At 63.4% G+C, this 54,957-nt stretch carries 60 protein-coding genes and 2 pseudogenes (1 of these 62 only partly in view); 22 read left to right on the forward strand and 40 right to left on the reverse strand.

Translation table 11 applies throughout. From position 1 onward, the window contains the following. Positions 1-263 precede the first annotated feature (263 nt). The 4 genes from JQK88_RS30135 to JQK88_RS30150 all read right to left on the reverse strand — a co-directional run bounded on the left by JQK88_RS30135 (position 264) and on the right by JQK88_RS30150 (position 2,063). On the reverse strand, positions 264-752 hold the full coding sequence (locus tag JQK88_RS30135) for an SRPBCC family protein (RefSeq protein WP_210388419.1): 489 nt from the start codon (positions 750-752) through the stop codon (positions 264-266). Positions 753-790: 38 nt separating this feature from the next. Next, on the reverse strand, positions 791-1,240 hold the full coding sequence (locus tag JQK88_RS30140) for an SRPBCC family protein (RefSeq protein WP_181060619.1): 450 nt from the start codon (positions 1,238-1,240) through the stop codon (positions 791-793). Continuing rightward, on the reverse strand, positions 1,237-1,551 hold the full coding sequence (locus JQK88_RS30145; RefSeq protein WP_203280387.1) for an ArsR/SmtB family transcription factor: 315 nt from the start codon (positions 1,549-1,551) through the stop codon (positions 1,237-1,239). Before JQK88_RS30145 ends, JQK88_RS30140 begins: the two co-directional genes overlap by 4 nt. Positions 1,552-1,637: 86 nt before the next feature. After that, positions 1,638-2,063, reverse strand: a complete 426-nt coding sequence (locus JQK88_RS30150; protein WP_203280368.1) for a GNAT family N-acetyltransferase — start codon at positions 2,061-2,063, stop codon at positions 1,638-1,640. A gap of 169 nt (positions 2,064-2,232) precedes the next feature. On the opposite strand from JQK88_RS30150, the gene leuD reads away from it, so the two are divergent. The 6 genes from leuD to JQK88_RS30180 all read left to right on the forward strand — a co-directional run bounded on the left by leuD (position 2,233) and on the right by JQK88_RS30180 (position 6,573). Continuing rightward, positions 2,233-2,838 (forward strand): 3-isopropylmalate dehydratase small subunit, encoded by a 606-nt coding sequence (gene leuD, locus JQK88_RS30155; protein WP_112560146.1) that lies wholly within the window; start codon positions 2,233-2,235, stop codon positions 2,836-2,838. Between the two features lie 63 nt (positions 2,839-2,901). Continuing rightward, complete coding sequence (locus tag JQK88_RS30160; RefSeq protein ID WP_203280369.1) at positions 2,902-3,831, forward strand: Ivy family c-type lysozyme inhibitor; 930 nt, start codon at positions 2,902-2,904, stop codon at positions 3,829-3,831. A gap of 326 nt (positions 3,832-4,157) precedes the next feature. Continuing rightward, positions 4,158-4,541 carry a RidA family protein gene (locus JQK88_RS30165; protein ID WP_192251360.1) on the forward strand — a complete coding sequence of 128 codons (384 nt, stop codon included), beginning with the start codon at positions 4,158-4,160 and terminating at the stop codon, positions 4,539-4,541. A 13-nt stretch (positions 4,542-4,554) separates the two neighbouring features. Continuing rightward, positions 4,555-4,905 carry a VOC family protein gene (locus tag JQK88_RS30170; RefSeq protein ID WP_192251357.1) on the forward strand — a complete coding sequence of 117 codons (351 nt, stop codon included), beginning with the start codon at positions 4,555-4,557 and terminating at the stop codon, positions 4,903-4,905. Positions 4,906-4,985: 80 nt separating this feature from the next. Beyond that, entirely contained in the window at positions 4,986-6,089 is a 1,104-nt protein-coding gene (leuB, locus tag JQK88_RS30175; protein WP_192251354.1) for a 3-isopropylmalate dehydrogenase, read from the forward strand. Between the two features lie 4 nt (positions 6,090-6,093). Next, the gene (locus JQK88_RS30180) at positions 6,094-6,573 is read left to right on the forward strand and encodes a GNAT family N-acetyltransferase (protein WP_203280370.1); all 480 of its coding nucleotides are present in this window, start codon (positions 6,094-6,096) and stop codon (positions 6,571-6,573) included. On the opposite strand, the gene JQK88_RS30185 is transcribed toward JQK88_RS30180, so the two are convergent. After that, complete coding sequence (locus JQK88_RS30185; RefSeq protein WP_203280371.1) at positions 6,570-7,277, reverse strand: DUF805 domain-containing protein; 708 nt, start codon at positions 7,275-7,277, stop codon at positions 6,570-6,572. The genes JQK88_RS30180 and JQK88_RS30185 overlap by 4 nt on opposite strands. 310 nt (positions 7,278-7,587) lie before the next feature. Next, entirely contained in the window at positions 7,588-9,429 is a 1,842-nt protein-coding gene (locus tag JQK88_RS30190; RefSeq protein WP_192251345.1) for a DEAD/DEAH box helicase, read from the reverse strand. A gap of 659 nt (positions 9,430-10,088) precedes the next feature. Here JQK88_RS30190 and JQK88_RS30195 point away from each other — a divergent pair. After that, entirely contained in the window at positions 10,089-11,123 is a 1,035-nt protein-coding gene (locus JQK88_RS30195; RefSeq protein ID WP_192251342.1) for an aspartate-semialdehyde dehydrogenase, read from the forward strand. 246 nt (positions 11,124-11,369) lie between these two features. After that, positions 11,370-11,828, forward strand: a complete 459-nt coding sequence (locus tag JQK88_RS30200) for a GNAT family N-acetyltransferase (protein WP_203280372.1) — start codon at positions 11,370-11,372, stop codon at positions 11,826-11,828. A gap of 4 nt (positions 11,829-11,832) precedes the next feature. Here JQK88_RS30200 and JQK88_RS30205 read toward each other — a convergent pair whose 3' ends face one another. Further along, a complete protein-coding gene (locus JQK88_RS30205) occupies positions 11,833-12,240 on the reverse strand; it encodes an ACT domain-containing protein (RefSeq protein WP_192251329.1) in 408 nt (135 codons plus the stop codon). Between the two features lie 259 nt (positions 12,241-12,499). Here JQK88_RS30205 and JQK88_RS30210 point away from each other — a divergent pair, with 259 nt between their 5' ends. The 3 genes from JQK88_RS30210 to JQK88_RS30220 all read left to right on the forward strand — a co-directional run bounded on the left by JQK88_RS30210 (position 12,500) and on the right by JQK88_RS30220 (position 13,876). Then, entirely contained in the window at positions 12,500-12,910 is a 411-nt protein-coding gene (locus JQK88_RS30210; RefSeq protein WP_203280373.1) for a DoxX family protein, read from the forward strand. A gap of 21 nt (positions 12,911-12,931) precedes the next feature. Continuing rightward, a complete protein-coding gene (locus JQK88_RS30215; RefSeq protein WP_203280374.1) occupies positions 12,932-13,459 on the forward strand; it encodes an SRPBCC family protein in 528 nt (175 codons plus the stop codon). Positions 13,460-13,612: 153 nt separating this feature from the next. Continuing rightward, positions 13,613-13,876, forward strand: coding sequence for a YMGG-like glycine zipper-containing protein (locus JQK88_RS30220; RefSeq protein ID WP_192251323.1), 264 nt, complete (start codon positions 13,613-13,615; stop codon positions 13,874-13,876). Between the two features lie 55 nt (positions 13,877-13,931). On the opposite strand, the gene JQK88_RS30225 is transcribed toward JQK88_RS30220, so the two are convergent. The 6 genes from JQK88_RS30225 to JQK88_RS30250 all read right to left on the reverse strand — a co-directional run bounded on the left by JQK88_RS30225 (position 13,932) and on the right by JQK88_RS30250 (position 19,078). Beyond that, the gene (locus JQK88_RS30225; protein ID WP_203280375.1) at positions 13,932-14,777 is read right to left on the reverse strand and encodes an acyl-CoA thioester hydrolase/BAAT C-terminal domain-containing protein; all 846 of its coding nucleotides are present in this window, start codon (positions 14,775-14,777) and stop codon (positions 13,932-13,934) included. Between the two features lie 97 nt (positions 14,778-14,874). Beyond that, positions 14,875-15,276 (reverse strand): 30S ribosomal protein S16, encoded by a 402-nt coding sequence (rpsP, locus tag JQK88_RS30230; RefSeq protein ID WP_112560130.1) that lies wholly within the window; start codon positions 15,274-15,276, stop codon positions 14,875-14,877. 105 nt (positions 15,277-15,381) lie between these two features. Then, positions 15,382-15,708 (reverse strand): chorismate mutase, encoded by a 327-nt coding sequence (locus JQK88_RS30235; protein WP_112560129.1) that lies wholly within the window; start codon positions 15,706-15,708, stop codon positions 15,382-15,384. A 7-nt stretch (positions 15,709-15,715) separates the two neighbouring features. Further along, entirely contained in the window at positions 15,716-17,323 is a 1,608-nt protein-coding gene (ffh, locus tag JQK88_RS30240; protein ID WP_192251321.1) for a signal recognition particle protein, read from the reverse strand. Positions 17,324-17,633: 310 nt separating this feature from the next. Continuing rightward, positions 17,634-18,593, reverse strand: coding sequence for a CPBP family intramembrane glutamic endopeptidase (locus JQK88_RS30245; protein ID WP_192251318.1), 960 nt, complete (start codon positions 18,591-18,593; stop codon positions 17,634-17,636). A gap of 80 nt (positions 18,594-18,673) precedes the next feature. After that, positions 18,674-19,078, reverse strand: a complete 405-nt coding sequence (locus tag JQK88_RS30250) for a hypothetical protein (protein ID WP_192251315.1) — start codon at positions 19,076-19,078, stop codon at positions 18,674-18,676. A gap of 242 nt (positions 19,079-19,320) precedes the next feature. On the opposite strand from JQK88_RS30250, the gene JQK88_RS30255 reads away from it, so the two are divergent. Next, a complete protein-coding gene (locus tag JQK88_RS30255) occupies positions 19,321-19,692 on the forward strand; it encodes a hypothetical protein (protein WP_192251312.1) in 372 nt (123 codons plus the stop codon). A 70-nt stretch (positions 19,693-19,762) separates the two neighbouring features. Here JQK88_RS30255 and JQK88_RS30260 read toward each other — a convergent pair whose 3' ends face one another. From JQK88_RS30260 to rplS, 9 genes are all read right to left on the reverse strand, one after another. Then, entirely contained in the window at positions 19,763-20,959 is a 1,197-nt protein-coding gene (locus JQK88_RS30260) for a GGDEF domain-containing protein (RefSeq protein ID WP_192251309.1), read from the reverse strand. Positions 20,960-21,120: 161 nt separating this feature from the next. Continuing rightward, entirely contained in the window at positions 21,121-22,530 is a 1,410-nt protein-coding gene (gene leuC, locus JQK88_RS30265; RefSeq protein ID WP_192251306.1) for a 3-isopropylmalate dehydratase large subunit, read from the reverse strand. Between the two features lie 276 nt (positions 22,531-22,806). Continuing rightward, positions 22,807-23,178 carry a VOC family protein gene (locus tag JQK88_RS30270; protein WP_192251303.1) on the reverse strand — a complete coding sequence of 124 codons (372 nt, stop codon included), beginning with the start codon at positions 23,176-23,178 and terminating at the stop codon, positions 22,807-22,809. Positions 23,179-23,308: 130 nt separating this feature from the next. After that, positions 23,309-23,944, reverse strand: a complete 636-nt coding sequence (locus JQK88_RS30275; protein ID WP_192251300.1) for a class I SAM-dependent DNA methyltransferase — start codon at positions 23,942-23,944, stop codon at positions 23,309-23,311. A gap of 58 nt (positions 23,945-24,002) precedes the next feature. Further along, the gene (locus JQK88_RS30280; RefSeq protein ID WP_192251297.1) at positions 24,003-24,812 is read right to left on the reverse strand and encodes an amino acid ABC transporter permease; all 810 of its coding nucleotides are present in this window, start codon (positions 24,810-24,812) and stop codon (positions 24,003-24,005) included. Between the two features lie 260 nt (positions 24,813-25,072). Continuing rightward, the gene (locus JQK88_RS30285; RefSeq protein WP_192251293.1) at positions 25,073-25,873 is read right to left on the reverse strand and encodes a transporter substrate-binding domain-containing protein; all 801 of its coding nucleotides are present in this window, start codon (positions 25,871-25,873) and stop codon (positions 25,073-25,075) included. Between the two features lie 237 nt (positions 25,874-26,110). After that, a complete protein-coding gene (locus JQK88_RS30290; protein ID WP_192251290.1) occupies positions 26,111-26,608 on the reverse strand; it encodes a MarR family winged helix-turn-helix transcriptional regulator in 498 nt (165 codons plus the stop codon). Beyond that, on the reverse strand, positions 26,605-27,033 hold the full coding sequence (locus tag JQK88_RS30295; protein WP_192251287.1) for an organic hydroperoxide resistance protein: 429 nt from the start codon (positions 27,031-27,033) through the stop codon (positions 26,605-26,607). Before JQK88_RS30295 ends, JQK88_RS30290 begins: the two co-directional genes overlap by 4 nt. Positions 27,034-27,189: 156 nt before the next feature. Next, a complete protein-coding gene (gene rplS / locus JQK88_RS30300; protein ID WP_142867183.1) occupies positions 27,190-27,741 on the reverse strand; it encodes a 50S ribosomal protein L19 in 552 nt (183 codons plus the stop codon). Between the two features lie 338 nt (positions 27,742-28,079). On the opposite strand from rplS, the gene JQK88_RS30305 reads away from it, so the two are divergent. Beyond that, positions 28,080-28,832, forward strand: a complete 753-nt coding sequence (locus JQK88_RS30305; protein WP_192251380.1) for a sulfite exporter TauE/SafE family protein — start codon at positions 28,080-28,082, stop codon at positions 28,830-28,832. Here the strand turns inward: JQK88_RS30305 and trmD are convergent. Beyond that, on the reverse strand, positions 28,814-29,512 hold the full coding sequence (gene trmD, locus JQK88_RS30310) for a tRNA (guanosine(37)-N1)-methyltransferase TrmD (RefSeq protein WP_192251285.1): 699 nt from the start codon (positions 29,510-29,512) through the stop codon (positions 28,814-28,816). The genes JQK88_RS30305 and trmD overlap by 19 nt on opposite strands. Further along, positions 29,509-30,108, reverse strand: coding sequence for a ribosome maturation factor RimM (rimM, locus tag JQK88_RS30315; RefSeq protein WP_192251284.1), 600 nt, complete (start codon positions 30,106-30,108; stop codon positions 29,509-29,511). The genes trmD and rimM overlap by 4 nt, the downstream gene beginning before the upstream one ends. A 96-nt stretch (positions 30,109-30,204) precedes the next feature. Here rimM and JQK88_RS30320 point away from each other — a divergent pair, with 96 nt between their 5' ends. Continuing rightward, positions 30,205-31,143, forward strand: a complete 939-nt coding sequence (locus JQK88_RS30320; protein WP_203280376.1) for a tyrosine recombinase XerC — start codon at positions 30,205-30,207, stop codon at positions 31,141-31,143. A 62-nt stretch (positions 31,144-31,205) separates the two neighbouring features. After that, a pseudogene (locus tag JQK88_RS30325) lies at positions 31,206-32,272 on the forward strand (TraB/GumN family protein). Between the two features lie 827 nt (positions 32,273-33,099). On the opposite strand, the gene JQK88_RS30330 reads toward JQK88_RS30325, so the two are convergent. The 14 genes and pseudogenes from JQK88_RS30330 to mdh form a co-directional block, all read right to left on the reverse strand. Then, complete coding sequence (locus JQK88_RS30330; RefSeq protein ID WP_203280377.1) at positions 33,100-33,531, reverse strand: hypothetical protein; 432 nt, start codon at positions 33,529-33,531, stop codon at positions 33,100-33,102. Between the two features lie 124 nt (positions 33,532-33,655). Next, positions 33,656-33,829, reverse strand: a complete 174-nt coding sequence (locus tag JQK88_RS30335; protein WP_183445735.1) for a hypothetical protein — start codon at positions 33,827-33,829, stop codon at positions 33,656-33,658. Between the two features lie 173 nt (positions 33,830-34,002). Next, positions 34,003-34,575 carry a hypothetical protein gene (locus JQK88_RS30340; protein ID WP_203280378.1) on the reverse strand — a complete coding sequence of 191 codons (573 nt, stop codon included), beginning with the start codon at positions 34,573-34,575 and terminating at the stop codon, positions 34,003-34,005. Between the two features lie 165 nt (positions 34,576-34,740). Beyond that, positions 34,741-35,711: pseudogene (locus JQK88_RS30345) on the reverse strand (IS1595 family transposase). 118 nt (positions 35,712-35,829) lie between these two features. Beyond that, entirely contained in the window at positions 35,830-37,233 is a 1,404-nt protein-coding gene (lpdA, locus tag JQK88_RS30350; protein ID WP_192251280.1) for a dihydrolipoyl dehydrogenase, read from the reverse strand. A 91-nt stretch (positions 37,234-37,324) separates the two neighbouring features. Next, positions 37,325-38,080 carry an SDR family oxidoreductase gene (locus JQK88_RS30355; protein WP_203280379.1) on the reverse strand — a complete coding sequence of 252 codons (756 nt, stop codon included), beginning with the start codon at positions 38,078-38,080 and terminating at the stop codon, positions 37,325-37,327. Next, positions 38,077-38,565: a hypothetical protein gene (locus JQK88_RS30360; RefSeq protein ID WP_192251377.1), complete on the reverse strand. Its 489-nt coding sequence runs from the start codon at positions 38,563-38,565 to the stop codon at positions 38,077-38,079. Before JQK88_RS30360 ends, JQK88_RS30355 begins: the two co-directional genes overlap by 4 nt. Before the next feature lie 76 nt (positions 38,566-38,641). Further along, positions 38,642-39,931 (reverse strand): 2-oxoglutarate dehydrogenase complex dihydrolipoyllysine-residue succinyltransferase, encoded by a 1,290-nt coding sequence (gene odhB, locus JQK88_RS30365; RefSeq protein ID WP_192251279.1) that lies wholly within the window; start codon positions 39,929-39,931, stop codon positions 38,642-38,644. A 62-nt stretch (positions 39,932-39,993) separates the two neighbouring features. Continuing rightward, positions 39,994-42,981 carry a 2-oxoglutarate dehydrogenase E1 component gene (locus JQK88_RS30370; protein ID WP_203280380.1) on the reverse strand — a complete coding sequence of 996 codons (2,988 nt, stop codon included), beginning with the start codon at positions 42,979-42,981 and terminating at the stop codon, positions 39,994-39,996. Between the two features lie 141 nt (positions 42,982-43,122). Beyond that, the gene (gene sucD / locus JQK88_RS30375; protein WP_203280381.1) at positions 43,123-44,025 is read right to left on the reverse strand and encodes a succinate--CoA ligase subunit alpha; all 903 of its coding nucleotides are present in this window, start codon (positions 44,023-44,025) and stop codon (positions 43,123-43,125) included. Between the two features lie 13 nt (positions 44,026-44,038). Next, positions 44,039-44,533, reverse strand: coding sequence for a DUF1579 family protein (locus tag JQK88_RS30380; RefSeq protein ID WP_192251271.1), 495 nt, complete (start codon positions 44,531-44,533; stop codon positions 44,039-44,041). Between the two features lie 2 nt (positions 44,534-44,535). Beyond that, positions 44,536-44,907, reverse strand: coding sequence for a cupin domain-containing protein (locus JQK88_RS30385; protein WP_192251269.1), 372 nt, complete (start codon positions 44,905-44,907; stop codon positions 44,536-44,538). Between the two features lie 4 nt (positions 44,908-44,911). Then, positions 44,912-46,105, reverse strand: coding sequence for an ADP-forming succinate--CoA ligase subunit beta (gene sucC / locus JQK88_RS30390; protein WP_203280382.1), 1,194 nt, complete (start codon positions 46,103-46,105; stop codon positions 44,912-44,914). A gap of 18 nt (positions 46,106-46,123) precedes the next feature. Then, complete coding sequence (mdh, locus tag JQK88_RS30395) at positions 46,124-47,092, reverse strand: malate dehydrogenase (RefSeq protein ID WP_192251263.1); 969 nt, start codon at positions 47,090-47,092, stop codon at positions 46,124-46,126. A gap of 233 nt (positions 47,093-47,325) precedes the next feature. On the opposite strand from mdh, the gene JQK88_RS30400 reads away from it, so the two are divergent. After that, on the forward strand, positions 47,326-47,745 hold the full coding sequence (locus JQK88_RS30400) for a GNAT family N-acetyltransferase (protein WP_203280383.1): 420 nt from the start codon (positions 47,326-47,328) through the stop codon (positions 47,743-47,745). Positions 47,746-47,775: 30 nt separating this feature from the next. Beyond that, positions 47,776-48,114, forward strand: a complete 339-nt coding sequence (locus tag JQK88_RS30405) for a hypothetical protein (protein ID WP_192251257.1) — start codon at positions 47,776-47,778, stop codon at positions 48,112-48,114. A 4-nt stretch (positions 48,115-48,118) separates the two neighbouring features. On the opposite strand, the gene zapE is transcribed toward JQK88_RS30405, so the two are convergent. Together zapE and JQK88_RS30415 are read right to left on the reverse strand one after the other, a co-directional pair. Further along, on the reverse strand, positions 48,119-49,330 hold the full coding sequence (zapE, locus tag JQK88_RS30410) for a cell division protein ZapE (protein WP_192251255.1): 1,212 nt from the start codon (positions 49,328-49,330) through the stop codon (positions 48,119-48,121). A 30-nt stretch (positions 49,331-49,360) separates the two neighbouring features. Next, positions 49,361-49,900 carry an AprI/Inh family metalloprotease inhibitor gene (locus tag JQK88_RS30415; RefSeq protein WP_112560096.1) on the reverse strand — a complete coding sequence of 180 codons (540 nt, stop codon included), beginning with the start codon at positions 49,898-49,900 and terminating at the stop codon, positions 49,361-49,363. Between the two features lie 273 nt (positions 49,901-50,173). Between JQK88_RS30415 and JQK88_RS30420 the strand changes: the two genes are divergently transcribed. The 5 genes from JQK88_RS30420 to ftsY form a co-directional block, all read left to right on the forward strand. Continuing rightward, entirely contained in the window at positions 50,174-51,184 is a 1,011-nt protein-coding gene (locus JQK88_RS30420; RefSeq protein WP_192251252.1) for an MBL fold metallo-hydrolase, read from the forward strand. 63 nt (positions 51,185-51,247) lie between these two features. Then, a complete protein-coding gene (locus tag JQK88_RS30425) occupies positions 51,248-51,409 on the forward strand; it encodes a DUF1328 family protein (protein WP_112560094.1) in 162 nt (53 codons plus the stop codon). Positions 51,410-51,482: 73 nt separating this feature from the next. After that, positions 51,483-52,367 carry a diaminopimelate epimerase gene (gene dapF, locus JQK88_RS30430; RefSeq protein WP_203280384.1) on the forward strand — a complete coding sequence of 295 codons (885 nt, stop codon included), beginning with the start codon at positions 51,483-51,485 and terminating at the stop codon, positions 52,365-52,367. After that, positions 52,367-53,671: a tRNA (N(6)-L-threonylcarbamoyladenosine(37)-C(2))-methylthiotransferase MtaB gene (mtaB, locus tag JQK88_RS30435; RefSeq protein ID WP_192251246.1), complete on the forward strand. Its 1,305-nt coding sequence runs from the start codon at positions 52,367-52,369 to the stop codon at positions 53,669-53,671. The genes dapF and mtaB overlap by 1 nt, the downstream gene beginning before the upstream one ends. A gap of 12 nt (positions 53,672-53,683) precedes the next feature. Continuing rightward, a protein-coding gene (gene ftsY / locus JQK88_RS30440; protein WP_203280385.1) for a signal recognition particle-docking protein FtsY crosses the window boundary here: on the forward strand, positions 53,684-54,957 show its 5' portion. The gene runs 121 nt beyond the window's last position; only the first 1,274 of its 1,395 coding nucleotides appear in the window; the start codon lies at positions 53,684-53,686; the stop codon falls past the right edge of the window.

A 54,957-nucleotide genomic window follows, 5' to 3' on the forward strand; every position in this document is an offset into this window, starting at 1 on the left:
CCTTGCTCATCCACGGGCTTATACCAAGGGGTGTACGGGCTTCCGTCGCAGCGGGTGATCCGGTCGTGATCCGGATCACCCGCCAGCCCAATACTGCATGATTCTAGAGACACAAGGGGTGTTCCAGGAAACGCCAACGTCTCACTCCGCTGGAACACCCCTCATCCGTCTCGGCGCTGCGCGCCGATCCACCGCCCGGGGGCGAGCCGCGGGTCTCGCCCCGTCCTTCGGACCCCACAAGGGGAGAAGGAAAGGACCCGCCTCTATGCCGCCGGCTCCCCAGTCTCGACATAGGCCTGCAGCCACCCCAGCACCCGGCCCCAATCCTCGGCATGTTCAGCCGCCGCGTCGGTCAACCCGGCAAAGCCGCCATGGCAGATGGTGATGCGTGTGCCTCCGGCTATCGGTTCCAGCAGGTAGGCAACCGTCATTTGCCGCCGGCCAAGGGTGGGATGGTCCCAGCCATAGGCCCGCGTCTGCACGATCCGGCGCGGCGCCTGGATCTCGAGGAACTCGCCGCCGGCGGGATGGTCCTCGCCAGCAATGGTCCTGGCGATGACTTGCCACCGGCCGCCGACGCGCAAGTCGGCCGTCCAATCGACCATCCGGTAGCTTTCGCAAGAGCCCCACCAACGCTCGACTTCATCCGTAATCAGCGCGTGGAAGACGCGCTCCGGTGGCGCTACGATCTCGGCGCTTGCCATGATCGTCTCGCCATTGGTCATGCTTTGCGCCACCACTGGGCCGTGCATCACAACCCCCTACGCGATTGTTTCGTTATCGAAACGAGTTAAGCCGCCTTTGATGCCGGGCGCGACAGGCCCTTGCCGGTTTCGAGCAGGCTCTTCAGGCTAGACAGCACCAGCGGCCAGCCATTGCCAACATGTTCCAGAAGACGGTGCGGACCGTCCGCAGCATGGGTGACGGCGAGCTTCATCATGTCGCCTTCCTGTTCGATGACGAAGGTGCAATGCGTGTAACCATCGGCCTTCACGTCCGGCATGAACTCATTGCGCCATTTGATGACCAGGCGCCTTGGCGGATCGACATCGACAATCTCGCCGCTGTCGGTGACGCGGCCGTCGGGATAGACCATCTTCCATGCCGAGCCTTTCTTCCAGTCGCTCTGCATCTGGGCGCCGAGGAAATATTGCAGGTGGAATTCCGGTTCGGTCAGCGCCTCCCAGAGCTTCTCGGGCGTGGTGCGGATATAGGTCACATAGACGAAGGCATTGCTCATGGCTCTTCCCTTTCGAGGCGCTTCTTCAAGTCGCTGAGGGCGGTCAGCCGTCCTCGTTCGAATTTGCCGATCCAGCGTTCGGCGATCTCGTTGATGGGAACGGGATTCAGGTAGTGCTCCTTTTCACGTCCGTTGCGGACGGTGGTGATGAGGTTTGCCTCTTCCAGGATCGCCAGATGCTTGGTCACAGCCTGGCGTGTCATATCCGTCCGCTCGCACAGCGCGTTCAGCGTCTGCCCGTTCCTGTGATGGAGGCTATCCAGCAATTGCCGGCGTGTCGGGTCGGCGAGGGCGCGAAAGACGGCATCCATGCTCATTCATTTAATATGCAACCAAATGGTTGCATGTCAAGAGGCGATGTCACAGCGAAGCGACCGCCTCGTTTGGTTGGCTGGCGTCACCGCTTGCGCGAGAACCAGAAGGCGTCGGGCATGCGCATCATGCCGATGCGTTCGTAGAAGCCGACGGCGTCGGGCATCGAGATCAGGCTGATGGCGACCGACGTGCCAAGCTGCCGGCGGGCCTCGTCCATCAGGCCCCTGCCGATGCCAAGCCCTTGCGCCGATTGGGATACGGCAAGCTCGGAAATGTAACACACCCAGGAAAAGTCGGTGATGGCGCGAGCCACGCCAATCAGTGGTCGGCCTTCGACATTGAGCCGCGCTGTCAGCACCAGGTTCGCGCCTGAAAGCATCGCCTGCAGCCGGGCATCGTCTTCGACAGGACGCGTGTCGCCGAGCCCGGATTCCACCAGCACGCGGCGAAACTCGGCAATGCCGAGTTCCGGCTCGCGGGCATAAAGGACGTGGGAATTCTCGCTCATGGCAGCCAGACTGCACCAGCGGGCAACGATTTCGAAGCTCTTTTTGCCCGACAGGTGCTCGTCTTCGCATGGACCAAGGGCACGCACGAACAGTTGCCTTTTATTTGCCAGCAGCTTTGTGTAAACGGTGCGTCAGCAATCTCCCGCAACGAAAATACGGGCAAAAGCCATGGACAAATTCACCAAGCTCACCGGCGTCGCCGCCCCCATGCCGATCGTCAATGTCGACACCGACATGATCATCCCCAAGGATTATCTCAAGACGATCAAGCGCACCGGGCTCGGCAGCGGGCTGTTCGCCGAAATGCGCTACAAGGACGACGGCTCGGAAAACCCGGATTTCGTGCTCAACAAGCCGGCCTACCGCAAGGCGCAGATCCTGGTGGCCGGCGATAATTTCGGCTGCGGTTCGAGCCGTGAACACGCGCCGTGGGCGCTGCTCGATTTCGGCATACGCTGCGTCATCTCGACCTCGTTCGCCGATATTTTCTACAACAACTGCTTCAAGAACGGCATTTTGCCGATCACCGTCAGCCCGGAAGATCTGGAGAAGCTGATGGACGACGCCTCGCGCGGCTCCAATGCGACGGTGTCGGTCGATCTCGAGGCCAAGGAAATCCGCGGTCCGGATGGCGGCGTGGTCAAATTCGATCTCGACGACTTCAAGCGCCACTGCCTGCTGAACGGCCTCGACGATATCGGCCTGACCATGGAAAAGGCCGGCGCCATCGCCTCGTTCGAGAAGAAGAACGCCGCCGAGCGCCCCTGGGCCTGAGCAGTATGATTTAACCCGACCGTCAAAGGCCGGGTTCGTGGCGGCTGAACGGAGGGGACAGTCATGACACGTTCGCTTCTTGCCGGCGCCTGCGCGTTGGCGTGGATGCTGATGCCGATGGCTGGCGCGCATGCACAGACCGACACGGTGCTGGTGCCGGCTGAAGATCCGTCCGGCGAGGCCGCCGACCCGGGCGCGTCGAGCAATACAGCCCTGGCCGGCGATGACAGCCAAGGGCCGATCCCGTTCGAGGGTGGGCAGCTGACCATCACCCAGCAGGAAGAGTATGGCGAGAAGGTGCTGGCCTATGACGGCAAGCAGCTGGCCAGCAACTACGACGTGTTCTTCGACAAGGTGGTCAAGGTCGGCGGCGTCAACGTGGCGCTGGTCGATGTCGGTGACGGCGGCAACCAGTGCGGCCCGGCCAAGGTCATCGTCTGGAAGCCGGAAGGCGGCGAGATCCAGAGCCTTACTGTCGAGCAGGACGAATGCGGTGCGCCGCCGGCGGCGGTCGCTGACAACGCCATCTATTTCGTGCCTTACCTCTTGCCGGGCGCTTCGCAGCAGGCGCTGCAATGGTCGCCCAGCGAAGGGCTGACGATTTCAGGCGACCTGACATATGCGCCCGAGCCCGGCACCGACTGGAAAGATGTCGATCCGTCCAAGTACCAGAACATCATCGACGCCTTCCACAACGAGGCCGTCTACAAGGCGGCGAAGACGCTGCTTGGCGACACCATGCCCGACATGGCGACCAGCCTGCTGGTCGGCGGCGGCACCGAAAAGACGGCGTCCGGCGCCTTCTACGCCACCGGCTGCGTGCCGCATGATTGCGGCGGCAGCGATGGTTTCATGGCCGTCGATCCGGTCAAGCACACGCTCTACTTCGCCCGCCGCGGCGATGATGGTGAGCCGCAGGCGTGGCCGGACTTGAAGACCTGGCCGGCGGATGTGAAGGAAGCGATGGACAAGGCGCAGGGGTCAGCGAACTAGGGCACGACCGTCGCGGCTTCGTCATCCACGGGCGGAGCGACGCGTAGCGGAGCGCAGACCCGAGGATCCATGCCGTGACTGTTGCCATAGAGTGCAACGGTGCAGAATTCTTCACCGTGGCAACGCACTGACGTCCCGGCATGGATCCTATGGTCTGCGCCGCGTCGCTTCGCTCCTTGCTTCGCCATAGGATGACGAAGCCGCGAAGGATTCGGCCAATCTCCGAGGTTTGTGCTTGCCTTCATGACAACAGTTCGCTTGCCTTGGCCCACGACCGGTCCAGCTCTCCTCTGCTAGACGAGCGCCTATGATTGCAAGGAGGCCCCATGCGCAAACTCATCTCCACCGGGTCGCCCTTCGAGAAAACCGCCGGCTATTCGCGTGCGGTGGTGCAGGGCGACTGGTGTTTCGTGTCGGGAACCACCGGCTACGACTATGCGACGATGACCATGCCGGAGACGGTCGAGGCGCAGACGCGCAATTGTCTCGCCACCATCGCCAAGGCGCTTCGGGACGGCGGCTTCGCCATGGCCGATGTGGTGCGGGCGCATTATTACATCACCGACCAGGCCTTCGTGGATGTCGTCTTCCCGATCCTCGGCGAGGCATTCGGCGACATCCGCCCGGCGGCGACGATGATCGTGTGCCAGCTCAACAAGCCTGAGATGAAGATCGAGATCGAAGTCACGGCGCTGCGGCACACGGCATGAGGAGGCCAAAGCCATGACGGTCCGGCGCATCGTCGCCAATATCGAGACACAGGACGCGGCGGCGGCGAAGCGCTTCTACCAGGACGTGCTTGGCCTCGATGTGCTGATGGATCAGGGCTGGATCGTCACCTGCGGTTCCGACGAACGGATGCAGGTGCAGATCAGCTTCATGGCTCAAGGCGGCTCGGGCACGCCGGTGCCGGACCTCTCCATTGAGGTCGATGATGTCGAAGCAGCGCTCGACGCCATGAAGGCCGCCGGCTTTGCCATCGAATACGGCCCGGTCGACGAACCCTGGGGCGTGCGGCGCTTTTATGTGCGCGATCCGTTCGGCAGATTGGTCAATATTCTCTCGCATCGGTGATTGCGCTTCCAGGCTTGCATGCAGCCCGCTTGGCGTTTAGCAAGGCCGCGGTTTCTCCAAACAGTGTCGGGACGGTTCTGATGGCTTCGAAAAATCTTCTCCTGCTCGCCGGCGACGGCATCGGCCCCGAGGCGATGGCCGAGGTGAAGAAACTGATCGCGGCCATGAACGCCAAGCTGGACAGCGGTTTTGTCACCGATGAAGGCCTGGTCGGCGGCTGCGCCTACGATGCGCATGGCGCGGCGATTTCCGATGCCGACATGGCAAAGGCGATGGCGGCGGACGCGGTGCTGTTCGGCGCCGTCGGCGGGCCGAAATGGGACAAGGTGCCTTACGAGGTGCGCCCCGAGGCCGGGCTGCTGCGGCTGCGCAAGGACATGGAGCTGTTCGCCAATCTTCGCCCGGCGATCTGCTATCCGGCACTCGCCGCCTCGTCTTCGCTGAAGCAGGAGGTGGTCGAAGGCCTCGACATCCTGATCGTGCGCGAGCTCACCGGCGGCGTCTATTTCGGCGAGCCGAAGCAGATCATCGATCTCGGCAATGGCCAGAAGCGCGGCATCGACACCCAGGTCTACGACACGTTCGAGATCGAGCGCATTTCCGGCGTCGCTTTCGAGCTCGCGCGGACCCGCCGCAACCATGTGACATCCATGGAAAAGCGCAACGTGATGAAATCCGGCGTGCTGTGGAACGAGGTCGTCACCCAGACCCAAAAGGCCAGGTACGCCGACGTCAAGCTCGACCACATGCTGGCCGATGCCGGCGGCATGCAGCTGGTGCGCTGGCCAAAACAATTCGACGTCATCGTCACCGACAATCTGTTCGGCGACATGCTGTCCGACATTGCCGCCATGCTGACGGGCTCGATCGGCATGCTGCCGTCGGCCTCGCTCGGCGCGCCTGACGTGAAGACCAAGAAGCGCAAGGCGCTGTACGAGCCGGTGCATGGCTCGGCGCCCGATATTGCCGGCCAGGGCATCGCCAATCCGATCGCCATGATCGCGTCCTTCGCCATGTGCCTGCGCTATTCCTTCGGGATGGTCGCCGAAGCCGACAAGCTCGAAGGCGCAATCGCTGCCGTGCTCGACGACGGCCTGCGCACCAAGGACATACTGTCCGAAGGCATGACCGAGGTCGGTACGGTCGAGATGGGCGATGCGATTATCGCCAAGTTCCTTGGCTGATCCGGTGGCGGTCGACGTCCGCTGGGCGACGACCGACGACGCCGAAGCGCTTGCCACCGTACTTTGCGAGATGGCGGCGCACTACCGGCAGGCGCCGCTCGATCATGGCCGGGCTACAGCCACGGCGCGTAAATGGCTCGGCGATGAAAGCCCGGCCTATCCGCATTTCGCGCTGGCCTTCGCCGACGGCAAGGTTGCGGGCCTCGCCTCGGTGGCGATCGCCCATCCGGGCATCGATCTCGAACGACTAATGTTCCTGAAAGACCTGTTTGTGCGCGAGGATGCCCGCAACGCCGGCACCGGACGGGCGCTGCTCAGCTTTCTCGCCGGCCATTGCCTCAGGGAAGGAATCGGCCGCATAGACCTGACCACCGAAGACTGGAACGAGGGCGCGTTGCGTCTCTACGACCGGCTCGGCGCCGAACGGCACGGGCGGAAGGTGTTTCTCAGGCTGTCCGGTGATGCGCTAAGAAGAACCCTCTAAACCCTGACACCCTGCGGCACAGGCCCCCACTGGTTTTCGTGGCCCTGGGTCGGGATCAGTCCGAACACGATGATGGCCAGGGTGCCGAAGGTCGGCACGAGAATCAGCAGGACGAGCCAGCCGGTGAGGCCGATATCGTGCAGCCGTCGGACAATGAGGCCGAGCCAGGGCAGGAACGTCGCCAGCACAAACAGGCCCCAGACGCCGACCATCACGATCGGCCCGTTGCCGTCATTGAAATTGCCGATCGTCTGGTCGGCGAGGGCGCCGACCAGACCGACCAGGATGAAGCTGACGGTCCAGAACAGGCAGTAGGCCCAGAATTCCTTGCGGCGGGCGCGCTCGGCGAAGTTGATGTAGTTGCGTGTCACGCCCCGCCAGAAATAACCCGGCAGTCCGCTATCGTGGACCGCGCCGTCGTCAGCCAGGCGGCCAAAATGCTGCGGCGCGGCTGAAGCGGCAGCGGGTTTGGGCGGCGCGGCGCTTGCAGCGGGAGCTGCGGTGGCTTGTCCAGCGGCCTGGGCGCGGATCGAGAAAACGTCGCGCGCCTGGCCGCTCGCGGGCAGGAACTCGACCACGGCGTCCTTGGCAATCACCGTATCGCGGCGCAGATCTTCGCGCGCGAAGGTGTAGCGGTTGCCGTCCGCCCCGGTGATGAATCCGAAGCCCTGGGCCTCGTCATAATGAAGAACTTCACCACGCATTTAGCCTCACCCCCGTGTTGGCGTAGACTGTTCAAAGTTGCGGCGGATCGCAAGGGGGTGGACGAAGTGAAGGGCAAACGGTCAGGTAGCTTCATCCTGCCGCCGTCAGCGCTGCCCCTCACCTGCCTGCCGGCATCCTCTCCCCGTATAGTGACGGGGAGAGGGACGCTGTCATCGATGATTTCGCCAATCGGCAGCGTTGCAGGAGTTAGCGCTGTGAGTGGTGCAGGCCCTTTCTCCCCGTCACTGTACGGGGAGAAATGCCCGGCAGGGCAATGAGGGGCGGCGCTAGCCTTCGCTGAGAAAAACGTCAGCCCGGCCGCTTCTTCGGCTTCTTGTTCTTCGGCGGTCCGGCCTTGTCGAATTTTGGCTTCCCGGCCCAAGGCTTTGCATCGCCAGCCGGGCGTTCCCGCTTCTCGAATTTCGGCTTGTGCGCAGTTTGCGGCGCCTCGAACGGGCGCTTGCCGCGATGCGGCTTCTTGTCGGGCTTGGGCGCCTGGTAGCCGGCGCGCGACAGGTCGGGCGTGCCGTCCAGGCGCTTCACAACGATGTTGCCCTGCAGCTTTTTGTCAGGGCCGATGGCGGCGAGGAAGCGGTCGGCCCAATCGGCCGCAATCTGCACGAAGGTTTCTTCCTGCTGCATCTTGATGGCGCCGATCTCGCGCTTGGAGATGTTGCCGGTGCGGCACAGCATCGGGATCAGCCAGCGCGGCTCGGCGTTCTGCCGCCGTCCGATCGACAGCGAGAACCAGACGCTGTCCCCGAAATCGTCGCGGCGGCTGGGCGCCTCATCCCGGCGTTCGAACTTTTCGCCCGCCGGTTTTTCACGCGATGGCGTGAACGGCGCTACGTCCATGAGATCCTCGGGCGCCGAGCGGCTGGCGCGGCACTGGCGCACGAAAGCGGCTGCCACCTGTTCGGCGCCGTGCTTGGCCAGAAGCGCGTCGATGAAGCCGCGCTCGTCATCGGCCACCGGCTCGTCGAAAGCCGGATCGGCAAGGATCCGCTCGTCGTCGCGCTTGATGACGTCGTCGGCGGAGGGCGGGCTCGCCCATGTTGCCTTCAGCCCCGCATTCTGCAGCAGCCGCTCGGTGCGCTTGCGGGCGCCGTTGGGCACGATCAGCGCGCTGACGCCCTTGCGTCCGGCACGACCGGTGCGGCCGCTGCGGTGCAGCAGCGTTTCCGGATTGGTCGGCAAATCCGCGTGGATGACCAGTTCGAGATTGGGCAGGTCGATGCCGCGCGCGGCGACATCCGTTGCGATGCAGACCTTGGCGCGGCCGTCGCGCATCGCCTGCAGTGCATGGCTGCGCTCGTTCTGGCTGAGCTCACCCGACAGCGCCACGACGGAAAAATTGCGGTTGTTGAAGCGCGCGGTCAGATGGTTGACGGCGGCGCGGGTGTTGCAGAACACCAGCGCGTTCTTCGCCTCGTAGAAGCGCAGCACATTGATGATGGCGTTCTCGCGGTCGGGGTAGGCGACATTCAGCGCCCGGTACTCGATGTCGAGATGCTGCTTTTCCTCGCCTCCGGCCGAGATGCGCACGGCATCGCGCTGATAGCCCTGCGCCAGCGTGGCGATCGAGCGCGGCACGGTGGCCGAAAACATCAGCGTGCGGCGCTGGGCAGGTGCTGCGTCGAGGATGAATTCGAGGTCTTCGCGAAAGCCGAGATCGAGCATCTCGTCGGCTTCGTCCAGCACCACGGCCTTCAGCGCCGACATGTCGAGCGAATTGCGGGTGATGTGGTCGCGCAGCCGGCCGGGCGTGCCGACGACGATATGGGCACCACGCTCCAGCACGCGCCGCTCGGAGCGCATGTCCATGCCGCCGACGCAGGAGGCGACAGTCGCGCCGGTCGGCGCGTAGAGCCATTGCAGCTCGCGCGTGACTTGCAAGGCCAGCTCGCGGGTCGGCGCCACCGCCAATGCCAAAGGCACGCCAGCCGGGCCAAAGCGCTCGGCGCCTCCAAGCAGCGTCGGCGCCAATGCCAGGCCGAAGGCGACGGTCTTGCCGGAGCCGGTCTGCGCCGACACCAGAGCGTCGGCCTCGCCGAGCTCGAGCACCGCCTTCTGCACCGGCGTCAGCTCGACATAGCCACGTTTTTCCAGCGCCTCTGCCAGCGCAGGAACGATACCTTCGAAATTGGACATGTTACTCTTTCGGAATTCGGCCGCCTACGGGCGGCAACGCCGGCTCATGCACACGCCAGCCCAAGCATTTCTCGGGCGTTCCTACTTCCTGCGGCCGCCATTGTACAGAGCAGGCGGCACAGCGCTGTCGATTGGCGAAATCGTTGGTTCGAGCGCCCCTCTCCCCGTCACTATACGGGGAGAGGATGCCGGCAGGCAGGTGAGGGGCAGCGCCAACGGTGATGGGTAAGCCGGGAGCAAGGCTTCAGGCCCTTACTTCCGGATGAGCTAACCGTCGAAGTCAGCGCCGCCCCTCATCCGCCCGTCGGGCACCTTCTCCCCGTAGAGTGACGGGGAGAAGGGACGGTCGCGCCGATTGACTCCTGACGCAAACCGCGTAAAAGCCGGCATCGAACGGGATCATTTTCGATGCGCGGCCTTCTGATGGCGCTTCTTGCATTCGACTTCCCCGGCCACGTCAGTGGGGCCGGGCGCGTTCGCGCGTCTTACCGTTCAACCAAAACCGCATTCTTGGCCGATAAAACTGGCAAAACCACCACCAAAACGGTGTGATTCCCTTGGCCTAACCACCCTCTCCCGGGTCCGGCCCGGGGGACGGAACCCGCATTGGCCGGCGGGTTTTCTCCAAAAACCAGGCGGAGAGGGACAGGAGATTTCGAATGAGTTTCAAGGTTGCAGTAGTCGGCGCCACGGGCAATGTGGGTCGCGAAATGCTCAACATACTGGAAGAGCGCGGCTTTCCGGTAAGCGAAGTGGTGGCACTGGCCTCGCGGCGCAGCCAAGGCACCGAAGTGTCGTTCGGCGACCGGACGCTGAAGGTCAAGACGCTCGACCAGTATGATTTTTCCGACACCGACATCTGCATCATGTCGGCCGGCGGCAACGTCTCCAAGGAGTGGTCGCCGAAGATAGGCAAGCAGGGCTGCGTCGTCATCGATAATTCGTCGGCGTTCCGCTACGACCAGGACGTGCCGCTGATCGTGCCGGAAGTGAACCCGGACGCGATCTCGCTGTTTTCGCGCAAGAACATCATCGCCAACCCGAACTGCTCGACGGCGCAGCTGGTTGTGGCGCTGAAGCCGCTGCACGACTTCGCCACCATCAAGCGCGTCGTCGTCGCCACCTACCAGTCGGTGTCCGGCGCCGGCAAGGAAGGCATGGACGAGCTGTTCACGCAGACCCGCGCTGTGTTCGTCGCCGACCAGGTCGACGTCAAGAAGTTCACCAAGCGCATCGCCTTCAACGTCATTCCGCATATCGACGTCTTCCTCGATGACGGCTTCACCAAGGAAGAGTGGAAGATGGTTGCCGAGACCAAGAAGATGCTCGACCCCAAGATCAAGCTGACGGCGACCTGCGTGCGCGTGCCGGTGTTCATCGGCCATTCGGAAGCCGTCAACATCGAGTTTGAAAAGCCGATCACCGCCGACGAAGCGCGCGATATCCTGCGCGAAGCGCCGGGATGCCAGGTCTTGGACAAGCGCGAGGACGGCGGCTACATCACGCCGCTCGAATCCGCCGGCGAGGACGCCACCTTTATCTCGCGCATCCGTGAGGATTCGACCATCGACAACGGCCTGTCGATGTGGATCGTCGCCGACAATCTGCGCAAGGGCGCGGCGCTCAATGCGGTTCAGATCGCCGAACTGCTGGTCGAGCGCGGCCTGATCCAGCCGAAGAAGAAGGCGGCCTGACGGCGGTCTAGTTTTCGCTCACGGGCCGTATCGCCGCTGCCGCGGCGGGCCCTCCGCGGGGGCGCCGGAAAGCCGGCGGCCCGCAGTCGCGGGCTCGGCCTTCGGCCGGGCAGCCTCTTCCTTCTCCCCTTGTGGGGTCCGAAGGACGGGGCGAGACCCGCGGCTCGCCCCCGGGCGGTGGATCGGCGCGCAGCGCCGAGACGGTTGAGGGGTGTTCCAGCGGAGTGAGACGTTGGCGTTCTCTTCATGACTAGCACTCAGCCTACAGACATTATCCTGCGTCCCGCGGTTAGCCCCGACGCTGCTGCCATCGCCATTATCATGCGGGCAGCGCTTGGTTCGTTCGACTGGATGCCGGTCATCCACACGCCAGCCGAGGACCTTGCGTTCATCCGCGACATCGTGCTGCCGCGGCAGCAGGTGACGGTCGCCGAGGTCGACAAGGCAATTGTCGGCTTCATTGCCGTCAGCGGCGATTGGGTGGAGCAGCTTTATCTCGACCCGGACTGGACGGGCCGAGGCATCGGCAGCCGGCTGCTGACGCAAGCGACCGCCGCGCTGCCCGTGATGAAACTACACTGCTTCCAGTCCAACACCGGCGCCCGACGCTTCTACGAGCGCCACGGCTTCCGTGCAGAGTCGTTTGGCGACGGCACCACCAACGAGGAAGGCCTGCCGGACATTCTTTACGTTCGTCGGGCCTGATAGCTCAGCCGGCGCTGTCCTTCGCCAACTGGCGCAACAACTCCATCGCTTCCTCGGCCCGGCCGGCGGGCACGAACAGATGGTCGTGGTAAAAGGCCGAGACCGGATTGACGCCCATGCCGGCGGCGGCCAGGCGGGCGGTGATGGCGGCGAGGAAGCCGACGGCGTCCAGCGACGAATGGATGTTCAGCGTGATCATCCGGCAGCGGAACGAAGCGGCCAGCCCTGCGGCACGGGCGGCATCCTCGGTGAGGATCAACGTCAGGCCTTCGCGCTCGCGAAAAATCATCACCGAATCGAGACCTTCCGGCTGCGCAGCGCCGGGCGCCAAGGTGACGAACACATAAACGCCTGGCAGCAATTGCGGCGTCATCGCCGCCAGCAGCTTTTTCAGGTCGGTCTCGCCCGTCATTCGCTCGTCTCTCGCCCAGCCCATCAATAGCCGTCACTGGCGAACGCCGATAGTCTGAGCGGCACACGTTCCGTGATCTAAAGATGGAAGGACAGCACTCCCTCTGCCTGCCCGGCAGGCGGTGGAAAGAATCGGCGGAAAAACAAGACCTTGCCGTCCTTCAGATCAAAAAGAATCCCTGTCCTGTAGGATCGCTGCCTCATGCAGCGTCCTTGGTTCGAAGCCAGCAAACGGCTCAAATCACCTAGGAGGGAGCAGCATGAGCATTTCTCAAACCACGCCCGTCTCGCCGGGCGCCTTGTGGACCGGCCGCGTGTTCAGCGGTCTCATCATCCTGTTCATGATCTTCGATGGCGTCATCAAGCTGCCGCCGCTCGATGTCGTCACCCAGACCATGGTGCCGCTCGGCTGGCCGGGTGACGTCAATGTCGCGCGTATGCTCGGCATCATCGGGCTAATCTCGACGGCGCTCTACGCGCTGCCGCGCACCTCGGTGCTCGGCGCCATCCTGCTCACCGGCTATCTCGGCGGCGCCATCGCCACCAATATGCGCGTCGGCAGCCCGTTGTTCTCGCACACGCTGTTCGGCGTCTATCTCGGCATCATCCTGTGGGGCGGCCTGTATCTGCGCGACCCACGGGTGCGTGCCCTGATCCCGTTCAGCCGCTAACCCACCAAGGAGGAGAAAAAGATGCTCACCACCATCCTTATCGTCCTGGTCGTATTGATCGCCGCGTTGCTGATCTATGCCGCGACACGGCCGGCCGGTTTCACCGTCAGCCGCTCGACCAGCATCAAGGCGCCACCCGAGGCTATCTTTCCGTTGATCAACGATTTCAGGTGCTGGACCGTCTGGTCGCCCTACGAAAAGCTCGACCCGGACATGAAGCGTACGCTGTCCGGCACTGATGCCGGCAGGGGCGCCGCCTATGCCTGGGAAGGCAACAGCAAAGCCGGCATCGGCCGCATGGGAATCACCAACTCGGTGCCGTCGTCGCTGGTGGCGCTGAAGCTCGACTTCGAAAAACCGTTCAAGGCCAACAACACCGTCGACTTCACCCTGAAGCCGGCCGGCAACGAAACGTCCGTCACCTGGGCCATGCATGGCCGCTACCCCTTCATCGCCAGGCTCATGGGCGTGTTCATGAATTTCGACAGGCTGGTCGGCAAGGATTTCGAGGCCGGGCTCGCCAGTTTGAAAAAGGCAGCTGAGAAGTAAAACCTCAGGAATTTCAATCGGCTCTGCGGCGATCAATACGAATATGACCGGCGCAGATACCGCGATCTCCCCACCTCTTCGGGATCAAATTAGCCGTTTGGGAGTTTAAATCATGGCGGCGAGGACGGCGATCCGCGTGAGAGAGGAACGACAATGAAAAAAGCGATTATCATTCTGGCGCTGGCGACCGCGCTCGGCGCGTGCTCGCAAACCGAAAAGGGTGCCGCGGTCGGCGGCCTCGGTGGCGCGGCGGTTGGCGCAGCCGTGGCAAATGATCCGGTTGAGGGCGCCGTTGTCGGTGGTGCCGTCGGCGCCGTGGCCGGCGCGCTGATCGGCCATGCCACCGAGAGCGGCCAGTGCCGTTATCGCGACCGTTATGGGCGCACCTACATCGCCCGTTGCCCACAAGGCTATTGAGCGGACGCTGATCCAAGCAAAACGGCGGGCACAGGCCCGCCGTTTTCGCGTGGTGCTACAACAGTTCCCGGATATATCTCCAAGCCTCCCGGCCCAGCCGGGCATCGGCATCATCGTTGCCGCCATGCGCGTGCAATCTCGAGCGTGGCGTGTTCTCACCCGGCAGCAGAATCCGGTGGCCGGCGTCGGGCGCCGAAACGAGGCGGGTGACCTTTCCGGCGTCCTGGCGACGCCGAACGATCCGGTCGGCAAAATCCAGGGACGGCCACAGCGCGTCGTCGCCGCCCGCAACCAGCACGATCTCCGCTGAAATGGCCTCGACGGGAATGGCAGCCTTGGCCGCCTCATCGCTGAAGGTCTGCAAGGCACGCTGGAAAAGCCCCCGGTAGGACACCAGACCGTCGACATGCTCAGCGCTCCAATCGGGAATGCTCGGGACAAACGGCAAAGGAATCCCCTTGAGCGTCCATGACGATCGTTCCGGCCAGCTGATGCCGTCGCGGCCCGGCCCGATATTGCCCCAAACGACCGATGTCGGGCTGATCGCAACCACGGCCTCGATGCGTGGATCGTGAACCGCCGCAAGCAGGGAGGCTTCGGCGCCTTTGGATGTCCCGATATAGACGATGCGCCGGCAGCCCAGCCCGACAAGATAATCGGTTGCGGCGAAAAAGGTTTCGAGGGGGATCTCGCATATTCCCGGGATTTGGCCGTCGCCGCCAAACCATTGGAGCGCGAGCGCGAATGCACCCTCATTGGCAAACAGCCGGGCGCGCGCGACGTCGACACGGCCGCTCGATCCGCTCAACACCACGACACCTGTCGTGGCGCCGGCGCATCGGAGCAGTCTGCCGGCAACATCGCCGGACAGGACTTCTTCGGCAACGGCCCGTTCGTCCATCTGACCTATCTGCCCGAATGCCCATCATAGCATTGCGGGACAATAGCAAAACGGCGGGCACAGGCCCGCCGTTTTGTCGATGCGATGAAGCGAATGCTTATTCGGCGGTGGCGGCTTCCGCCTCGGCCGGGGCCGCGGCAGCGGCGGCAACGGCTGCTGCTGCGTCTTCCTGTGCCTTCTTCAGCAGAGCGGCGCGTTCCTGCGCCTTCTTGCCCGGCTCGGCCTTCTTCGGGTTGGAGCGGGCTTCGCGCTTGAGCAGGCCGGCCTCGTCGAGGAAGCGCAGGACGCGGTCGGTCGGCTGGGCGCCGTGCGACAGCCAATGCTTGACGCGGTCGGCGTCGACCTTGACGCGCTCGCCGTCCTTCGGCAGCAGCGGGTTCCACGAGCCGATCGACTCGATGAACCGGCCGTCGCGCGGCGAACGGGCGTCGGCGATGACAACGTGGTAGTAAGGACGCTTCTTCGAGCCCGCACGGGCCAGTCTGATCTTCAGTGCCATTTCATTTCTCCTAAAAGCTCTGATTTCATTGATAGGGTGTGGCTGTTGTCTTGTGCAGGTCGTTATCCCAAAACCGCTGCGCACTTTTGGGCGACATGCACTTACTTAGCCGGCTTTACTTGCGCCGTTGGACGCGGCGATCTGCTCATGATGGCGGATCACTTCGCGGACGACGAAGTTGAGGAATTTTTCCGCGAAATCGGGGTCGAGATGGGCATCCTTCGCCAGTTGGCGAAGGCGGGTGATCTGCTGCTGCTCACGCGCCGGGTCGGCCGGCGGCAGGCCATGCTCGGCCTTCAGAACGCCGACCGCCTTGGTGCAGCGGAAGCGCTCGGCCAGCATGTGGATGAGGGCGGCATCGATGTTGTCGATCGAAGCGCGATAGCCGGCCAAGATAATGCGGGCGTCGGCCATGTCCTTTTCTTCGTTCATAGCGTCCTCACTTCTTCTTCCCAAGCCCGGGCAGTCCGCCGCCGCCAAGGCCGGGAAGCCCCGGAAGTTTCATGCCGCCGGGCAGGCCGGGCAGGCCACCGCCGCCGGGAAGACCACTGGGCAGGCCCTTCATGCCGCCAAGGCCGGCGGCCTGCGCCTGCTTCTGCAAGGCTTCGAGCTGCTTGGGGTCCATCTTGGAGAGGTCCGGCATGCCGCCACCCATCATACCCCCGGGGCCACCAGGCATCATGCCGCCGAGGCCCATCTTGGAGGCCAAGCCGCCCATCATGCCGCGCATCAGGCCGCCGCCTTTGCCCTTGCCGCCCATCGCCTTCATCATGTCGGCCATACCGCGATGCATCTTCAAGAGCTTGTTGATTTCGGCGGCGTCGGTGCCAGAACCGGCGGCAATGCGCTTCTTGCGCGAGTGTTTCAAAATATCGGGATTGGCGCGCTCGGCCTTGGTCATCGACGAGATGATGGCGAGTTGGCGGCCGAACATCTTGTCGTCGAGGCCGGCGGCGGCCATCTGGTCCTTCATCTTGCCCATGCCGGGCATCATGCCCATGATGCCGCCCATGCCGCCCATTTTCGACATTTGCTGAAGCTGGCCGGCAAGGTCGTTCAGATCGAACTTGCCCGACTGCATCTTCTTGGCCATCGCCGCCGCCTGCTCGGCGTCGATGTTTTCAGCAGCCTTTTCGACCAGCGAAACGATGTCGCCCATGCCGAGGATGCGGTCGGCGATGCGCTTGGGGTGGAATTCCTCCAGCCCGTCCATCTTTTCGCCGGTGCCGATCAGCTTGATCGGCTTGCCGGTGACGGCGCGCATCGAAAGGGCGGCACCGCCACGGCCGTCGCCATCCATGCGGGTCAGCACTAGGCCGGTTATGCCGACGCGCTCGTCGAAGCTCTTGGCCAGGTTGACGGCGTCCTGGCCGGTCAGCGAATCTGCTACCAGCAGGATCTCGTGCGGGCTCGACACCTTTTTGATGTCGGCCATCTCGACCATCAGCGGCTCGTCAATGTGGGTACGGCCGGCGGTGTCGAGGATGACGACGTCGTGGCCGCCGAGCTTGGCCGCCTGCACGGCGCGTTTGGCTATGTCGACCGGGTTCTGGCCGGATATGACAGGCAGCGTCGCGACCTTGACCTGCTCGCCGAGCTGACGGAGCTGCTCTTGCGCGGCGGGACGCCGCGTGTCGAGCGAGGCCATCAGGACCTTCTTGTTCTGGCGCTCGGTCAGCCGCTTGGCGATCTTGGCCGAGGTGGTCGTCTTGCCGGAGCCCTGCAGGCCGACCATCATGATGACGACGGGGGCCGGCGCATTGAGGTCGATGGCGACGCCTTCGGCGCCCAGCATGTCGACCAGCTCGTCATGGACGATCTTGACGACCATCTGTCCGGGCTTGATCGACTTGACGACCGCGGCGCCGACAGCCTTCTCGCGCACCTTGTCTGTGAAGGAGCGCACCACTTCCAGCGCCACGTCCGCCTCGAGCAGCGCACGGCGCACCTCGCGCAGCGCTGCCGAGACATCAGCCTCCGACAGTGCGCCGCGGCCGGTCAGGCCGTTCAGGATGGAGCCAAGGCGCTCCTGAAGTGATTCAAACATTCTGTTTCCTTTTTCTCAGGCACCCGGATGGTGCCCGAGAGGTAATGCGTTCGCGCCAAGTGTCCAAACAAAAGAGCTTGTCCAAACAAAAGCCCGGGCAAGCGCAAAGCCAAAAAGCACCCGGGGGCGCTCAGCGCTGCCGGGTGTTGGCCTCCAGGATCTGTTTACAGCACCCACCTCAAAGAGGTTTTGGCGTCCTGGTCGGCTTGCTCGGAGGGATACTCGTCGCGGAATTCGGGGCGTGTAGACAGGAAATCGGCGAAAGAGTCAAGACTTGGGCGGCTTACCGGGTCTCTGCGCCGATCCTGGCTCAGTTCACCCTGGCTGTATCCCGAAGGTCTGTCGTGACCTTCAGCGGCGAGCGCGGGTGCAGGAGCAGCAGGATCGTCAGCAAGGTGCAGATGATGCCGATCGCGGCGATGATGACCGCATCCGTCGTCGTCCAGTCGGGGCCTTCCAGCGGCTTGGCGTTGAACAGGGCGAAGGAATTGTAGCTCTGCTGGTGCGAGATCAGCAGGAAACCGGTGAGATTGTTGCCTAGATGGGCGCCGAAGGCGGCGCCGAGATTGCCGGTGACATAGACCACCAGCGTCAACAGCAGGGCGAAGGCGGCGATCGAGGCCAGCACGCAGGCGTTGATGGCGAGGCTCGAATCCGGGCTCCAATGCAAGGAGGTGAACAGCAAGGCGGGCAGCAGTGCCCAGACGTACGGGCTCTCGAAGCGCCTGGCCAGGCCGCGCATCAGATAGCCGCGAAACAGCATCTCCTCGGACGAAGTCTGCAGCAGCGCCAGCGCCACGATCGGGATCAGGAACAGCAGCCAGGTCGAGAGGCTGATCGCGCCGCGCGCGATTTCGGGCTGCAGGCAATAGAGCAGGACTTCGGAGAGCGCCGAGGTGATCAGCACCGCGATCAGGCCCTTGACGAAGCCGGGCCAGGAGACGCGACGGCTCGGGCCAAGAAGCGCGGTCAGCGGCTCGCCATGGACGAAACGCATGGCGAGCCACAGGCCGAGCCAGATACCGGCAAACGAGGTGAGCGCGGTGAGTATCCCGATGGGCGAGGCCAGAAAGCCCTGTAGCGGCCCGCGCGGATCGCCCGGCAATACATGCCAGATGATAGCGAGATAGGTGCCGCCAAGCACCACCACCAAAGTGATCGCCACCCAGAACAGGACGACGATGGCCGTTCCGATTATCAGGCGCGGCAGGTTGGTCTTTTCGGTAGCCGTGTTGCGATAGCGCTCGAAGGCGGTTGGATCTGATATCACGCGAATTCCTCTGCCGAACGCATCGGGTCGCATGATCTAGGGGATCGGCGTCTTGCGCGCAATTGCTCCCGCATCCGGGGTCAGCGTTTGCAGGTCACCGGCGTCTTCCCACCCTTCATCACCAGCGCCTCGCGTCCGTCGATCACGATTGCGTCATGGGCCGCGCCATACCGGCTGTTCTGGTTGGCGGGGGAGGCCGGCAGATCCTCGGCAGTGCCGTCGGGACTGAGCACGTGCAGCGATGTGCCGAGATTCTCGATGGTGATCCTGCCGCCACCGGCGCAATTGTAGGTCGCGGTGCGCGGTTGCGGCACGGCCGTTTCGACAGCGATGGGGGCAGCGGTCACAGGTGCGCCGGGGGCCATCGAGACGGCGGGAGCGGCAGCGCTTGCGGCCTTCGGCGCGTTGTTTTGCGGCACGCAGGCAGCTGTGCTCAGCAAGGCAACAAGCGCGAGCGTTATCCGATAGGCCCGGCGTAACGCCATATGATTGTCCTCCGCGCGGCAAACTAGCCGCGATGCTGCGCCAGGATCAAGCTCACCGGGCGTTCCAATTTCCGGTCGATGGTGCGGTCAAGCATGGCCGAAAGATGGCCGGCGGGTTTTCCAACCCGTCGGATATTAACCATGTTTGACGAGAGATCGCCGTTGGATGCACCTGCCCTCTTAACAAAGGTTAATAAAAGGTTAATTTCCGATTCGAACGGGTCCAGAGCAGAGAGGACACCATGCTTTCGAATTCAGGAAGAGCACGCCTTGCGGCGCTTGTGCTGGCGACAGCCAGTCTCGGCTTCGCCGCTCCGGCAATGGCCTGGTCGCGCCATCATGACCGCGTCTATGCCGATTCCTTCGGCAATCTCGTCATCGACAGCGCCGCCGGCTACAAGCGCATCATCGTCGGCGAGGGCAGACTGGCCAAGAAATTGTCCGACTACACCGGCGCCGGCCAGCCGGAAGCAGAACCGGAAGTCCTTTATGAAGATGAGGCAGATCACATCTCCGGACGTGGCTGCTATCAGCCGCCGGTGTTCGTGAAGGGCCGCTCCTATATGTACGGCCTCTCCGACGGCGAGATGCCCAACCTCAGCCCTTGCCGCTAGACCAATCGGTATGGTCGGCCTTTGTGGCCGGCTGTCGTACGATGGTTAGCCCGTGAAACGGCGAGGCGTTCTAGCTGGCGCTGCCTGTATCCGGGATGAACACCGTTTCGGCCCGCTCATAGGACAGCCGCACGCTGTCGCGGCCGTTCTTCTTGGCCTTGTAGAGCGCCTCGTCGGCACGCCGCATCAGCGGCTCCAGCCCTTCGTCGCCGGTGCGCGCCGCGACGCCGAAGCTCGCGGTCACTCTTGTGCCCGGCGGCAACCCGTCGACGCTGCCGGCCGAATAGTGCGTGCGTACGGCCTCGGCAAACAGCCGCGCCGTGGCAAGGTCGCTCAGCGACAAAAGCACGGCGAACTCCTCGCCACCGATGCGCCCGGCAACGGCGCGCGCGCCGGCGGCGGCACGAAGCTTGGCCGCGAAGTCGGCGATCACCTGGTCGCCCGCGGCGTGTCCGTACCTGTCGTTGAGCGCCTTGAAGTGATCGAGGTCGGCCAGCACCAGTGCGACCGGCACCTTGGCGGCGGCGCAGTGTTGCAGCACCAGCAAGGCGCGCTCCTCAAACCCCCTGCGATTGAGCAGGCCGGACAGCGGGTCGGTATGCGTCTCGGTTTTCAGCGCCTTCATCACGTCGAGTGCTGCGGCCGAGAACAGGCTGAGCGCGATCAGCAACGACAGCAGCGCGTGCGTCAGCAGTGCCGTCGTCCAGTAGGACGAGCCATAAAACCCGTCATAGCTGGTGAAGGGCCCGTGCGAGATGACGACGAACAGCGTCCGGCCGATGAAGTTCAACCCCGACAGCAGCGACAGCACGAACAGGATCTTTTCGGTCGGGCCATTGTCGCGCACGGCGCGCAGCTCGGCGGCGACCAGCAGACTAAGTCCGCCAAAACCGAAATTGATGGACAGGATGCGCCAAGTGAGGTCCGGCTCCACGAACAAGAACCAGCAAAACGCAGCCAGCCCGCCACCCGCCAGAATGCCGATCGCGACGTAGGGCACGCGCCTGCCGTAGCGCGCGATGATCGCGCCGACGAGGCAGCACGCGGCGAAGGTGAAGCAGAGGTTGGAGGCGAGCTTGGTCAGCACCATGCCGACGGGCAAGGTAAAATACTGCAGCAGGAAGCCGGGCGCGGATACGCAATAGCTTACGCCGAGCACCGCCAGATAGGGCCGGTGGCGCTGGTAGAACCATAGCACGAGAAACGCCGCGCCGAGCGCCAGCGCGATCGTCGGATTGAGCAGCGCTATGAACAGACCGGTGTCCAAAGGACGGTGACTTCCCCGCGTGACGTCAGGGAAGACCATAGAGCGCAAGCCCCAACAAGCGGTTAAGCCAGAGCGAATATGCGGGCAGAGCGGATGAAAAAGGCCCCGGAACCGCGATGCGGTCCGGGGCCTGATATGGATTATGAGCTGCGCGCCGGAAACTATTTCCAGTCGCGGATGTCGACGAAATGCCCGGCGATCGCCGCCGCTGCCGCCATCGCGGGCGACACCAGATGGGTGCGGCCCTTGAAGCCCTGCCGTCCTTCGAAGTTGCGGTTCGATGTCGAGGCGCAGCGCTCATGCGGCTTCAGCCGGTCGTCGTTCATGGCGAGGCACATCGAGCAGCCCGGCTCGCGCCAGTCGAAACCGGCGGCGATGAAGATCTTGTCGAGACCTTCGGCCTCCGCCTGTTCCTTGACCAGGCCGGAGCCCGGCACGATCATCGCGTCGACATGCGCACTCACGGTCTTGCCTTCGACCACCTTGGCCACGGCGCGCAAATCCTCGATGCGGCCATTGGTGCAGGAGCCGATGAAGACGCGGTCGAGCGTGATGTCGGTGATCTTGGTTCCAGGCGTCAGCCCCATATAGTCGAGCGCGCGGATCTTTGAGCTGCGCTTGTTCTCGTCCGTGATCTCTTCCGGATCGGGAACGACACCCTGCACCGAAACCACGTCCTCGGGCGACGAGCCCCAGGAAACGATCGGCGGCAGTTTGGCTGCGTCGAGCACGATCACCTTGTCGAAATGCGCACCCTCGTCGGACTGCAGCGTCTTCCAGTATTCGAGGGCGGCATCCCAGGCAGCGCCTTTCGGGGCACGCGGCTTGTCCTTGACATAGGCAAAGGTGGTTTCGTCGGCCGCGATCAGGCCGGCGCGCGCGCCGCCCTCGATCGACATGTTGCAGATCGTCATGCGGCCTTCCATCGACAGCGCGCGGATCGCCTCGCCGGCATATTCGATGACATAGCCGGTGCCGCCGGCGGTGCCGATCTCGCCGATGATGGCAAGGATGATGTCCTTGGCGGTGACGCCTTCCGGCAACTGGCCGTCTACACGCACCAGCATGTTCTTGGCCTTGCGCTGGATCAGCGTCTGCGTTGCCAGCACATGCTCGACCTCTGACGTGCCGATGCCATGCGCCAGCGCGCCGAAGGCGCCATGCGTGGAGGTGTGGCTGTCGCCGCAGACGATGGTCATGCCCGGCAGCGTAAAGCCCTGCTCCGGTCCGATGATGTGGACGATGCCCTGGCGGATATCGTTTTCGGAATAATACTCGACGCCGAAATCCTTGGCGTTCTTGGCCAAGGCCTCGACCTGGATGCGGCTTTCCTCGTTCTTGATGCCGAACTTGCGCTCGGGCGAGGTCGAGACATTGTGGTCGACCACGGCCAGCGTCTTTTCCGGATGCCGAACCTTGCGGCCGCTCATGCGCAAGCCTTCGAAGGCCTGCGGGCTGGTCACCTCATGGACGAGGTGGCGGTCGATATAGAGCAGGCAGGTGCCGTCGTCCTGGCGGTCGACGACATGGTCGTCGAATATCTTGTCGTAGAGGGTGCGCGGTGCGCTCATGTGCGTAAATCCGTCGATTTGAAATAGGGAAGGGCAGACGCGCCGGAGGCCTTCGGCCCGGCGAAAGCGGCCTAGCTAAGTCGGCTGGTGAGCGCGCCCGAAACGCGCGCAGAAAAGCGCGACGGCAGGCGTTTTCTGTCCTGCAGCACGAAACCCTTGTAGGCCGGATCGCCAAAAAGCTCTTCCATGGCGTGGCTCATACCAATGTTTTGGCTTTTCGGCAATTGCGGCGTGTCTTCGCAGAACCTGGGTTCCTCGCCCCACGAAATGGGGAGATCACTGTCTGTCCTTCTTGAATTCGAACAGCTCAATGACGTTGCCCGATGGATCTTCAAGCAGAATAGCGCGGCCCGCACCGCCATCGCTGATGTCCCCGCGGAACGTCACCTCGGCCGCGCGCAACCGGTTGATCAGGGCATCCAGCTTCTTGGTTACGACCATGAACCTGTTCCACCCGCCTGGCTCCGGATCACCTCCGGCCTGACCACCGCTTCCTGCACCTGGAGCGCTGAGATACAGGGTAAGGTCATCGCGAAGCAGCGATGCGAACTTGCCGGGATTGTGCATTTCGACCTTGAATTCGAGATTGTCCCGGTAAAACTCTACCGCCTTGTCTATGTCGGCAACGATATAACGGACGGACGCCATTCGACCCTTCTCCTTTTGTGCGCAATGAGTGGCCCGCACCGCTTTCGCAATGAGGCCGGGCGCAGCCCCGGAACGCGCTTGCTTGCACATAGTTCCGAGCGCTGGATGCCGAAGACCAGGCTTCACTCCGCTACAGGATTTCGAACACAAAAGTCTTTACCAGCGCATCCGGCTCGGCGATCGCATAGCAGCGGAACCATGGGCTTTGCTCGACCGGCCTCCATTTCTTCGCCTGCTCCAGCTCATCGAACACGGCCTGGAAACCGCCGCTTTCGAACACCTGATCGCGCACGGTGAAGATGGCGTGGCCACGCTTCCTGGTGATGCGGACAAGTTCGTGCAGGCCGGACGCCGGCGCATGGCTGATGGTGAACACGCCGGTCGAGAAGAAGGCGCGAAAGTGCCCGTCGGGCCAGGGCAGCGGCCCGCCGAGCATGGCTTGTTTCAGGTCGCCATAGGCATTGCGGCTGCCGGCGATCTTCAGCATGTCGCCGGAGAGGTCGAGCCCGGCAATGTCGGTATAGCCCAGCGCCTTGAGCGACGGGCCGGACAGGCCGGTGCCGCAGCCGGCGTCGAGCAGCGGGCCCTCGCCTGCCGGCACATGGCGCGCCACCCAGGCGGTGATCAGGAAGGGCAGCAAATAGCCGAGCGAAGCAGTCTCGCTGTCATAGGTCGCGGCCCAGTCGGCATAGGCCTTGGCCAGCCCCTCCGGCGTGTCGGCCGTGTAGACGGACTCCAGCGCGGCATTGGCCTTATCGACATTCATCGCTTGCATCCTCCCGGCACGATCTGGTCTTGATCGTAGCCGTGTCCGCGCCCGACTTCTATTCCTCCTGCGCCCGCCGCAGTCGCTGCTCCAGTGCCCTCAGCGCCAGCGACAGGCCAACGGTCAGGATGAGATAGATATAGGCGACGATCGAATAGGTCTCGAAGAAGCGGAACGAGCCGGCGGCGTAGATCTTGCCCATCTGGGTGATGTCGGCGACGCCGAGCACCGAGACGAGCGAAGAATCCTTGACCATGGCGACGAAGTCATTGCCGAGCGGCGGCAATATGGTGCGGATCGCCTGCGGGAATACGATCAGCCGGAAACGTTGCGTGCGTGACAGACCCAGCGCCTTGGCCGCCTCGATCTGGCCTTTCTCCACCGACTGGATGCCGGCGCGAAAGACCTCGGAGATGAAGGCGGAATAGCCGATGGTCAGCGCCATGATGGCCCGCCACAACAGCGAGACGTCGCGCACCAAAAGCTCGCCCATCAGGCCGGCATTCTGCAGCGGCGCGGTCAGCGCATTCCAGGCGGCGACGAAGGCGGGCGCACCGGCAAAAGCTATCCAGAACAACAGCACCAGGATCGGCACGCCACGGATGATCTCGACATAGAAGCGGGCGATTTGCCTGAGCCAGCGCGACCCAGACAACCCCATCAGCGCAATGCCGAGGCCGATGGCCGACGCCAGCGCAAAGGCGACCACGGTAACAAAGACGGTGATGCCGATGCCCTTGGCGACGGTGGCGAAGACCTGGGCGTAGAGATCGCTGGCGGCGATGAAGATGGCGGCGACGGCAGCGAGAACGAACGCAGCGGCAAGCCACCAGGGGAAGTCGGATTTTTGGGTGGAGGCGGGGGGCATCAATGCCCAACGCCGGCAAATAGCTGCCTTCGCAAAAGCCACTGATCTCCCCCCTTGCGGGGGAGATGTCCGGCAGGACAGAGGGGGGTGCTGTCCCTCCAGCCTGTCAACCGATCAGAGCCACGGCCCTTGGCCAGGTTCTCTTTGGAGAAGCTCAAAATAAAAGGGAGGTGATCCTGCACACCCCCCTCTGCCCTGCCGGGCATCTCCCCCGCAAGGGGGGAGATTGGCAGCTTTACCGGCCCTAACGCCAAGACGGCCTACTGCCCCATCTTGTAATCAAGAAACCACTTCTTGTTGAGCGCCTCGATCGTCCCATCCGCCTTGAGCGCCGCGATCGCCGCATTGACCGGCTTCACCAGAACCGAACCCTTCGGAAAAATGAAGCCGAAATCCTCGGTGCCGAGCGGGCCGCCGATCAGCTTGAGCTTGCCGCCGGAGGCGTCGACATAGCCCTTCCCCGCAGTGCCGTCGGTCAGCACGACATCGACATCACCGGACTTCAGCGCCTGCACCGAGGCTCCAAAAGTCTCGAACTGCTTGATGCGCGGGTTCTGCTCATTGCCGTCGAGCACGCTGTAGACGGCGGTGTAGAACGGCGTGGTGCCGGCCTGTGCGCCGATCAGCCCGTCTTTGAAGTCGGCGAAGGTCTTGGCGTCGGTGAAGCGGCTTTCGTCGCCGCGCACCAGCATGAACTGTTCCGAACGCATATAGGGGTCGGAGAAATCGACCTTCTCCTTGCGGTCGTCCTTGATGGTGATGCCGGTCATGCCGATGTTGTACTGGTTGTCGGAAACCGCCTGGATCATCGCATCCCAGGAGGTGTTCTGGTACTCGACCTTGAAGTTCAGCCGCTTGGCGATCTCGTCCATCGCGTCATATTCCCAGCCGATCTGCTTGCCGGTCTTGGGGTCGATGAACTGCAGCGGCGGATAGGCGTTTTCCGTCACCACCACCACCTTCTTGCCGCCGAGGTCGGGCAGCGCATCGGCCGCCCATGCAGCAACGGGCGCGAGGAAACAGGCCAGCAGGCCGGCCAGCAGCAGTTTCGATTTGGTCATGATACACTCCAGGATGAGAAGCCCGCTTGCAGCCGGGCTCACATGAAAATCCAGGCGCGACTTTAGCCGTCCGTAGACGGCTTGCAAGCCGGTCCAGTGCTCAGCGTCCGGTGAAAGTGGATTCCAATGCCTTCAACCGGCGCGGTTTTAGAACGCTTCGCGGTCGGCATTTCTTCCGTGACCCGCTATGGCTAACTGGGCCGCTTTCGAGCACAAGGGAAACCGTCAAACGACGGGTCAGGATGCTGACGCTGCGTCACGCAATTTTGCGACAAACCCGGTCAAGGTCCGGTGCAGCGACCTCAGCTCCTCGACTTCCAGCGGCATGGCGCAGGCAAGGCCGGCGGATACATCCTTGATGCGTGCGCGCAGCGCCTGGCCCTTTGCGGTCGGTTCGACCAGCACGCGGCGCTCGTCGGCTGGGTCGCGTCGGCGGGTGACCAGGCCACCCACCTCAAGCCGCTTGAGCAGCGGCGTCAGCGTCGCCGAATCCAGCCCCAGCGCCTCGCCGAGCTCGCCGACCGTGCTCGGCGCATGCTGCCACAGCGCCAGCATCGCCAGATATTGCGGATAGGTGAGGCCGAGCGGGTCGAGCAGGGGTCGGTAGAGTTTGGTCATCAGCCCGCTCGCGGAATAGAGCGCGAAGCAGAGCTGCTGGTCCAGGCGCGGAACAGCGATCGTCCCGGCGGTATCCGCCGGGACTTCTGTGGCTCTGGTTTCGGTCTTCGTCGTCATGCTGCCTTTGCCGGAAGCGCCACTGTCGAAAGCGCCACCTCGACATTGCCCTTGATCGCGTTTGAATAGGGGCAGATCTTGTGCGCTTCCGATACAAGCGCTTCCGCCGCCGCCTGATCAAGGCCCTTCGTCTCGGCGGCGAGCGCGACACCGAGCTTGAAGCCTTCGCCGTTGGGAAGCAGGCTGACGGTCGAGGTCACCGACGCATCGGTCAGCGACAGCTTTTGCTTGCGCGCGACAAAGCGGATGGCGCTTTCGAAGCAGGCGGCATAGCCGACCGCGAACAGCTGCTCTGGATTGGTGGCGCCACCCTGTCCACCGAGTTCCCTCGGCAAAGCTAGGTCGACCTTGAGCAGGCCGTCGCTGGTTTCGCCATGGCCGGCGCGGCCGCCGGTGACGCGAGCCTGTGTGGTGTAGAGTGCCATTTCAGTTCTCCAATTAATTTGCGTACGATTATTTAGTACACAAGATAATGTGCGGTCAACAGCCGAGCCCCAATTTCTCGGCCGACAATCGTTCACAGTCTGGTGAAATGAAAAAAGGCGGCCGAAGCCGCCTTTCCAAAATCCTTGGTCGAGACCTTATTCGGCCGGGGTGGCTTCCGCAGCGGCCTTGGCTGCCGCTTCAGCCTCGTCGGCGGCCTTCTTCTCGGCGGCTTCCTTGGCGGCCGTCTCGGCTGCCAGCGCCTGGGCGGCGGCGACCTTCTCGGCTTCGATGCGGGCCTTCTCGGCGTTCAGCGCATCGCGCTCCTCATCGTTGAGCTTGCGGGCGCGCACGCCGGTGTTTTCCGAAATACGGGCGGACTTGCCGCGACGGTCGCGCAGATAATAGAGCTTGGCGCGGCGCACCTTGCCGCGGCGCACGATCTCGACGCCCTCGACCATCGGCGAGAAGACCGGGAAAACGCGCTCGACGCCTTCGCCGTAGGAGATCTTGCGGACGGTGAAGTTTTCCTGGAAGCCGGCGCCGGAGCGGGCGATGACGACGCCCTCATAGGCCTGGACACGGGTGCGGGTGCCTTCGGTCACGCGGACCTGGACGCGCACGGTGTCGCCGGGCTGGAATTCGGGAAGCTTGCGCTTGGCTTCGATCTTGGCGGCCTGTTCGGCCTCGAGCTGACGGATGATATCCATCTCAATAGTCCACTTCTTGTTCTTCCGACAGTCAGAGCGTCCGACACTCGCCTTGCAGTTCCATTGACCGCTCGGCTATGCCCTTTGTCTCCGAGACATCTGTCTTCTGGACATCGGGCAGGGGCGACTACACCGTCATTGTTGACGGGTCTGGGAGATTTCTCGCCAGTACGGGCGGGCACATACAGCTATTTCACTCACTTGTCACGCCTTGGCCCTGTCTTTTTTGGTCGCATGCCACCACGCAATCGTCCAGTACAGGGTTGCGCCTGCCCTCCAAGCTTCCTAAGCGGGACGACGCATACTTGTCCGGCGCCACTCTCATGACGATTTTCGATATGTCCGTTCTCGACGCGGCCCTGCTGTTTGCGGCAGGCTTTCTGTCGGGCGCATGCAACGCGGTCGCCGGCGGCGGCACGTTCATCACCTTCGGCGCCATGTCGCTGGTCGGCGTACCGCCGATCGTCGCCAACGCCACCTCCTCGGTGACCCAGTTTCCGGGCTACATCACCTCGACGCTCGCCTACTGGACCGACATCGAGCATTTCTGGCGCGGCGCGCTGCTGCTCTGCCTGATTTCGGCCGCCGGCGCGCTGGCCGGCGCCTTCATCCTTCTGGCGCTGTCCAACCCGTCCTTCCGCGTCATGGTGCCGTGGCTGCTTTTGGCCGCCACCGCGCTGTTCGCAGCCGGACCGTGGCTGAAGCCGGCGCCAAAGCCGGGACACGAGGCCGCGGTCGGCTCGCTCGCCGGGTCGCTGGCGCAGTTCCTCACCGCGGTCTATGGCGGCTTCTTCGGCGCCGGCATGGGCGTGATGATGCTGGCGACGCTCGGCCTGACACAGGCCGGCGACTACCACCGGCTGAATGCGCTGAAGAACATGCTGGCCGTGGTTATCGCGGCGGTAGCGATCATCGTCTTCGTCTCCGGCGGCGTCGTCGCCTGGCCGCAAGCGATCGTCATGATCCCCGGCGGCGCGCTCGGCGGCTATGCCGGCGTGTGGATCGCCAAGCGCGTGCCGCAAAACGCAGTACGCGGCTTCGTCATCGCCGTCGGCCTGTTTCTGGCGTTTTATTATTTTGCCAAGGGCTGAGCGGCGAGCAAATCCGGTCGCCGATCCCTGGTCAGCTTCTCGGACTCCGCGCGGCGCCAGGCGGCGATCTTCTTGTGATTGCCTGACGTCAGCACGTCGGGGATCGGCCTGCCCTCGAATTCCTGTGGCCGCGTGTAGTGCGGATGTTCGAGCAGGCCGTTCTCAAAGCTTTCCTCTTCGCCTGACACCGCATTGCCCATCACACCGGGCAACAGCCGCACCACGGCGTCGAGCAGCACAAGTGCGGCCGGCTCGCCGCCGGAGAGGATGAAGTCGCCGATGGAGACCTCCTCCAGGCTTCGCGCCTCGATCAGCCGCTGGTCGACGCCTTCGAAGCGGCCGCAGACGATGACGGCGCCCGGCCCGGCCGCAAGCTCGCGCACGCGCGCCTGCGTCAGCGGTTTGCCGCGCGGGCTCATCAGCAGTTTTGGCCGCGGATCGCCCTCTGGCGCCGTGTGGTCGATCGCCTTGGCCAGCACATCGGCGCGCATCACCATACCGGCGCCGCCCCCGGCCGGTGTGTCGTCCACCCTGTGGTGGCGGTCCTCAGCAAAGTCGCGGATCTGGACCGCTTCCAGTGACCAAGTACCTGCCTCCAGCGCCCGCCCGGCCAGCGACAGGCCGAGCGGACCCGGAAACATCTCGGGATAGAGCGTCAGCACCGATGCCTTGAACGTCACCGGTTGCCTCCGGCGTCCTTGGGCCCGCGCGGCCGGCCCTTCGCGTCGAAATTGTCTTCACGCGGCGTCTCGCCATCCTCGTCGTCGATCAGACCGGCGGCGGCCGGATCGACGCGGACAAACCCCTCGGCAACCGCCACCTGCGGCACGGCGGCCTGGGTGAACGGGATCAGCACGCCTTTGCGCCCGCCGAGTGTGACGTCGAGAATGTCGCCGCCGCCGAAATTGTGCACGGCGACCACCTTGCCGATGACCGCGTCCTTATCGTCGCGGACCTCGAGCCCGACGAGATCGGCGTGGTAGAACTCGTCCTGCTCGCCATCGTCCGGCAGCATCGAGCGGTCGACGAACAGCTCCGTGCCAGCCAGCGCCTCGGCGGCATTGCGGTCGGCAATGCCCTTGAAGCGCACCACGACGACGGTGTTGGCGGGCCGAATGTCGATGATCTGGAAGGCGCGGCCGTCCTTGGCATAGAGCGGCCCATAATCGGCCAGCGCCAGCGGCTCGCCGGTGAAGGTTTTGACCCTGAGTTCGCCCTTGATGCCGTGGGCGGCGCCGATCACGGCCATCTGGACGGGGTTCTGGGGCTTGCTCATGGCTGATGTCCTTTGCCCTGCTCTAACGCCCTCCCGTGGCCATTTCAATGACAGCTTCTTCACCGCTTCCTAACCCGGCTGCCTGACAATGGCCGCATGCAGGAATTTCTCATCCCGGCAAAACCCGACCTCCAGGCAGCGCGCGAGAGCTGGCTGAAGATGCTGGCGCGCGAACGCCGGCTGTCGCCGGCGACGGTCGAAGCCTACGAGCGGGATACGCGCCAGTTCCTGCATTTCCTGACGGGACATTGCGGCGGCTCGCCCGGCATTTCCGACATCGCCACTTTGCGTCCGGCCGATCTGCGCGGCTTTCTTGCCGCGCGGCGCAACGCCGGCGCCGGCGCCCGTACGCTCGGCCGGGGTCTTGCCGGCATCCGTTCGCTGCTGCGTTTCCTCGAGCGGCGTGGCCTCGCCAACGCAGCGGGAGCAGCAGCGCTGCGCGCCCCGCGCCAGCCAAAATCACTGCCCAAGCCACTCACCGCCAGCGACGCCAAACATGTCGTCTCGGTGGAAGGCCAATTGGCGGAGGAGCCCTGGATTGCCGCCCGCAACGCCGCCGTGCTGACGCTGCTCTACGGTTCGGGCCTGCGCATTTCCGAAGCGCTTGGCCTCAGTGCCGCCGACCTGGCCTCGGAAGCCGACACCGTGCTGCGCGTCACCGGCAAGGGCGGCAAGACGCGGCTGGTGCCGGTGCTGCCGGTGGCGCTGCGCGCCATCGCCGAATACCGCAAACTGTGCCCTTACCATCTCGACCCCAAGGGCCTTTTGTTTCGTGGCGCTCGCGGCGGACCGCTCAATCCGGCCATCGTCCAACGCGACATGGCCAAACTGCGCTCGGCGCTCAACCTGCCGGATACCGCCACCCCGCACGCGCTGCGCCACTCGTTCGCCACCCATCTGCTTGGCCGCGGCGGTGACTTGCGCACCATCCAGGAGCTTCTCGGCCATGCCAGCCTGTCGACGACGCAGGTCTATACCGGCGTCGACACCGCAAGACTGCTCGAAATCTATGAGTCCGCCCACCCAAGGGCGTGAACTCTTCAAATTTGTGCCGCCGATTAACCGTTTCGCCGCTTTTCGGTCCTAGAAAAGCGATCATGAAACGCGTCATCGCCATCGCCGACCGCGCGGCCCTTGCGTCGCTGAAGCTGCTTGTCGCGCTCAACGCGCTGTTTTTCCTGTCTTTCCTCATCGTGCTGCTGCTCGCCGCCGGTAAGGCGCATGCCGACGTCCCGGTCTGCACCGGCGCTGATCTGCTGTCGGCCCTGCAGAAGGACGACCCCGCCACCTATGCCAGGATCGAGGCGCAAGCGGCGGCGACGCTGAACGGCAAGGGCCTATTGTGGAAACTGGAAAAATCAGGCGAAAAGCCGTCCTTCCTGTTCGGCACCATGCACATGACCGACCCGCGCGTGACCGCGCTGCCGCCGGCCGCCAAGCGGGCCTACGACGCTGCCGGCACCATCATCATCGAAACCACCGACGTGCTCGACAAGCAGAAGATGATGAGGCCATGCTCAAGGAGCCCGAGCTGATGATGTTCACCGACAGCACGACGCTGTCGTCGCTGTTGTCGCCGGAGGATGCGGCGGTGGTGAACAAGGGGCTCGATGCGCGCGGCATTCCGCCGGCGAGCGTCTCCAAGATGAAGCCGTGGCTGCTGTCGGCCATGGTCGCGCTGCCGGTCTGCGAGGTCGCCCGCCAGGCGGGCGGCGCGCCGGTTCTCGACGTCAAGCTGGCTGAGGACGCCAAGGCTAATGGAAAGCCGGTGGAAGGCCTGGAAACCGCCGCCGGCCAGCTCCGCGCCATGGCTTCGCTGCCGATCGCCTTTCACATCAAGGGGCTGGTTGAAACCTTGAAGCTCGGCGACAAGATAAACGACATCAACGAGACCATGATCGTGCTCTACCAGCGCGGCGACACCGGCACGTTCTGGCCGCTCCTGCGGTCAATGTCCCCAGGCGAAGAGGACGACGCTGCAGGGTACGCCGCCTTCGAGCAGGCCATGATCACCGACCGCAACAAGGTGATGGTCGATCATGCCCAGCCGATCCTGGCCAAGGGCAACGCCTTCATGGCGGTCGGCGCCCTGCATCTTCCCGGCCCCGAAGGCCTGGTGGAGGATTTTCGCAAAGCCGGCTATACTGTCACTGCCGTCGACTGATCTGCGCGGCTCCTTGCCTGCCGAATCACGCAAGGCTCGGTTGTGTCTGGGTCCGCAGCTGATTCGCGGTCCGAAGACCAGTTGGCCCTATTCTTGGCGAAAAAGTACAGGTAAGCTCAGTTTTGCTCACTCGCGATTGATTTTGCGGGGGAAATACAGGCCACCGACCGGTTGCAAATCAGAATTTTCCTGCGTTCGGCGATTTCCAGGCCTAGTATGAAACCCGTTCAACGGTTGCGCGTTGATGGGTGTTGTTTGATGCTTTTCATCCACGGAGGACACTTTTATGTCGAACCCTAACGACCCGGGCCCGGCGCCCAAATCGGGCGGTGGCAGCGGCTGGCTGATTGCGCTGGTCGTCGTCATCCTTGCGATTGTCGCGTACTATGTTTTTGGAAGAAGCGGCGAGCATCCGGCACCCGCTGAGCCGCCGGCAGCCAGCACACCGGCACCTGCGCCTGCACCGGCTGAGCCGATGAAGCCCGCCGAACCGGCTCCCGCGCCAGCCCCGGCGCCCGCACCTGCGCCTGAGCCCGCTCCGGCACCAGCCCCGGCTCCCGCACCGGCCCAGTAATCAGGCCACTGAATTTAATAACGAACGGCCCGCTGCGAAGCGGGCCGTTTTGTTTTTGGGCCTGTTATTGGCGGGGGATTGCCCATTTGACAAACCAAATCGTTCAATGCGATTCTTTCGCCAGACAGGCCGGCGCCGGCTGGAGTAACAGCCGATCCTTTTTGCCGCATTCCCGGCACAAGGTTGAAGAGTCAGACTACCCCTCTAGCTTAGGGGGGTAGTCATGGGTCGCGTCGAGTTCTTCACCATAAGGCTACTTAGGCGTTTGCCGATCTCGGTCGCCTTTGACGCGCATCTCAGCCGGTGCGCTTTTGCGTCCTCGCTGTTCGACGAGAATTTGACTCTTGGCAAATTGCTTGGCTGGACTGCTCTGGAGAGCAGCATAGGCCAGACGGACGCGGGTAACGAGGCTATTGAAGCCGCCATGCTTGCCGGCTGGATTGCCGAGAACAGGGACGGCGGTGTAGTCGGTGAAGTTATCAGCGTCGAGCACAAAGGCGAGACGATCCACTAGCTCCTGCGCAGTCTCGCCGGTGATGATGACATAGCCGATATGGCGCTTGTCGTGCATGACCGGCTTGGATACAGGACCGACAGCGCGGGCGAGAGCTTTCAATTCCCGGTCGCACAATTCGGCTTCGAATTTTAGAAATACCTGGAGCAAAAGAACGTTCTTGTAGGCCATGGGGAGGATGCCTTCTCGAATCGGGGGAGGATTTCGACTCTCCGCAGATTCCGCAGCGTCAACAAGCCCTTAAGCGCCGGCTAATGCCCATCCCTGTGGGTTGCGAGGATAAACCCCAGCAATCTCAGTCTGAAGGCCTCTTCCGCACCTGTTTGGCGAGGGCCTTTATCTCTTCGTCCGTCAACTTCTGCGCCTTGGCGACTTTTGCGACGGCATCGTCATAGTCCTCGTCCGTCACATCCTCTAGGGCGCGAGCAGCTTCAAGGAACTTGTCGATCTGAGATTTATCCTTAGCCATGGGTCGACTCTTTACGGGTTTCCGGGAGTCAGATATGAATGTCGCCGCCGGCGAGTTTTCTCGCCAGCGGACAACCGAGCCTTAGATGCTATGCAGAGCCTTGGCCCTCATACATCTATTATCTTGGTTGACCACATGGGCCTCTCCTTTCCTTTGCGCCTGTCCGGGCTGGGTTAAAAGGGGGTGTCATCGTCGCCTCGGCGAAGACCTCTTGCCGAATTCAACAACTCGGCAATGCTTTCCTGAAGCGACTTCTGGGTGGAGCCGGAGGGAATCGAACCCTCGGGAGAGTCGGTTGGTAAGGCCTTCTCCCGACCAGTTTCCGGCCCCGTTTCGTCAAAAGGCTCTGACGTTGGCGCGTCAGAGCCTTTTGTGAAATCTGGTACTTGCGTCCTAATCCATTTGTCTCCGTCCTTGTCCGCCAAGCCGTCTGCGCGAAGGCGTGACAGGATGGATGAGACAGAGGTATTGCTTGTGTCCCGTCCTGCCGCCGAGATGGCGTTAGCGATCTCCAGCGGCGTCTTGCCTTCGATCCCGTCTAGTTGCTCAAGGATCAAATCCTTGAGCGTCGGAGCATCTGGACGAAGGGACGGCGCCGGGGCGCCAGTAAGCAGCGCGATGGCTTCGTCAAGGGACCGCAAGTTGCCCTTGGCCTCCTTGAGGTCGGACTGCAACTGTTCAATGCGATCCGCGAGGGTGCCGCGTTCCGCGATGAGAATCGAGACTGCATGGGATGGACGGGTCATCCGCGAGAACTAACGCGATTCCCAGACAAACGCAAACACCGTCTGGCGACAGACACGGTTTTCTGGGTTGTCTGTTTGCCTCTCAGAAACACATGCAGATATCTTTATTTCCGCCTGCGCTTCGGCTTGAACGGAAAGCGGTGCTGGACAGGCTTCCGGCGGAAGCTATGCCGGGCGTCGCGAAGGACCTCGGAACGTAAGGCGCTTGCCCTTCACTCCAAGAAGAGCCTTCACCGCGCGCACGCCATCATCGACGCCAAGCGCAACGCGGTGCTGTAGCGGAAATCGAACTCGGCCAGATAACGGTGCAAGTGGTGTTCCGCGCAATGCTGGTAGACGCCTTTCATGCCGCGCTTAAAGATGCTGTAGAAGCCTTCCACGGTGTTCGTATGGATGGTCTTTTCGCCTTCGTAGCGGACGTATTCGTCCTTGGAATGCACGACCGTATCGTGCGATGCGAACTCGCCGCTTAGATAGCGGTAGCCGCCCCACTCGTCGGTCATCATTGCAGTCTCTTTCGCGATGTTAGCGCGAACGATTGGCATGACGGTCTTTACCTTGGCACTGTCGATATGGAACGAGCGGGCAATGCCGCCGCGCTCGACCAGCGTAAGGACGGTGTTCTTGTGGGCGCCGCCGCCGCGACGGACTTCCGTGCCGGCTAAACGTCCGATGTAGGTCTCGTCGGCCTCGACGGTTTTTCCCGGGCCGCCCATGGGCGAAAGGCTGCCTGATGCCATAGCGAAGCGAACGCGATGGCAGAGAAACCAGGCGGTGTCATACTTGCATTCCAGTATCCGGTGGATCTGATGCGCGCTGATGCCCTTCTTCGATGCGCACATGAGGTGTATCACCTGCAGCCACTTGTGCAGCGGCATGTGGCTTTCCTCGAAAATGGTGCCCATGCGGACGGTGAACTGCGAGCGGCATTTTGAGTTCGAACACTTGTAAAGGCCGTGGCGCTCGACGCCGTTGGGGTTCTTCTTCGAAGCCTTTGAGCGGACGCCCTTCAAAGCATAGTGCCGCTCATTGGATTTGCACTTGGGGCAAACCGGGCCGGTCGGCCACAAGATGCCCTCGACGTGCTCGAAAGCCTTGGCTTCGTCGTGGAACTCGGGGCGGGACAGAACCGACATGGCGATAACTCCTTGGAATCGTTATCGCATAATCCGTTTGGTTTGTCAAACGGGTAATCGCCTATTGGCGAGGGTAGCGATCCTTCACCGCCGACGTGCTGCAAACTTCCCGTCGAAATCAGATATGGATCGGCTTGAAGAACGTGGCCAGTGCCGCTTCCTTGACCGCTTCCGACATTGTCGGGTGCGCGTGGCAGGTGCGGGCGAGGTCTTCGGACGAGCCGCCGAACTCCATCAGTACCGCAGCCTCATGGATCATCTCGCCGGCGCCGAAGCCGACAATGTGGACGCCGAGCACGCGGTCGCTGGCTTTGTCGGCGAGGATCTTCACGAAGCCGTCGGTGTGCAGCATGGCGCGCGCGCGGCCATTGGCGGTGAACGGGAATTTTCCGATCTTGTAATCGATGCCGGCCTTCTTCAGCTCCTCCTCGGTCTTGCCGACCGAAGCGATTTCCGGGCTGGTGTAGACGACGCTCGGGATGACGTCGTAGTTCACATGGCCGGCCTGGCCGGCAATGGTCTCGGCCACCGCCACGCCTTCATCCTCTGCCTTGTGCGCCAGCATCGGTCCGGCGATGACATCGCCGATGGCGTAGATGCCGGCCACATTGGTCCGCAGATGGCCATCAGTCTTGACCCGGCCGCGCTCATCGACCTCGACGCCGGCCTCCTTCAGCCCGAGACTGTCGGAATAGGCCCGGCGTCCGGTCGAGATCAGCACCGCGTCGGCCTCGATGGTCTCGGCCGCTCCGCCCTTGACCGGCTCGAAGGTGACCGTCGCACCCTTCTTGACCTTGGTCACACCTGTCACCTTGGCACCGAGCTTGAACTCGAACCCTTGTTTGGACAGCAGCCGCTGGAACTGCTTGGACACCTCACCGTCCATGCCGCCCAGGATGGTGTCGAGGAACTCGACCACGGTGACCTTGGCGCCGAGCCGCGCCCAGACCGAGCCGAGCTCCAGCCCGATGACGCCGCCGCCGACCACCACCAGTCGCTCCGGCACTTTCTCGAGCGACAGCGCGCCGGTCGACGACAGGATCACCTTCTCGTCGATGTCGACCTTGACGCCGGGAATGCCGGCGACATCCGAGCCGGTGGCAATGACGATGTTTTTCGTCTCGATCTCCTCGACCTTGCCGTCCTCAGCCGTCACCGAGACCTTGCCGGCGGCGACCACCTTGCCGGTGCCGCGGAAGGAGTCGATCTTGTTCTTCTTGAACAGGAAGGCGACGCCGTTGACGTTGGCCGAAACGGTTGCGTCCTTGTGCGCCATCATCTTCTTCAGATTGAGTTTCGGCGTTACCTCGACGCCGAGCGTGTCGAAGGAATGGCCTGCCTCGGCGAACATCTCGGAAGCATGCAGCAGCGCCTTGGACGGGATGCAGCCGATGTTGAGGCAGGTGCCGCCGAAAGTGGCGTTCTTCTCGACCACCGCGACCTTCAGCCCCAGCTGCGCCGCCTTGATGGCGCAGACATAGCCGCCCGGTCCCGACCCGATGATAACGACGTCATAAGCCATGATGGGTGTCCTTCTTGCCTAGAGCATGATGCCGAAAAGTGTGAAGCGGTTTTCGGAGACCATCATGCTCTATCCCTTTGATTTGTGGCCTTCAGCGGCCGCCGCTTACATTCAGGATCGCGCCCGTCGTATAGGACGCTTCATCCGACAAAAGATAGAGAACCGCATGCGCGACTTCATTCGCCGTGCCGGCGCGTTTCATCGGCAGCATGTCGCGGAACCGCTCGACCCGGTCTGGCTGGCCGCCGGAGGCGTGGATCTCGGTGTCGATGATGCCTGGCCGTATCGCATTGACACGCACGCCTTCAGTCGCGACTTCGCGCGCCAGCCCGAGCGTGAAGGTGTCGATCGCCGCCTTGGACGCGGCATAGTCGACATATTCGCCGGGCGAGCCGTGTATCGACGCCGCCGACGAAATGTTGACGATGGCGCCGCCCTGGCCGCCATTCTTGCTCGACATGCGCCTGACCGCTTCGCGGGCGCACAGAAACGAGCCGATGACATTGATGCGCATCATGCGCTCCAGCCGCGCCAGGCTCATCTCGTCGACACGCGCCTTGACGTCGACGACGCCGGCATTGTTGACGAGGCCATCGAGCCTGCCGAAGCGGTGGTCGACCGCCTCGAACATTGCCACGATGTCGCCTTCGTTGCCGACGTCACCCTTGACCGCAAAGGCGTCACCGCCCATCGCCTCGACTTCGGCAACCAGCGCCTTGGCGGCGGCCTCGTTCGCGGCATAGTTGACCGCGACGCGGTAGCCGGCCTTCGCCGCAAGCCGGCAGGTGGCCGCGCCAATGCCGCGGCTGCCGCCAGTGACCAGAAGAACCTTCTTGGCCGCGCTCATTCCTGGCAACCTTTCAGCAGAAACACGTCCCACGGCAGTTTCGAGAAACCGTTGGCGCCGAAGGCCGACGACATCTGCAGCGACGGCCCGAGATCGGGGAAGATCAGGCTCTGCGGTGCGTCCGTGCCCTCCGCCGCCATGAGCGCGATGTTGCCCTTGTCGTCGGCGCTGTAGACGACGCCCTGCCACACCGTGCAGGCGGCGAGCTCGTCACCGGTGACGTCGCCGGTCGGGCATTTGTACATCAGCGAGCCGTGCGGCCGCGAAACACCTGATGTCCACATGACGATGCCGTCGAGCACGACGCCCTTGTCGAGCACCATCTTGAAGGAGTTGGTGACGGTGGCCGCATCCATCGTCGGCCGGAAATCGATCCCAGTATCGCTTTCGGCGTCGCCATATACGGCGAGCGCCAGCGGACAGGCGGCGTGGGCTGTAGATACAGCTTGCGTGACGCCGACCGCACACACTGCCGTGAAAACCATTCCGGACCGGAAGCGCGAGGAACGGGTCGTCATGCGGCGGCGCAGTCCTTTTCCCCGGCTCAAAACCGACCAGCCTCTAGAGATCAAGCACCAGCCGTTCAGGATCCTCGAGGCTGTCCTTGACGCGGACCAGGAAGGTCACCGCTTCCTTGCCGTCGACGATGCGATGATCGTAGGAGAGCGCCAGGTACATCATCGGCCGGATCACGATCTGGCCGCCGACCACGACGGGCCGGTCCTGGATCTTGTGCATGCCCAGAATGCCCGACTGCGGCGCATTCAGGATCGGAGTCGACATCAGCGAGCCGTAAACGCCACCGTTGGATATGGTGAACGTGCCGCCCTGCATGTCGGCGACCGACAGCTTGCCGTCGCGCGCGGCAATGCCCAGCCGGCCGATGTCCTTCTCGATCTCGGCGATCGACATCTGGTCGGCATCGCGCACCACCGGCACGACGAGGCCCTTTTCGGTGCCGACGGCAACGCCGATATGGGCATAGTTCTTGAAGATGATGTCGGTGCCGTCGATCTCGGCATTGACCGAGGGGATCTCCTTCAAGGCGTGGGTGACGGCCTTGGTGAAGAAGCCCATGAAGCCAAGCTTCACGCCGTGCTTCTTCTCGAAGATGTCCTTGTATTTGGTCCTGAGCGCCATCACCGCTGACATGTCGACCTCGTTGAAGGTGGTCAGCATGGCGGCGGTCGACTGCGCTTCCTTCAGCCGGCGCGCGATGGTCTGGCGCAGCTTGGTCATGCGCACGCGTTCTTCACGCGAGGCATCGTCACCGGAGGACGGCGCGCGCACCACGACGGGCGCCGGTGCGGCTCTCGGCGTTTCGGCCGGCTGCGACGGCGCGCCCCGGGCGATGGCGTCGAGCACATCACCCTTCAGCACCTGGCCGCGCTTGCCTGAGCCGGACACCTGATCGACCGACAGATTGGCCTCGGCGATCAGCTTTGCGGCGGCCGGGGCCGGCGGCATAGAGCGCGGCTCGACCGCGCCGGCATCACCGGCGATCTTGGCAGTCTCGGCCGCGGCCTGCTTGGTCGTATGGGCCGCGTCGGGGCTCGACGCTTGCGAGACGGCTTGCGGCTTGGCCTCCTGCTTGTTTGCAGGGGCGGCGGCTTCGCCGGCCGAGATCGACCCGAGAAGGGCGCCGACGCCGACGGTCTCACCTTCCTTGGCGGTGATCTCGCCCAGCGTGCCGGCGGCAGCGGCGGGCACTTCTACTGTCACCTTGTCGGTTTCGAGCTCGACCAGCGGCTCGTCGACGGCAATGGCATCGCCGACCTTCTTGAACCATTTGCCGATGGTCGCCTCGGTGACGGATTCGCCGAGAGTGGGAACGCGGATTTCGGTAGCCATTGTGCCTGTCCGTTTCTTCTCTGTCTGTTCTGTGTGCCGAATTCTATTCGCCCAATGCTGCTTTACTCACCGAGCGCGTCTTCGAGCAGGGCTGCGAGCTGCGCCAGATGCTTCGACATCAATCCGGTCGCCGGCGATGCCGCCGCCGGACGTCCGGTGTAGCGCACCCGCTGATGCTTGGCGTCGATATGCGCCAGCACCCATTCCAGATACGGATCGATGAACGACCAGGCGCCCATGTTCTTGGGCTCTTCCTGGCACCACACCATCTCGGCGTTGCGGAAACGCGACAGTTCGGTGATCAGCGCCTTGGCCGGGAACGGATAGAGCTGTTCGACGCGCAACAGATAGATGTCGTTGATGCCGCGCTTCTCGCGCTCCTCATAGAGGTCGTAATAGACCTTGCCCGAGCACAGCACGACGCGGCGGATCTTGGAATCCTTGACCAGCTTGATCGCCTGGTTCTGCAACAGCTGGGCATCGTCCCAAAGCAGCCGGTGGAACGAGCTTTCGCCCGAAATCTCAGGCAGCGTCGACACCGCCCGCTTGTGGCGCAGCAGCGACTTCGGCGTCATCAGGATCAGCGGCTTGCGGAAGTCGCGCTTCAGCTGCCGGCGCAGGATGTGGAAATAGTTGGCCGGCGTGGTGCAGTTGGCGACTTGCATATTGTCTTCGGCGCAGAGCTGCAGGAAGCGTTCGAGACGCGCCGAGGAATGCTCCGGACCCTGGCCCTCATAGCCATGCGGCAGCAGGCAGACGAGGCCCGACATGCGCAGCCACTTGCGCTCGCCGCTGGAGATGAACTGGTCGAACACCACCTGGGCGCCGTTGGCGAAGTCGCCGAATTGCGCTTCCCATAAGGTCAGCGCCTTCGGCTCGGCCAGGCTGTAGCCATATTCGAAGCCGAGCACCGCCTCTTCCGACAGCATCGAGTTGATGACTTCGTAGCCCGCCTGCGCCGCCGACAGATTGTTGAGCGGGATATAGCGGGTCTCGTCGCGCTGGTCGTAGAGCACCGAATGGCGCTGCGAGAAGGTGCCGCGTTCGGAATCCTGGCCGGACAGGCGGATCGGATTGCCGTCGAGCAGGATGGCGCCGAAAGCCAGCGCCTCGGCCGTCGACCAGTCGATGCCTTCGCCGGATTCGATCGCCTGGCGGCGGTTCTCGAGGAAGCGGATGATGGTCTTGTGCGCCTCGAAACCTTTCGGCACCTCGGTCAGCTTCTTGCCGATGTCCTTCAGCACCTTGACCGGCACGGCGGTCTTGCCGCGGCGCTGTTCGTCCTGGTTGTCGGCGGTGCGCAGGCCTGACCAGGCGCCGTCCAGCCAGTCGGCCTTGTTGGGCTTGTAGTGCTGGCCGACTTCCCATTCGGATTCCAGATGTGCGCGCCAGTCGGCCTTCATCTTGTCGAGCTCGGCCTGGGTGATATGGCCCTCGGCGATCAGCCGGTCGCCGTAGATCTGCACCGTCGTCTTATGATTGCGGATGTTGGCGTACATGATCGGCTGGGTGAAGGCCGGCTCATCGCCCTCATTGTGGCCGAAGCGGCGGTAGCAGAACATGTCCACGACCACCGGTTTGTGGAACTTCATGCGGAATTCGATCGCCACCTTGGCGGCATGGACCGTGGCTTCCGGATCGTCGCCATTGACGTGGAAAATCGGCGCCTCGATCATCTTGGCGACGTCGGACGGGTAGGGCGACGAGCGCGAGAAGCGCGGATTGGTGGTAAAGCCGATCTGGTTGTTGATGATGAAGTGCAGCGTGCCGGCGACGCGGTGGCCGCGCAGGCCCGACAGGCCGAGGATCTCGGCAATCACGCCCTGGCCGGCAAAGGCGGCGTCGCCATGCAGCAGCAACGGCAGCACCTTGGCGCGCTCTTCCAGCGGCACGATCTCCTCGCGGCTGCGGCCGAACAGATAGTCCTGCTTGGCGCGCGCCTTGCCCATCACCACCGGATCGACGATTTCCAGATGCGAAGGGTTGGCGGTCAAGGACAGGTGCACCTTGTTGCCGTCGAACTCGCGGTCCGACGAAGCGCCGAGATGGTACTTGACGTCGCCCGAGCCCTCGACCTCGTCGGGAGCGGCCGAGCCGCCCTTGAACTCGTGGAAGATGGCGCGGTGCGGCTTGGCCATCACCTGGGAGAGCACGTTCAGCCGGCCGCGATGCGCCATGCCGAGCACGATTTCCTTCATGCCGAGCTGGCCGCCGCGCTTGATGATCTGCTCCAGCGCCGGTATCAGGCCTTCACTGCCATCGAGGCCGAAGCGCTTGGTGCCCTTGTACTTGACGTCGATAAACTGCTCGAAGCCTTCGGCCTCGACCAGCTTCTGCAGGATCGCCTTCTTGCCGGTGGCGGTGAAGGAGATCTCCTTGTCGGTGCCTTCGATGCGGGCCTGGATCCAGGCCTTCTCCTCGGGATCGGAGATGTGCATGAACTCGACGCCGAGCGTCGAGCAATAGGTGCGGGTGAGAATCTCCAGCATCTGCCGGATGGTGCCGAATTCGAGGCCGAGCACATTGTCGAGGAAGATCGGCCGGTCGTAGTCGGCAGCGGTAAAACCGTAATTCTCTGGCGACAGCTCGTTATAGTCCTCGAGCGGCTTGGCGATGCCGAGCGGATCGAGATTGGCGTGCAGATGGCCGCGCATGCGGTAGGCGCGGATCATCATGATGGCGCGTACCGAATCGCGCGTCGCTTGGTGCACATCGGCATCCGACAGCACGACGCCGTTGGTGACCGCCCTGTCCTTGACCTTCTTTTCGACCGTCCTCTCGACCAGGCCCCAATTGCCGTCGAGCGCCGATACCAGCTCGCCATTGGCCTGCAGCGGCCAGGAGGGCCTTGCCCAGGACGCGCCCTTGGCGTTCTTGCGCACATCGCCGGCGTCGTCCTTCAGCGCCGCGAAGAAGTCCTGCCACTCCGGATTGACCGACTCCGGATCGTCCTCATAGGAGGCATAAAGCGCGTCGATGTAGTCGGCATTTCCGCCATAGAGGAATGAGGTGAGTGAAAACTGGTCGTTGGCCTGATCTTGTCTTGCCATTTTGTCTGCGGAGCCTGGCTCCGTCTCCTTTGTTGGAGGGGAGTAGGGCAGTAGGGGAATAGGGCAGTAAGGAAAGCGAGCCGCGCTCGTCCCGCCTGTCTTATTCCCCTACTGCCATACTGCCCTACTCCCGTACTGCCTTTAGCCCTTGATCGCCTCGACCAGGGTCGTGCCCAGCCGTGCCGGCGACGGCGATACTTTGATGCCGGCCGATTCCATTGCCGCGATCTTGTCTTCCGCGCCGCCCTTGCCGCCGGAGATGACCGCGCCCGCATGGCCCATGGTGCGGCCGGCCGGCGCGGTGCGCCCGGCAATGAAGCCCGCCATCGGTTTCCTGCGGCCGCGCTTGGCCTCGTCCTTGAGGAACTGCGCGGCGTCTTCCTCGGCCGAACCGCCGATCTCGCCGATCATGATGATCGACTTGGTCTCGTCGTCGGCGAGGAACATCTCGAGCACGTCGATGAACTCGGTGCCCTTGACGGGGTCGCCGCCAATGCCGACGGCGGTGGTCTGGCCGAGGCCGACATTGGTGGTCTGGAAGACCGCCTCATAGGTAAGCGTTCCCGAGCGCGAAACAACGCCGACCGAGCCCTTGCGGAAGATGTTTCCGGGCATGATGCCGATCTTGCATTCGTCGGGGGTGAGTACGCCCGGGCAGTTCGGGCCGATCAGGCGCGAGGTCGAGCGGTCGAGCCGCGCCTTGACCTTGACCATGTCCATCACCGGAATGCCTTCGGTGATGCAGACGATCAGCGGGATCTCGGCTTCGATCGCTTCCAGGATGGCTTCGGCAGCACCTGCCGGCGGCACATAGACGACCGAGGCATTGGCGCCGGTCTTTGCCTTGCCTTCGGCGACGGAGGCGAAGATCGGCAGGCTTTCGCCCTTCGCGCCGGTCCAGGTCTCGCCACCCTTCTTGGGATGGATGCCGCCCACCATCTTGGTGCCGTGATAGGCCAGCGCCTGTTCGGTGTGGAACGTGCCGGTCTTGCCGGTCAGGCCCTGCACCAGCACCTTGGTGTTCTTGTCGATGAGAATGGACATCGGAGCCCTTTTTCTAAAAGTTGATCGAGGAAGGCGAGACGCGCCGGTAGACGCCGCTCACCATGTCTTGCCAGCTGTCGCCGCCGGCGGGTTTGAAATGCAGTCGCATGCGGTAGGCATCGGCATCGTCGAAAATATATGTCACGCGCGCGGCGCCGCGCGGCGACGACCGCTCGAGGACCAGTTCAGCGCCGTTCCATGTGCCTGTGGCCGGCGAGGCCGGCACAAAGCCCATCGAATCGAACTGGTGCATGGTGACGAGGCTGTTTGGCTGGTCGAAGCCGAACACGCTGTGCGAGCCGAACGAGACCGTGCCGTCGCGGCGCTGGCGATAGCGCTGCACCACGAACAGGCCGCCGAACTGTGCCTCCGCCAGCACTTCCGACGTGGCGGTGCCGCCATCGGCCCATTGCGTTTCCGCCACCTCTTCTTCGCCGCGCCACGCACCGACCAGCGCCTGCAGGCGCTGGTGATCGGCCGAGAGCGAGGAGAAGGAAGCCGCGTTCATGATCAGAGCCGCTTCAGATCGGAGACGGTGAGATCGCTCTTGGCATTGCCGGTGTTGAGCGTCGTTGCCGGCTCGAACATCAGCACCACCGGCTCCGCGGTCAGCGACCGCGGCCGGTGCTCGACGCCCTTCGGCACGACGATGAAATCGCCCTCGCCGAGCTCGACCGGACCGTCGCGGAAATCGATGGCGATCCTGCCCCGCAGCACGAGGAAGGCTTCGTCCTCATGTTCATGCGCATGCCAGTCGAAGGTCTCGCCGAACTTGGCAACCTTCGCCTGGCTGTCATTGACATCGCCGGCAATATGCGGATCGAAGACCTTCGTGATCTTCTGATCAGCCGCCTCGACCAGGTTTATCTTGCGCGGAGGCATCCGCTCAGCCCTTCACCGCTGCCACGATCTTCTTGGCTGCGTCGTCGAGGTCATCGGCCGACACGACATTCAAGCCGCTGTCGTTGATGATCTTCTTGCCGAGTTCGGCATTGGTTCCTTCGAGGCGCACCACCAGCGGCACTTGCAGGCCGACTTCCTTGACCGCGGCAATCACGCCCTCGGCAATGATGTCGCACTTCATGATGCCGCCGAAGATGTTGATCAAAATGCCTTTGACCGCCGGATCCTTGGTGATGATCTTGAACGCCGCCGTCACCTTCTCCTTCGACGCGCCGCCGCCGACATCGAGGAAGTTGGCGGGCTCGGCGCCGTAGAGCTTGATGATGTCCATCGTCGCCATGGCAAGGCCGGCGCCATTGACCATGCAGCCGATATTGCCGTCGAGCGCGACATAGGCGAGGTCGTATTTCGACGCCTCGATCTCCTTTTCGTCCTCTTCGGTGGTGTCGCGCAGTTCCATCAGCTCGGGGTGGCGGAAGAGAGCGTTGTTGTCGAACGACACTTTGGCGTCGAGCACGCGCAGTCGGCCGTTCTTCATCACGATCAGCGGATTGACCTCGAGCAGGCTCATGTCCTTTTCGACAAAGGCCTTGTAGAGGATCGGGAACAGCGTTGCGGCATCCTTGGCGGCATCGCCAGTGAGCCCCAGCGCTTCCACCAATATGTCGACGTCGATGCTCGTCACGCCGGCCAGCGGGTCGATGGCGCGGGTGATGATCTTTTCCGGCGTGTCGTGGGCGACGCCTTCAATGTCCATGCCGCCTTCGGTCGAGACGACGAAGGCGATGCGGCCAACCGCGCGGTCGACCAGGATCGACAGATAAAGCTCGCGCTCGATGTCGGCGCCGTCCTCGATGTACAGCCGATTGACCTGCTTGCCGGCCGGTCCCGTCTGCTTGGTCACCAGCGTGTGGCCAAGCATCTCATTGGCATTGGCGACGACGTCGGCCACCGACTTGGCCAGCCGCACACCACCCTTGGCGTCCGGGCCAAGCTCCTTGAACTTGCCCTTGCCCCGGCCGCCGGCATGGATCTGGCTCTTCACCACATAGAGCGGGCCGGGAAGCGCTTGTGCCGCGGCTTCCGCCTCGCTCGCCTTGAACACCGGCACGCCTTCGGCCACCGGCGCGCCAAAGCTCTTCAGCAGCGCCTTGCCTTGATATTCATGGATGTTCATCTGGATGGTCTCCGGGGATCACTTCGAGGCGAGATGCGGGGCGATCTTGACGCAGGCCTCGGTCAGGCCCTGCACCGTCGCCACCGAAGCGTCGAACATCTTCTGCTCGCTCTTGTTGAGGTCGATCTCGATGATGCGCTCGACGCCGCCGGCGCCAATGACCACGGGAACGCCGACATAGGTGCCCTTGACGCCATACTGGCCCGAGAGATGCGCAGCGCAAGGCAGCACGCGCTTCTTGTCCTTGAGATAGGATTCAGCCATCGAGATGGCCGAGGCTGCCGGCGCGTAGAAGGCCGAGCCGGTTTTGAGCAGGCCGACGATCTCGGCGCCGCCATCGCGGGTGCGCTGGACGATCTGGTCGAGCTTTTCCTTCGAGGTCCAGCCCATCTTAATGAGGTCCGGCAGCGGAATGCCCGACACTGTCGAATAACGGATCATCGGCACCATGGAATCGCCATGGCCGCCGAGCACGAAGGCGGTGACGTCTTCGACCGAGACCTTGAACTCTTCGGCGAGGAAATAGCGGAAGCGCGCACTGTCGAGCACGCCGGCCATGCCGACGACATGCGTCTTGGGCAGGCCGGAGAACTTCTGCAGCGCCCAGACCATGGCGTCGAGCGGGTTGGTGATGCAGATGACGAAGGCCTTCGGCGCGTACTTCTTCAGGCCGGCACCGACCTGTTCCATGACCTTGAGGTTGATGCCGAGCAGGTCGTCGCGGCTCATGCCCGGCTTGCGCGGCACGCCGGCGGTGACGATGCAGACGTCGGCGCCCTCGATGCCGGCATAGTCATTGACGCCGGTCAGCCTCGAATCGAAGCCTTCGACCGGCGAAGACTGCGCGATATCGAGCCCCTTGCCTTGCGGAATGCCCTCGGCAATATCGAACAGCACCACGTCGCCGAGGTCCTTGAGGCCGATCATGTGAGCGAGAGTGCCGCCGATCATGCCGGAGCCGATAAGCGCTATCTTGTTGCGTGCCATGTGAGGAAATTTTCCCTTTGTCTGTGACGACGCCCAAATCTGTGGCGATCTGGTTGACGGCGTCGAGGAAGAGCCGGAAGGCTGCGGTATCCGCGAGATTTCGCCGCATCCAGTAGCCCTGGTGGAAAATATATTCAATCGATTATTTTCGAGTGAATAATTTCAATCGGTTAGAAACAATGGGATTTACGTAAACGTCAGAGTTTGTAAGCCGACTTGAGAGGTTTTACACAATGAACGTGGAAATCAGAAGACTATATGCCGGCGATGACGCCCTTGTGAAGCGGGTCGCCGAAGACGTGTTCGACGAGCCGGTGCGCGCCGACAGGCTCGCCGCCTATCTCGCCGCACCGGGCCATTTCATGATCGTGGCACTGTCCGAAAATGTCGTCGTCGGCCAGTGCGCCGCCGTCATCCACCGCCACCCCGACAAGGTCAGCGAACTCTACATCGACGAGGTCGGGGTGTCCCCGGCCTTCCAGCGCCAGGGCATCGCCCGAAAGATGCTGGATGTGATGTTCATGATCGGGCGCGATCAGGGCTGTGAAGAGGCATGGGTCGGCACCGAGCCGGACAATGTAGCGGCGCGCTCGCTTTATGAGTCGCGCGGTGCGGTAGCCGAGCCATTCGTGATGTATGTCTACAGGCTCTAGAATGCGGCCACGACAACAGGGAGGTTAGCCATGACTGAGACAGAACCGCTCATTCTGCGTCGCTGGTCGTCCGTCATCCGTACACAGGATCGCGTTGCCTATGCCGCCTATGTCGAGAGGACGGGAGGCCTCGACTACGCGGCTACGGCCGGCAATCGCGGTTTCCAGATGCTTATGCGCGATCGCGACGATGACTCGACGGAGATCGTCACATTGAGCTGGTGGTCATCAATGGACGCCGTGCGAAGCTTTGCCGGGGATGCACCCGAACTGGCCCGCTACTATCCCGAAGACGATCGCTACCTTCTGGAAAAGCCCGAATTCGTCGACCACTACACGGTTGTTGCCGGAACCTTGCCGCGGACTTGAAGGCTTAGGCCATCGCGACCGGAGGCTCGCTATGCCTGCCTTCGGGCTTCTGCGCCTTCTGCCGTTCCGCCCAGTCTTCCAGCCAGTCGCGGCTTTGCATCTCGATCAACCGTGAGGCGGTGCGTTCGAATTCGAACACCTCGACGCCGCGCTTGGCCGTATAAAGCTCAGACGGCGCGGCCTCGGCGCTCACCACCAGCCGCGTGTGGTGATCGTAGAGCGTATCGATCAACAGGATGAAGCGCTTGGCCTCGTTGCGCCTGCCTTCGCCGAGTACCGGCACGCGATCGATGAAGATGGTTGAGAAGCGGCCGGCAATGGCCAGGAAATCGCGGGCGCCAAGCGGCTTTTCGCAGAGATCGGCGAAGGAAAACCGCGCCGTGTCGCCCGCAGCGGCCGGCACCACCACCTGCCTGCCCTTCACCGCCACGGTGGTCTCGACGACGGGCGCGCCGCGTGTCATCGCCTGCCAGGCCTCGTCCAGCATACGGTCCGCCTCGGCATCCGCCGGGGTGACATAGACCGGCGTGCGCGCCAGTTTTTCCAGCCGGTAGTCCTTGTCGGCATCGAGTGTCAGCACCTGGGCGTGACGCTCGAGAATGCTGATGAAGGGCAGGAAGAGCTGGCGGTTCAGCCCGTCGCGATAGAGGTTTTCGGGCGCGACATTGGAGGTGGCGACCAGCACCACGCCATTGGCAAACAGCGCCGAAAACAGCCGCGACAGGATCATCGCATCGGCAATGTCGGTGACCGAAAACTCGTCGAAGCACAGCACCCAGGCCTGTTCGGCAAGCTGGAGCGCGACCGGCGGGATCGGATCGTCCTCCTTGGCGTCGCCATTCTTGCGCGCCCGCCGGTGCTTCTGGATGCGATCCTGCACATCGGCCATGAAGTCGTTGAAATGGACACGGCGCTTGCGGCGGACCGGCAGCAGTTCGAAGAACATGTCCATCAGCATGGTCTTGCCGCGGCCGACGCCACCATGGATGTAGAGGCCCTTGACGACCTCGCGCGTCTCGCGCTTGCGGGCAAACAGCCAGCCGAGCGCACTCGATTTGTGCGCCAGTCGCTTGACCGAGATCTCATCGATCAGCCGGTCGAGTGCGGCTGCGATGCGCTCCTGCGCCGGATCGCGTTCGACAGCGCCGGTGTCGACCAGATGGTCGTAGCGCTGCCTGACGGTCGCATGGGTCTGGAGGCCGTCACGCAGATGCATCGGTCACGTCGCTGTCTAGGGATAGGCAGCTTATCTTGTAAGCGAAATCGGCAAGCCGGTGGAAGTCTGGCCGTCGAATTTCGAACCGCCCGACGAATAGAGCCGCGCCAGGGTGCCGCCATTCTCGTCATAGAGCGTCAGCTGCTTGCCGGCGACGTTCCACGACTTGATGCCGTCGATCGGTGCGGGGCAATGCAATGGTCCGGCGCGATAGCCGGCGCCGAATTTGGTCTGTGGCGTCGCCACCTTGCAGCTCTGTCCGGACACGCTGGCGTTCCAGACACCGGCGACGCTGGCCGCGGTGAGGTCGGTGGCGCCCGCAGGCGCCGATCCATCCGGCGGCAGCGAGGCGACCTGAGTGCCGGCCGGCGCCGTCGGGAATTGCGACGGGTCGGTTGTGCCCGGCGCTGCCGGTGGCGGCAGCTGGCTTCCGCTCACCGTACCGGCGGGCGCGGGCTGCAGCGGCGCCGGCTGCTGGTCATCCATCGATGAAAAACGCGAGGTCGAACAGCCGCTTGCAAACAGCGCTGCCAGCGATACGGCCACCAGGCCGCTTCTTGAAAATGTCATGTCAACCTCCGTCGGATCCGGCTGGGGGAAGCCGTCCGCACACTCTCACCCTCACCAAGATGGAGAAGGTGGCGAAATTTCAACCCGATATGGTTAAAATAGGGTTTGCAGCAAGAATTGTTGCAAATTTATCGCAAAATTCCTGGCGGACAAAGGCGTGCCTTCGCTCTAGCGTGGCTCGAACCAGCAGATCGGTTGCGAAAGTGGCACCTGCTTGCACCGGAGGCCCTCGTCCCTATCTAGCAAGGACAGAAACCTGCCGGAGCCGAAACCTTGGCCGCGAGAAAGAGAGCCGCCAACTGCTATTACAGAGGCCCGCCCAGCGACCATTTCGACGGTACTCTCTTCTTCAATCCCGACGGCCAGATGCCCGGCCGCTTCACAGATCTGCTCAAATGGCAGCTGAGCGGCGAGCGTTCGAAATGGCCGGCGGCCAATCCGAGTCCGTTTGAACCAACGGAGCCGGCGGCGCGAATCGACAGCGACGGGCTGCGCCTGACCATGGTCGGTCACGCGACGCTGCTGATCCAGACCGCCGGTCTCAACATCCTGACCGACCCGGTGTGGTCGCCGCGCGTCTCGCCGCTCTCCTTTGCCGGGCCCAGGCGCGTCAATGCGCCAGGCATCGCGTTTTCCCAGCTGCCGCCGATCGACCTGGTGCTGGTCAGCCACAATCACTACGACCATCTCGACCTTGCCACGCTCAAGCGGCTGAAGGCGAAGCACGATCCGCTTGTGCTGACGCCGCTCGGCAACGACGCCATCATCGATAGCGCCGTGCCGGGCATGCGAACGACGGCGCATGACTGGGGCGAGCGTGTCGAGATTACCAAGGACATCGCCGTCCATGTCGAGCCGGTGCATCACTGGTCGGCGCGTGGCGCGCGCGACCGCCGCATGGCGCTGTGGGCTGGCTTCGTCGTCGAAACCCCCGCCGGAAAGATCTATTTCGTTGGTGACACCGGTTTCCATGGCGGCGCCAATTACCGGCTGATGGCTGAGAAACATGGCGGCTTTCGCCTCGCCATCCTGCCGATCGGCGCCTACGAGCCGCGCTGGTTCATGGCGCCGCAGCATCAGAACCCGGAAGAAGCGGTGCAAGGCATGCAGCTGTGCAACGCGGCTCACGCCGCAGGCTGCCACTGGGGCACCTTCCATCTCACCGACGAACCGATCGACGAGCCGGTCCAAAAACTGGCCGAAGCGCTGAAGGCGAAGGGCGTGCCGCAGGAGCGGTTCCGCGCCCTGCGGCCGGGTGAAATCTGGGACGTGCCGGAGGTCTAGGGAAGGAACCCAACGGGCCAAAACACGTTGTTTGCGCAACGCAATTTGGCCGGGAGCCTTTCCATGATCAAATGGATCATCATTCTTCTGATCGTCGCCGCCGCCGCGAGCCTGCTCGGCATGCCGGCGCTGGCTGGCGCCGCCGCCACCGGCGCGCGCATCCTCATCGGCATCGTTCTAGTCATCTTCCTGCTGATCGTGCTCGGCGTCTTTGCCGTGACCTGAGACCCCGTCGCACTGGTAATTCCCGCCCGTTTCCGCCATATAGCGGCAAAACGGACAGGAACTACGGGAAGCTATGGCAGGCACGGCCCCCTTCGCCAAGATGAACGGCATCGGCAACGAGATCATCGTTGCCGACATGCGCGGCCGTGCCGATAGAGTGACGGCAGCGTCGGCTGTCGCGCTCAACGCCGATGCGGCGACCAGGTTCGACCAGATCATGGCCATCCATGACGCCCGCACGCCCGGCACCGCCTACTACATCGACATATTGAATTCCGACGGCTCGGGCGCACAGGCCTGCGGCAACGGCATGCGCTGCGTCGTCCAGGCGCTGGCCGCCGAAACCGGCCAGAAGAACTTCACCTTCGAGACCCGCGCCGGCATCCTCAACGCCCTTGAGCACGCTGACGGCACCATCTCGGTCGACATGGGCACGCCGCGCTTCGGCTGGCAGGATATTCCGCTGGCGGAAGAGTTTCGCGACACCCGCATGATCGAATTGCAGATCGGCCCGATCGACGCGCCGGTGCTGCATTCGCCTTCGGCTCTCTCGATGGGCAACCCGCACGCCATCTTCTGGGTCGATCGCGACGTCCGGTCCTACGAGCTCGAGCGTTTCGGCCCGCTGCTCGAAAACCATCCGATCTTCCCCGAGCGCGCCAACATCACAATCGCACAGGTGACGTCGCCGGAGACGATGATCATCCGCACCTGGGAGCGCGGCGCCGGCCTGACCAAGGCCTGCGGCTCGGCCGCTTGCGCAGCGGTAGTCGCCGCAGCCCGCACCCGGCGCACCGGCCGCAGCGTCACGCTGATGACGCCAGGCGGCGGCTCGCTGCATGTCGAATGGCGCGACGACGACCACGTTATCCTGACCGGCGCTGCCGAATGGGAGTTTTCCGGCAGTTTCGATCCGTCGACCGGAAGCTGGGCTCGCGACACTGAAAGCGCGGCCTGATGTCTGGTCTTGCCAACGCAAAAGGCATAGACGTCGTCACCTTCGGCTGCCGCCTCAACACTTATGAATCCGAGGTGATGCGTCGCGAAGCCGAAAGTGCCGGCCTCGGCGCGCTCGCAGGCGGCGCCATCATCTTCAACACCTGCGCCGTCACCTCGGAAGCGGTGCGCCAGGCCAAGCAGTCGATCCGCAAGGCCCGCCGCGAAAACCCGCAGGCGCGCATCATCGTCACCGGCTGCGCGGCGCAGACCGAACCGCAGAATTTCGTTGCCATGGACGAGGTCGATCTCGTGCTCGGCAATGAGGAGAAGTTGAAGGCGAACTCCTACCGCGCGCTGCCGGATTTCGGCGTCAACGACACCGAGAAGGCGCGCGTCAACGACATTTTCTCGGTGCGCGAGACCGCTGGTCACATGGTCGACGCCATCGAGGGCCGGGCGCGTGCCTTCGTCCAGGTGCAGAATGGCTGCGACCATCGCTGCACCTTCTGCATCATCCCCTATGGCCGCGGCAATTCACGCTCGGTGCCAATGGGCGCCGTGGTCGACCAGGTCAAAAGGCTCGCCGGCAATGGCTATGCCGAAATCGTGCTGACCGGCGTCGACATGACCAGCTTCGGCGCCGATCTGCCGGGTGCGCCGAAACTCGGCAGGCTGGTGAAGACCATTCTGAAGCAGGTACCCGACGTGAAGCGGCTGCGGCTGTCCTCCATCGATTCGATCGAGGCCGATGACGATCTGCTTGATGCCATTGCCACCGAGCCCAGGCTGATGCCGCATCTGCACCTGTCGCTGCAGTCGGGCGACGACATGATTTTGAAGCGCATGAAGCGCCGCCATTTGCGCGACCAGTCGATCCGCTTCTGCGAGGATGTGCGCAAGCTGCGTCCCGGCATCGTCTTCGGCGCCGACATCATCGCCGGCTTTCCGACCGAGACCGAGGACATGTTCGAGAATTCGATAAAGATCGTCGAGGAATGCGGGTTGACGCATCTGCATGTCTTCCCGTTCTCGCCCCGCGAAGGCACCCCCGCCGCGCGCATGCCGCAGGTCCGCCGCGAACTGGTGAAGCAGCGCGCCGCGAGGCTGCGCGCCGCGGGCGAAGCCGCGTATCGCCGCCATTTGTCGGCACTGCCGGGAACGCGTCAGTCGATCCTGGTCGAGCGCGACGGCCTCGGCCGCACCGAAGGATTTACGCTGGCCGCCATCGCCGCCGGTGCGCCGGGAGAGATCGTCGAGGCCACCATTACCGGCCATGACGGCGCGCGCCTGCTTGCGGCGCCGCTCACTGCCCGCGCCGCCTGAGACGATTGAAGCATGGCCGGTTTTTTCAAGAAGATATTTTCGTTCGGCAAGAAGGAAGTCGTCGAGGCGCGCATCGACGAAACCGCGCCGCTGCCGCCGATCAAATGGGATGCGCTTGAGGCGCTGAAGCCTGCTGCCGAGCAGGTCGTTCCGGAGTTTTTGAAGCGTGACGAGGCGCCAGCGCCCCACCCTCCCGTCGATGGGGAGGGTCGCCACGAAGTGGCGGGGAGGGGTGACAGCGCCGACGCCGATCACCCCCACCCCCAAGCTTCGCTTGGGACCTCCCCCATCGAGGGGGAGGTAAAGCGCACACCGCCCGAAGCTACACCTGCGCCGGTCGAAGCACAGCGAGTCATTGCCGAGATCGCGCCCGAACCGCAGCCCATCCCGCCTCCTTCGCCAGAGCCCAAACCCGCTCCCGGCAAGGTGACCGTCACCAAAAAAGTCGAGCAGAAGGCTGAGCCGGTCAAGGCGCCGGAACCGACGCCGCGTCGTTCGTGGTTCCAGCGCATGCGCGACGGGCTGGCGCGGTCGTCGCGCGAGCTCACCGGCAACATTGCCGGCGTCTTCACCAAGCGCAAGCTGGATGAGGACACGCTGCAGGACCTGGAGGACGTGCTGATCCGCGCCGATCTCGGTATGGAAACAGCCTTGCGCGTCACCGATGCTCTCGCTGCCAGCCGCTACGGCAAGGATGTCTCCGACGCAGATGTCCGCACCATCATGGCTGCCGAGGTCGAGAAGGTGCTGACCCATGTCGCCATGCCGCTGGAGCTCGACCTTTCGCACAAGCCGCATGTCATCCTGGTCGTCGGCGTCAACGGCACCGGCAAGACCACGACCATCGGCAAGCTGGCGGCAAAACTGACCGATGGCGGGCTGTCGGTGATGCTCGCCGCCGGCGACACGTTTCGCGCTGCAGCCATCGAGCAATTGAAGATCTGGGGTGAGCGGACGAAATCGCCGGTCATCGCCTCCAAGATCGGCGCCGATGCCGCCGGCCTTGCCTACGACGCCTTCGAGAAGGCCAAAGAGGCTGGCTCCGACGTGCTGATCATCGACACCGCCGGCAGGCTGCAGAACAAGACCGAACTGATGGCCGAACTGGAAAAGATCGTGCGCGTGCTGGGCAAGCTCGATCCGGAAGCGCCGCACACCGTGCTGCAGACGGTCGACGCCACCACCGGCCAGAATGCGCTCAACCAGGTCGAGATCTTCCGCAATGTCGCCGGCGTCAACGGCCTGGTGATGACCAAGCTGGACGGCACGGCGCGCGGCGGTATTCT

Origin of the sequence: Mesorhizobium caraganae (assembly GCF_016836705.1) — a bacterium.
Taxonomy (GTDB): Bacteria; Pseudomonadota; Alphaproteobacteria; order Rhizobiales; family Rhizobiaceae; genus Mesorhizobium; species Mesorhizobium caraganae.

Coding starts and splice junctions, on each gene's coding strand:
- JQK88_RS30135 (WP_210388419.1), bottom strand. CDS start 752: ATGCACGGCCCAGTGGTGGCGCAAAGCATGACCAATGGCGAGACGATC.
- JQK88_RS30140 (WP_181060619.1), bottom strand. CDS start 1,240: ATGAGCAATGCCTTCGTCTATGTGACCTATATCCGCACCACGCCCGAG.
- JQK88_RS30145 (WP_203280387.1), bottom strand. CDS start 1,551: ATGGATGCCGTCTTTCGCGCCCTCGCCGACCCGACACGCCGGCAATTG.
- JQK88_RS30150 (WP_203280368.1), bottom strand. CDS start 2,063: ATGAGCGAGAATTCCCACGTCCTTTATGCCCGCGAGCCGGAACTCGGC.
- leuD (WP_112560146.1), top strand. CDS start 2,233: ATGGACAAATTCACCAAGCTCACCGGCGTCGCCGCCCCCATGCCGATC.
- JQK88_RS30160 (WP_203280369.1), top strand. CDS start 2,902: ATGACACGTTCGCTTCTTGCCGGCGCCTGCGCGTTGGCGTGGATGCTG.
- JQK88_RS30165 (WP_192251360.1), top strand. CDS start 4,158: ATGCGCAAACTCATCTCCACCGGGTCGCCCTTCGAGAAAACCGCCGGC.
- JQK88_RS30170 (WP_192251357.1), top strand. CDS start 4,555: ATGACGGTCCGGCGCATCGTCGCCAATATCGAGACACAGGACGCGGCG.
- leuB (WP_192251354.1), top strand. CDS start 4,986: ATGGCTTCGAAAAATCTTCTCCTGCTCGCCGGCGACGGCATCGGCCCC.
- JQK88_RS30185 (WP_203280371.1), bottom strand. CDS start 7,277: ATGCGTGGTGAAGTTCTTCATTATGACGAGGCCCAGGGCTTCGGATTC.
- JQK88_RS30190 (WP_192251345.1), bottom strand. CDS start 9,429: ATGTCCAATTTCGAAGGTATCGTTCCTGCGCTGGCAGAGGCGCTGGAA.
- JQK88_RS30195 (WP_192251342.1), top strand. CDS start 10,089: ATGAGTTTCAAGGTTGCAGTAGTCGGCGCCACGGGCAATGTGGGTCGC.
- JQK88_RS30200 (WP_203280372.1), top strand. CDS start 11,370: ATGACTAGCACTCAGCCTACAGACATTATCCTGCGTCCCGCGGTTAGC.
- JQK88_RS30205 (WP_192251329.1), bottom strand. CDS start 12,240: ATGACGGGCGAGACCGACCTGAAAAAGCTGCTGGCGGCGATGACGCCG.
- JQK88_RS30210 (WP_203280373.1), top strand. CDS start 12,500: ATGAGCATTTCTCAAACCACGCCCGTCTCGCCGGGCGCCTTGTGGACC.
- JQK88_RS30215 (WP_203280374.1), top strand. CDS start 12,932: ATGCTCACCACCATCCTTATCGTCCTGGTCGTATTGATCGCCGCGTTG.
- JQK88_RS30220 (WP_192251323.1), top strand. CDS start 13,613: ATGAAAAAAGCGATTATCATTCTGGCGCTGGCGACCGCGCTCGGCGCG.
- JQK88_RS30225 (WP_203280375.1), bottom strand. CDS start 14,777: ATGGACGAACGGGCCGTTGCCGAAGAAGTCCTGTCCGGCGATGTTGCC.
- rpsP (WP_112560130.1), bottom strand. CDS start 15,276: ATGGCACTGAAGATCAGACTGGCCCGTGCGGGCTCGAAGAAGCGTCCT.
- JQK88_RS30235 (WP_112560129.1), bottom strand. CDS start 15,708: ATGAACGAAGAAAAGGACATGGCCGACGCCCGCATTATCTTGGCCGGC.
- ffh (WP_192251321.1), bottom strand. CDS start 17,323: ATGTTTGAATCACTTCAGGAGCGCCTTGGCTCCATCCTGAACGGCCTG.
- JQK88_RS30250 (WP_192251315.1), bottom strand. CDS start 19,078: ATGGCGTTACGCCGGGCCTATCGGATAACGCTCGCGCTTGTTGCCTTG.
- JQK88_RS30255 (WP_192251312.1), top strand. CDS start 19,321: ATGCTTTCGAATTCAGGAAGAGCACGCCTTGCGGCGCTTGTGCTGGCG.
- leuC (WP_192251306.1), bottom strand. CDS start 22,530: ATGAGCGCACCGCGCACCCTCTACGACAAGATATTCGACGACCATGTC.
- JQK88_RS30270 (WP_192251303.1), bottom strand. CDS start 23,178: ATGGCGTCCGTCCGTTATATCGTTGCCGACATAGACAAGGCGGTAGAG.
- JQK88_RS30275 (WP_192251300.1), bottom strand. CDS start 23,944: ATGAATGTCGATAAGGCCAATGCCGCGCTGGAGTCCGTCTACACGGCC.
- JQK88_RS30280 (WP_192251297.1), bottom strand. CDS start 24,812: ATGCCCCCCGCCTCCACCCAAAAATCCGACTTCCCCTGGTGGCTTGCC.
- JQK88_RS30285 (WP_192251293.1), bottom strand. CDS start 25,873: ATGACCAAATCGAAACTGCTGCTGGCCGGCCTGCTGGCCTGTTTCCTC.
- JQK88_RS30290 (WP_192251290.1), bottom strand. CDS start 26,608: ATGACGACGAAGACCGAAACCAGAGCCACAGAAGTCCCGGCGGATACC.
- JQK88_RS30295 (WP_192251287.1), bottom strand. CDS start 27,033: ATGGCACTCTACACCACACAGGCTCGCGTCACCGGCGGCCGCGCCGGC.
- rplS (WP_142867183.1), bottom strand. CDS start 27,741: ATGGATATCATCCGTCAGCTCGAGGCCGAACAGGCCGCCAAGATCGAA.
- JQK88_RS30305 (WP_192251380.1), top strand. CDS start 28,080: ATGTCCGTTCTCGACGCGGCCCTGCTGTTTGCGGCAGGCTTTCTGTCG.
- rimM (WP_192251284.1), bottom strand. CDS start 30,108: ATGAGCAAGCCCCAGAACCCCGTCCAGATGGCCGTGATCGGCGCCGCC.
- JQK88_RS30320 (WP_203280376.1), top strand. CDS start 30,205: ATGCAGGAATTTCTCATCCCGGCAAAACCCGACCTCCAGGCAGCGCGC.
- JQK88_RS30330 (WP_203280377.1), bottom strand. CDS start 33,531: ATGGCCTACAAGAACGTTCTTTTGCTCCAGGTATTTCTAAAATTCGAA.
- JQK88_RS30335 (WP_183445735.1), bottom strand. CDS start 33,829: ATGGCTAAGGATAAATCTCAGATCGACAAGTTCCTTGAAGCTGCTCGC.
- JQK88_RS30340 (WP_203280378.1), bottom strand. CDS start 34,575: ATGACCCGTCCATCCCATGCAGTCTCGATTCTCATCGCGGAACGCGGC.
- lpdA (WP_192251280.1), bottom strand. CDS start 37,233: ATGGCTTATGACGTCGTTATCATCGGGTCGGGACCGGGCGGCTATGTC.
- JQK88_RS30355 (WP_203280379.1), bottom strand. CDS start 38,080: ATGAGCGCGGCCAAGAAGGTTCTTCTGGTCACTGGCGGCAGCCGCGGC.
- JQK88_RS30360 (WP_192251377.1), bottom strand. CDS start 38,565: ATGGTTTTCACGGCAGTGTGTGCGGTCGGCGTCACGCAAGCTGTATCT.
- odhB (WP_192251279.1), bottom strand. CDS start 39,931: ATGGCTACCGAAATCCGCGTTCCCACTCTCGGCGAATCCGTCACCGAG.
- JQK88_RS30370 (WP_203280380.1), bottom strand. CDS start 42,981: ATGGCAAGACAAGATCAGGCCAACGACCAGTTTTCACTCACCTCATTC.
- sucD (WP_203280381.1), bottom strand. CDS start 44,025: ATGTCCATTCTCATCGACAAGAACACCAAGGTGCTGGTGCAGGGCCTG.
- JQK88_RS30380 (WP_192251271.1), bottom strand. CDS start 44,533: ATGAACGCGGCTTCCTTCTCCTCGCTCTCGGCCGATCACCAGCGCCTG.
- JQK88_RS30385 (WP_192251269.1), bottom strand. CDS start 44,907: ATGCCTCCGCGCAAGATAAACCTGGTCGAGGCGGCTGATCAGAAGATC.
- sucC (WP_203280382.1), bottom strand. CDS start 46,105: ATGAACATCCATGAATATCAAGGCAAGGCGCTGCTGAAGAGCTTTGGC.
- mdh (WP_192251263.1), bottom strand. CDS start 47,092: ATGGCACGCAACAAGATAGCGCTTATCGGCTCCGGCATGATCGGCGGC.
- JQK88_RS30400 (WP_203280383.1), top strand. CDS start 47,326: ATGAACGTGGAAATCAGAAGACTATATGCCGGCGATGACGCCCTTGTG.
- JQK88_RS30405 (WP_192251257.1), top strand. CDS start 47,776: ATGACTGAGACAGAACCGCTCATTCTGCGTCGCTGGTCGTCCGTCATC.
- zapE (WP_192251255.1), bottom strand. CDS start 49,330: ATGCATCTGCGTGACGGCCTCCAGACCCATGCGACCGTCAGGCAGCGC.
- JQK88_RS30415 (WP_112560096.1), bottom strand. CDS start 49,900: ATGACATTTTCAAGAAGCGGCCTGGTGGCCGTATCGCTGGCAGCGCTG.
- JQK88_RS30425 (WP_112560094.1), top strand. CDS start 51,248: ATGATCAAATGGATCATCATTCTTCTGATCGTCGCCGCCGCCGCGAGC.
- dapF (WP_203280384.1), top strand. CDS start 51,483: ATGGCAGGCACGGCCCCCTTCGCCAAGATGAACGGCATCGGCAACGAG.
- mtaB (WP_192251246.1), top strand. CDS start 52,367: ATGTCTGGTCTTGCCAACGCAAAAGGCATAGACGTCGTCACCTTCGGC.